At 71.0% G+C, this 56,009-nt stretch carries 57 protein-coding genes and 1 pseudogene (1 of these 58 running past the window's edge); 42 read left to right on the forward strand and 16 right to left on the reverse strand.

The features are described 5' to 3' along the window. Both QMZ92_RS23470 and QMZ92_RS23475 read left to right on the forward strand, forming a co-directional pair. Positions 1–280, forward strand: a 280-nt coding sequence (locus QMZ92_RS23470) for a hypothetical protein (RefSeq protein WP_283299399.1), incomplete at its 5' end; no start/stop codon positions are given. A 30-nt stretch (positions 281–310) separates the two neighbouring features. Next, positions 311–1,849 (forward strand): trypsin-like serine protease, encoded by a 1,539-nt coding sequence (locus QMZ92_RS23475; RefSeq protein ID WP_283299400.1) that lies wholly within the window; start codon positions 311–313, stop codon positions 1,847–1,849. Positions 1,850–2,007: 158 nt separating this feature from the next. Here QMZ92_RS23475 and QMZ92_RS36085 read toward each other — a convergent pair whose 3' ends face one another. Continuing rightward, positions 2,008–2,145, reverse strand: coding sequence for a DUF397 domain-containing protein (locus QMZ92_RS36085; protein ID WP_349307753.1), 138 nt, complete (start codon positions 2,143–2,145; stop codon positions 2,008–2,010). Between the two features lie 136 nt (positions 2,146–2,281). Here QMZ92_RS36085 and QMZ92_RS23480 point away from each other — a divergent pair, with 136 nt between their 5' ends. The 5 genes from QMZ92_RS23480 to QMZ92_RS23500 all read left to right on the forward strand — a co-directional run bounded on the left by QMZ92_RS23480 (position 2,282) and on the right by QMZ92_RS23500 (position 9,478). Then, complete coding sequence (locus QMZ92_RS23480) at positions 2,282–3,436, forward strand: serine hydrolase domain-containing protein (RefSeq protein ID WP_283299401.1); 1,155 nt, start codon at positions 2,282–2,284, stop codon at positions 3,434–3,436. A gap of 283 nt (positions 3,437–3,719) precedes the next feature. Beyond that, positions 3,720–4,388, forward strand: a complete 669-nt coding sequence (locus QMZ92_RS23485) for an O-methyltransferase (protein WP_283299403.1) — start codon at positions 3,720–3,722, stop codon at positions 4,386–4,388. 102 nt (positions 4,389–4,490) lie between these two features. Further along, positions 4,491–4,817 (forward strand): antibiotic biosynthesis monooxygenase family protein, encoded by a 327-nt coding sequence (locus QMZ92_RS23490; protein WP_283299404.1) that lies wholly within the window; start codon positions 4,491–4,493, stop codon positions 4,815–4,817. A gap of 334 nt (positions 4,818–5,151) precedes the next feature. Then, positions 5,152–9,078, forward strand: a complete 3,927-nt coding sequence (locus QMZ92_RS23495) for a polymorphic toxin-type HINT domain-containing protein (RefSeq protein ID WP_283299405.1) — start codon at positions 5,152–5,154, stop codon at positions 9,076–9,078. 139 nt (positions 9,079–9,217) lie between these two features. Further along, positions 9,218–9,478 carry a hypothetical protein gene (locus tag QMZ92_RS23500; protein WP_283299406.1) on the forward strand — a complete coding sequence of 87 codons (261 nt, stop codon included), beginning with the start codon at positions 9,218–9,220 and terminating at the stop codon, positions 9,476–9,478. A 218-nt stretch (positions 9,479–9,696) separates the two neighbouring features. Here the strand turns inward: QMZ92_RS23500 and QMZ92_RS23505 are convergent, their stop codons facing one another. Both QMZ92_RS23505 and gdhA read right to left on the reverse strand, forming a co-directional pair. Further along, entirely contained in the window at positions 9,697–10,737 is a 1,041-nt protein-coding gene (locus tag QMZ92_RS23505; protein WP_349307752.1) for a serpin family protein, read from the reverse strand. Positions 10,738–11,082: 345 nt separating this feature from the next. After that, a complete protein-coding gene (gdhA, locus tag QMZ92_RS23510; protein WP_283299410.1) occupies positions 11,083–12,444 on the reverse strand; it encodes an NADP-specific glutamate dehydrogenase in 1,362 nt (453 codons plus the stop codon). 626 nt (positions 12,445–13,070) lie between these two features. Here gdhA and QMZ92_RS23515 point away from each other — a divergent pair. Then, positions 13,071–13,592, forward strand: a complete 522-nt coding sequence (locus QMZ92_RS23515) for a GNAT family N-acetyltransferase (RefSeq protein WP_283299412.1) — start codon at positions 13,071–13,073, stop codon at positions 13,590–13,592. Between the two features lie 172 nt (positions 13,593–13,764). On the opposite strand, the gene QMZ92_RS23520 is transcribed toward QMZ92_RS23515, so the two are convergent. Next, positions 13,765–15,843 (reverse strand): MDR family MFS transporter, encoded by a 2,079-nt coding sequence (locus tag QMZ92_RS23520; RefSeq protein ID WP_283299414.1) that lies wholly within the window; start codon positions 15,841–15,843, stop codon positions 13,765–13,767. Between the two features lie 148 nt (positions 15,844–15,991). Here QMZ92_RS23520 and QMZ92_RS23525 point away from each other — a divergent pair, with 148 nt between their 5' ends. Further along, on the forward strand, positions 15,992–16,981 hold the full coding sequence (locus QMZ92_RS23525) for a peptidoglycan-binding protein (protein ID WP_283299416.1): 990 nt from the start codon (positions 15,992–15,994) through the stop codon (positions 16,979–16,981). A gap of 336 nt (positions 16,982–17,317) precedes the next feature. Here the strand turns inward: QMZ92_RS23525 and QMZ92_RS23530 are convergent, their stop codons facing one another. The 3 genes from QMZ92_RS23530 to QMZ92_RS23540 form a co-directional block, all read right to left on the reverse strand. Further along, complete coding sequence (locus QMZ92_RS23530; protein ID WP_502962122.1) at positions 17,318–17,941, reverse strand: HAD-IA family hydrolase; 624 nt, start codon at positions 17,939–17,941, stop codon at positions 17,318–17,320. A gap of 606 nt (positions 17,942–18,547) precedes the next feature. Continuing rightward, positions 18,548–19,132: a TMEM165/GDT1 family protein gene (locus QMZ92_RS23535; protein WP_283299418.1), complete on the reverse strand. Its 585-nt coding sequence runs from the start codon at positions 19,130–19,132 to the stop codon at positions 18,548–18,550. 266 nt (positions 19,133–19,398) lie between these two features. Further along, entirely contained in the window at positions 19,399–20,211 is an 813-nt protein-coding gene (locus QMZ92_RS23540; protein WP_283299420.1) for an ABC transporter permease, read from the reverse strand. 183 nt (positions 20,212–20,394) lie between these two features. Here QMZ92_RS23540 and QMZ92_RS23545 point away from each other — a divergent pair, with 183 nt between their 5' ends. The 5 genes from QMZ92_RS23545 to QMZ92_RS23560 all read left to right on the forward strand — a co-directional run bounded on the left by QMZ92_RS23545 (position 20,395) and on the right by QMZ92_RS23560 (position 25,674). Next, positions 20,395–21,048 carry an HNH endonuclease family protein gene (locus tag QMZ92_RS23545; RefSeq protein WP_283299422.1) on the forward strand — a complete coding sequence of 218 codons (654 nt, stop codon included), beginning with the start codon at positions 20,395–20,397 and terminating at the stop codon, positions 21,046–21,048. 209 nt (positions 21,049–21,257) lie between these two features. Next, on the forward strand, positions 21,258–21,401 hold the full coding sequence (locus QMZ92_RS36475) for a DUF7800 domain-containing protein (RefSeq protein ID WP_502962121.1): 144 nt from the start codon (positions 21,258–21,260) through the stop codon (positions 21,399–21,401). Continuing rightward, a complete protein-coding gene (locus QMZ92_RS23550; protein ID WP_283299424.1) occupies positions 21,382–23,103 on the forward strand; it encodes an alkaline phosphatase D family protein in 1,722 nt (573 codons plus the stop codon). Before QMZ92_RS36475 ends, QMZ92_RS23550 begins: the two co-directional genes overlap by 20 nt. 159 nt (positions 23,104–23,262) lie before the next feature. Continuing rightward, positions 23,263–25,152 carry an FAD/NAD(P)-binding protein gene (locus QMZ92_RS23555; protein WP_283299523.1) on the forward strand — a complete coding sequence of 630 codons (1,890 nt, stop codon included), beginning with the start codon at positions 23,263–23,265 and terminating at the stop codon, positions 25,150–25,152. A 57-nt stretch (positions 25,153–25,209) separates the two neighbouring features. Continuing rightward, positions 25,210–25,674, forward strand: coding sequence for a DoxX family protein (locus QMZ92_RS23560; RefSeq protein ID WP_283299426.1), 465 nt, complete (start codon positions 25,210–25,212; stop codon positions 25,672–25,674). Between the two features lie 256 nt (positions 25,675–25,930). Here QMZ92_RS23560 and QMZ92_RS23565 read toward each other — a convergent pair whose 3' ends face one another. Continuing rightward, positions 25,931–26,635 (reverse strand): superoxide dismutase family protein, encoded by a 705-nt coding sequence (locus tag QMZ92_RS23565; RefSeq protein ID WP_283299429.1) that lies wholly within the window; start codon positions 26,633–26,635, stop codon positions 25,931–25,933. A gap of 273 nt (positions 26,636–26,908) precedes the next feature. Here QMZ92_RS23565 and QMZ92_RS23570 point away from each other — a divergent pair, with 273 nt between their 5' ends. After that, positions 26,909–27,538 carry a DedA family protein gene (locus tag QMZ92_RS23570; RefSeq protein ID WP_283299524.1) on the forward strand — a complete coding sequence of 210 codons (630 nt, stop codon included), beginning with the start codon at positions 26,909–26,911 and terminating at the stop codon, positions 27,536–27,538. Here the strand turns inward: QMZ92_RS23570 and QMZ92_RS23575 are convergent. The 3 genes from QMZ92_RS23575 to QMZ92_RS23585 all read right to left on the reverse strand — a co-directional run bounded on the left by QMZ92_RS23575 (position 27,507) and on the right by QMZ92_RS23585 (position 28,771). Then, positions 27,507–27,767: a DUF2277 domain-containing protein gene (locus QMZ92_RS23575; protein WP_283299431.1), complete on the reverse strand. Its 261-nt coding sequence runs from the start codon at positions 27,765–27,767 to the stop codon at positions 27,507–27,509. The two genes, QMZ92_RS23570 and QMZ92_RS23575, sit on opposite strands and share 32 nt — an antisense overlap. 169 nt (positions 27,768–27,936) lie before the next feature. Beyond that, positions 27,937–28,374 (reverse strand): GNAT family N-acetyltransferase, encoded by a 438-nt coding sequence (locus tag QMZ92_RS23580; protein WP_283299525.1) that lies wholly within the window; start codon positions 28,372–28,374, stop codon positions 27,937–27,939. A 133-nt stretch (positions 28,375–28,507) separates the two neighbouring features. Further along, the gene (locus QMZ92_RS23585) at positions 28,508–28,771 is read right to left on the reverse strand and encodes a hypothetical protein (RefSeq protein ID WP_283299530.1); all 264 of its coding nucleotides are present in this window, start codon (positions 28,769–28,771) and stop codon (positions 28,508–28,510) included. Between the two features lie 350 nt (positions 28,772–29,121). Here QMZ92_RS23585 and QMZ92_RS23590 point away from each other — a divergent pair, with 350 nt between their 5' ends. Then, positions 29,122–29,577 carry a phosphatase domain-containing protein gene (locus tag QMZ92_RS23590; RefSeq protein ID WP_283299432.1) on the forward strand — a complete coding sequence of 152 codons (456 nt, stop codon included), beginning with the start codon at positions 29,122–29,124 and terminating at the stop codon, positions 29,575–29,577. 224 nt (positions 29,578–29,801) lie between these two features. Next, on the forward strand, positions 29,802–29,999 hold the full coding sequence (locus QMZ92_RS23595) for a hypothetical protein (RefSeq protein ID WP_283299434.1): 198 nt from the start codon (positions 29,802–29,804) through the stop codon (positions 29,997–29,999). A gap of 74 nt (positions 30,000–30,073) precedes the next feature. On the opposite strand, the gene QMZ92_RS23600 is transcribed toward QMZ92_RS23595, so the two are convergent. Then, positions 30,074–31,666 (reverse strand): xanthine dehydrogenase family protein molybdopterin-binding subunit, encoded by a 1,593-nt coding sequence (locus QMZ92_RS23600; protein ID WP_283299526.1) that lies wholly within the window; start codon positions 31,664–31,666, stop codon positions 30,074–30,076. A 780-nt stretch (positions 31,667–32,446) separates the two neighbouring features. Here QMZ92_RS23600 and QMZ92_RS23605 point away from each other — a divergent pair. After that, entirely contained in the window at positions 32,447–34,258 is a 1,812-nt protein-coding gene (locus tag QMZ92_RS23605; protein ID WP_283299527.1) for an IS481 family transposase, read from the forward strand. Positions 34,259–34,415: 157 nt separating this feature from the next. Here the strand turns inward: QMZ92_RS23605 and QMZ92_RS23610 are convergent, their stop codons facing one another. Beyond that, positions 34,416–35,369, reverse strand: coding sequence for a hypothetical protein (locus QMZ92_RS23610; protein ID WP_283299435.1), 954 nt, complete (start codon positions 35,367–35,369; stop codon positions 34,416–34,418). Between the two features lie 73 nt (positions 35,370–35,442). On the opposite strand from QMZ92_RS23610, the gene QMZ92_RS23615 reads away from it, so the two are divergent. The 14 genes from QMZ92_RS23615 (at position 35,443) to QMZ92_RS23680 (ending at position 46,240) form a co-directional block, all read left to right on the forward strand. After that, a complete protein-coding gene (locus QMZ92_RS23615) occupies positions 35,443–36,795 on the forward strand; it encodes an FtsK/SpoIIIE domain-containing protein (protein ID WP_283299437.1) in 1,353 nt (450 codons plus the stop codon). A gap of 146 nt (positions 36,796–36,941) precedes the next feature. Further along, the gene (locus tag QMZ92_RS23620) at positions 36,942–37,619 is read left to right on the forward strand and encodes a DUF2637 domain-containing protein (protein WP_283299439.1); all 678 of its coding nucleotides are present in this window, start codon (positions 36,942–36,944) and stop codon (positions 37,617–37,619) included. Positions 37,620–37,639: 20 nt separating this feature from the next. Next, complete coding sequence (locus QMZ92_RS23625; RefSeq protein WP_283299440.1) at positions 37,640–37,834, forward strand: hypothetical protein; 195 nt, start codon at positions 37,640–37,642, stop codon at positions 37,832–37,834. A 1-nt stretch (position 37,835) separates the two neighbouring features. Continuing rightward, positions 37,836–38,030 carry a mobile element transfer protein gene (locus tag QMZ92_RS23630; RefSeq protein WP_283299441.1) on the forward strand — a complete coding sequence of 65 codons (195 nt, stop codon included), beginning with the start codon at positions 37,836–37,838 and terminating at the stop codon, positions 38,028–38,030. Between the two features lie 17 nt (positions 38,031–38,047). Beyond that, positions 38,048–38,206, forward strand: coding sequence for a hypothetical protein (locus QMZ92_RS23635; protein WP_017947661.1), 159 nt, complete (start codon positions 38,048–38,050; stop codon positions 38,204–38,206). Positions 38,207–38,230: 24 nt separating this feature from the next. Beyond that, positions 38,231–38,545, forward strand: coding sequence for a SpdD-like protein (locus tag QMZ92_RS23640; protein ID WP_283299443.1), 315 nt, complete (start codon positions 38,231–38,233; stop codon positions 38,543–38,545). Between the two features lie 91 nt (positions 38,546–38,636). After that, entirely contained in the window at positions 38,637–38,840 is a 204-nt protein-coding gene (locus QMZ92_RS23645) for a hypothetical protein (RefSeq protein WP_283299445.1), read from the forward strand. Positions 38,841–38,842: 2 nt separating this feature from the next. Beyond that, complete coding sequence (locus QMZ92_RS23650; protein ID WP_283299447.1) at positions 38,843–39,028, forward strand: hypothetical protein; 186 nt, start codon at positions 38,843–38,845, stop codon at positions 39,026–39,028. A gap of 145 nt (positions 39,029–39,173) precedes the next feature. Then, complete coding sequence (locus tag QMZ92_RS23655) at positions 39,174–40,457, forward strand: replication initiator (RefSeq protein WP_283299528.1); 1,284 nt, start codon at positions 39,174–39,176, stop codon at positions 40,455–40,457. Next, positions 40,454–40,642: a helix-turn-helix domain-containing protein gene (locus QMZ92_RS23660; RefSeq protein ID WP_283299449.1), complete on the forward strand. Its 189-nt coding sequence runs from the start codon at positions 40,454–40,456 to the stop codon at positions 40,640–40,642. Before QMZ92_RS23655 ends, QMZ92_RS23660 begins: the two co-directional genes overlap by 4 nt. After that, positions 40,642–41,796: a site-specific integrase gene (locus QMZ92_RS23665; protein ID WP_283299451.1), complete on the forward strand. Its 1,155-nt coding sequence runs from the start codon at positions 40,642–40,644 to the stop codon at positions 41,794–41,796. Before QMZ92_RS23660 ends, QMZ92_RS23665 begins: the two co-directional genes overlap by 1 nt. A 590-nt stretch (positions 41,797–42,386) precedes the next feature. Further along, positions 42,387–43,586: a competence protein CoiA family protein gene (locus tag QMZ92_RS23670; RefSeq protein WP_283299452.1), complete on the forward strand. Its 1,200-nt coding sequence runs from the start codon at positions 42,387–42,389 to the stop codon at positions 43,584–43,586. A gap of 245 nt (positions 43,587–43,831) precedes the next feature. Next, on the forward strand, positions 43,832–45,313 hold the full coding sequence (locus QMZ92_RS23675) for a PD-(D/E)XK nuclease family protein (RefSeq protein ID WP_283299454.1): 1,482 nt from the start codon (positions 43,832–43,834) through the stop codon (positions 45,311–45,313). 246 nt (positions 45,314–45,559) lie between these two features. Further along, positions 45,560–46,240, forward strand: coding sequence for a nitrogenase component 1 family protein (locus QMZ92_RS23680; RefSeq protein WP_283299456.1), 681 nt, complete (start codon positions 45,560–45,562; stop codon positions 46,238–46,240). Between the two features lie 5 nt (positions 46,241–46,245). Here the strand turns inward: QMZ92_RS23680 and QMZ92_RS23685 are convergent, their stop codons facing one another. Continuing rightward, entirely contained in the window at positions 46,246–47,415 is a 1,170-nt protein-coding gene (locus QMZ92_RS23685) for an ImmA/IrrE family metallo-endopeptidase (protein ID WP_283299458.1), read from the reverse strand. A 483-nt stretch (positions 47,416–47,898) separates the two neighbouring features. On the opposite strand from QMZ92_RS23685, the gene QMZ92_RS23690 reads away from it, so the two are divergent. Together QMZ92_RS23690 and QMZ92_RS23695 are read left to right on the forward strand one after the other, a co-directional pair. Next, positions 47,899–48,360 (forward strand): GntR family transcriptional regulator, encoded by a 462-nt coding sequence (locus tag QMZ92_RS23690; protein WP_138057747.1) that lies wholly within the window; start codon positions 47,899–47,901, stop codon positions 48,358–48,360. A 1-nt stretch (position 48,361) separates the two neighbouring features. Beyond that, a complete protein-coding gene (locus QMZ92_RS23695; RefSeq protein WP_138055518.1) occupies positions 48,362–48,934 on the forward strand; it encodes an HD domain-containing protein in 573 nt (190 codons plus the stop codon). On the opposite strand, the gene QMZ92_RS23700 is transcribed toward QMZ92_RS23695, so the two are convergent. Together QMZ92_RS23700 and QMZ92_RS23705 are read right to left on the reverse strand one after the other, a co-directional pair. Next, entirely contained in the window at positions 48,922–49,395 is a 474-nt protein-coding gene (locus QMZ92_RS23700) for an NUDIX domain-containing protein (RefSeq protein ID WP_138055517.1), read from the reverse strand. The genes QMZ92_RS23695 and QMZ92_RS23700 overlap by 13 nt on opposite strands. Positions 49,396–49,397: 2 nt before the next feature. Continuing rightward, the gene (locus tag QMZ92_RS23705; RefSeq protein WP_283299529.1) at positions 49,398–50,114 is read right to left on the reverse strand and encodes a helix-turn-helix domain-containing protein; all 717 of its coding nucleotides are present in this window, start codon (positions 50,112–50,114) and stop codon (positions 49,398–49,400) included. 1,035 nt (positions 50,115–51,149) lie between these two features. Between QMZ92_RS23705 and QMZ92_RS23710 the strand changes: the two genes are divergently transcribed. From QMZ92_RS23710 to QMZ92_RS23745, 8 genes and pseudogenes are all read left to right on the forward strand, one after another. Further along, the gene (locus QMZ92_RS23710; protein ID WP_283299461.1) at positions 51,150–51,419 is read left to right on the forward strand and encodes a DUF6284 family protein; all 270 of its coding nucleotides are present in this window, start codon (positions 51,150–51,152) and stop codon (positions 51,417–51,419) included. Next, positions 51,416–51,694, forward strand: a complete 279-nt coding sequence (locus tag QMZ92_RS23715) for a DUF6303 family protein (protein ID WP_283299463.1) — start codon at positions 51,416–51,418, stop codon at positions 51,692–51,694. Before QMZ92_RS23710 ends, QMZ92_RS23715 begins: the two co-directional genes overlap by 4 nt. Further along, positions 51,691–52,551, forward strand: a complete 861-nt coding sequence (locus tag QMZ92_RS23720) for a DUF2637 domain-containing protein (protein ID WP_283299465.1) — start codon at positions 51,691–51,693, stop codon at positions 52,549–52,551. Before QMZ92_RS23715 ends, QMZ92_RS23720 begins: the two co-directional genes overlap by 4 nt. Then, positions 52,551–52,940: pseudogene (locus QMZ92_RS23725) on the forward strand (RRQRL motif-containing zinc-binding protein). Before QMZ92_RS23720 ends, QMZ92_RS23725 begins: the two are co-directional and overlap by 1 nt. After that, positions 52,924–53,298: a DUF6251 family protein gene (locus tag QMZ92_RS23730; protein WP_283299467.1), complete on the forward strand. Its 375-nt coding sequence runs from the start codon at positions 52,924–52,926 to the stop codon at positions 53,296–53,298. Before QMZ92_RS23725 ends, QMZ92_RS23730 begins: the two are co-directional and overlap by 17 nt. A 75-nt stretch (positions 53,299–53,373) precedes the next feature. Continuing rightward, complete coding sequence (locus QMZ92_RS23735; RefSeq protein WP_283299468.1) at positions 53,374–53,583, forward strand: DUF6257 family protein; 210 nt, start codon at positions 53,374–53,376, stop codon at positions 53,581–53,583. 90 nt (positions 53,584–53,673) lie between these two features. Next, positions 53,674–55,755: a cell division protein FtsK gene (locus QMZ92_RS23740; protein ID WP_283299470.1), complete on the forward strand. Its 2,082-nt coding sequence runs from the start codon at positions 53,674–53,676 to the stop codon at positions 55,753–55,755. A gap of 150 nt (positions 55,756–55,905) precedes the next feature. Then, positions 55,906–56,009: the 5' end (the start) of a hypothetical protein gene (locus QMZ92_RS23745; RefSeq protein ID WP_283299472.1), read on the forward strand. The gene runs 124 nt beyond the window's last position; only the first 104 of its 228 coding nucleotides appear in the window; its start codon is at positions 55,906–55,908; its stop codon lies off the right edge, out of view.

A 56,009-nucleotide genomic window follows, 5' to 3' on the forward strand; every position in this document is an offset into this window, starting at 1 on the left:
CCAGAGCGCCAACCAGATCCAGGTCCTCACCGTCGAGGACCCCGCCGCCGGACGCGACGAGATGTACTGCTTCGAGGCCAACTCCACCAGCGGCCACCTCACCCTCGAACTCCCCCGCGTGTTCGCCATCGGCACCGGCGACCACCCCGTCAGCGCGGACCTCACCGCCAACGGCGAGACCACCACCGTCACCATCCCCGAAGACGGCTTCGAATCCGTCGGCGAAGGCACCGTCGGCGGACCCCGGTCCGTCCTCGTCGAACTCCGCGTCACCGGCTGACGTCCGATCCACGTGCTGAAGGATTCCATCGTGTCTGCAAGTCGCATCCGCGCCGCCGTCGTGGCGGGCACCGTCACGGCCCTGACGGCCGGCAGTGTCCTCTCCGCCACGCCCGTCCACGCCGTCGCCGGCACCCCTGCCGCGGGCAACGCCTACGCGTTCACCGCGAAGATCGAGATCGGTGACAGCGAGGACACCAAGCGTGCGTGCTCCGGTGTGCTGGTGAACCCCCGCTGGGTCGTCACCGCCGCCTCCTGCTTCACCGGCGGCCTGACCGAGCTCGCCGCTGGCAAGCCCGCCGAGAAGACCGTCGCCACGATCGGCCGCACCGACCTGACCCGGACCACGGTCGGGGCCACCCGGAACGCGGTCGCGCTCGTCCCGCACCCCGACCGGGACCTTGTCATGGTGAAGCTGGCGACCGGTGTCGCCGGTGTGAAGCCGGTCGCGCTGGCCGCCACGCCGGTGACGGCAGGCGAAAGCGTTCAGGCGGCCGGGTTCGGCCGTACGAAGACGACCTGGGTCCCTGACACGCTGCACACCGCGCCGTTCACCGCGGTCGGCGACAGCTCGGCGAACGTCGCTCTGACCGCCACGGGTGAGGCGACCATCTGCCAGGGAGACGCCGGCGGCCCCGTCCTGCGGCAAGCGGGCGGCACCCCGGAACTGGTCGCCGTCACCAGCCGGTCGTGGCAGGGCGGCTGCCTCGGCACACCGTCGACGGAGACCCGTACGGGAGCCGTCGCGACCCGTGTGGACGACGTGCGTGCGTGGATCACGAGCACGGCGTTCGCCGCTCCGGGCGACATGACGGGCGACAACAAGCCCGACCTCGTGGCGGTCGACAACCTCGGCAAGCTGCGCCTCTACCCCGGTACGGGCACCGGCGCCCTCGGCTCGCCCACCTTCATCGGGTCCGGTGGATGGTCGGGTGCCTCCGTGACGCACCGCGGTGACTGGACCGGGGACGCCATGGAGGACATCGTCGCCATCGTCGGTGGGGAGCTGCGCGTCTACCCCAACCGCGGCGACGGCTCGCTCGCCGCTCCGATCAAGATCGGCAGCGGCCTGCCCACCACCTCCAAGCTCGTCGGCGTCGGCGACGTCACCCGTGACGGACAGCCCGACCTCGTCATCTCGTACAACGACAAGCTGTACCGGTACGACGGCGTCAGCGGCCCGGCCCCGTCCGTCGCCGCCCCCGTCCTCATCGGCACCAGCGGTTGGAACGTCATGACCCTGACCGCGCCCGGCGACGCCGACAAGGACGGCCGGGTCGATCTGCTCGCCCGGGACACCCGTGACGGAGTCCTGTACCACTACCTCGGGCGGTCCAACGGAACGTTCGGCTCGCGGACCGAGTACGGGCACGGGTACACCGTGACCAACCGGCCCCTGATCGCCGGCGCCTCCGACGCCAACCTCGACGGCGTCGCCGACATGTGGACCACCGCGGGTGACGGCACCCTGTGGTTCTACAAGGGTGGGACGTCGATCCACGGCCCGATCGACGGCCCGAGCACCAAGGTCGGCAGCCGCTCCTGGGACACCATCCGCTCCATCAGCTGACCTGCGACGTCCCTGCTGCGGCCTCTTCGACGCCGGCCGGCCGGTCGCACGTCGCGGTCACAGCGGGGACTTCTCCCGCGTCGCCGACACGTACGACCACGAGAAGCGACTGACCGATCGAGGACCCCGGCGGCGCCCGGCCACCGGGGTCCCGCGTTTCAGGCGGAGCCGGGCCCGTCGCGCGCGGCCGCCTCGGCGAAGGCCGTGAAGGCGGCCGGGGTGAGGGTGAGGTGGGGGCCGTCGGGGACCTCGGAGCCGCGGACGGCGACGAGGCGGGGGGCTTCGGCGATCTCGATGCAGGTCCGCCCGTGTCACCGCTGCGGCCGGACTTGCGCCAGGCGGCGGCGCCGCGTGTCTGCTCGGCGGAGCGGCGATGAGTTCCGGCCGCGGCGGTGGTCCCACCTCCGAACGCTTTTCTGCGGAAGGGGACCGATGAGCGGCCTGCGCGAGACCCTCATGAGACACGTCGACGACGGATCGGTGCCGGGCGCCGTGGGCCTGGTGGCGCGCGGCGACCGGGTGGAGGTGGCGGCCGTCGGGTCAGCCGACGTCGACGGCAGCGCCCCGATGGCCAGGGATTCGATCTTCCGGATCGCTTCGGTGACCAAGCCGCTCGTCGCCGCGGCGGTGATGCTGCTGGTCGACGAGGGCCGGCTCGCGCTGGACGACGCGGTCGCTCCGTGGCTGCCGGAGCTGGCGGCGCCCGTGGTCGTCCGTACGCCGTCCGGTCCCGTCGACGACGTCGTCCCGGCGGCCAGGCCCGTCACCGTGTTCGACCTGCTCAGCTCCTGCGCCGGATACGGGTTCCCGTCCGACTTCTCGCTGCCGGCGCTCGCCCCGCTGTTCAGCGAGCTGAAGCAGGGACCGCCGCAGCCGCAGAGCGTTCCGGCGCCGGACGCCTGGATGGCGGCACTGGCCCGGATCCCGCTGCTGCACCAGCCCGGCGAGACTTGGCTGTACAACACCTGCTCCGACATCCAGGGCGTACTGGTCTCCCGGGTCACGGGGCGCCCGCTGCCCGAGTTCCTGGCCGAGCGCTTGTTCGAACCGCTCGGGATGGCCGACACCGGATTCGCCGTTCCGGCGAGCGAACTGGACCGCTTCACCAGCCACTACCGGCCCGACGAGCCCGGCGGGCTCGTACTCGTCGACGGCACCGACGCGCACGGGCAGTGGAGCAGCGTGCCCGCGTTCCCGTCCGGCGCCGGCGGCCTGGTCTCGACGGTCGACGACTGGTGTGCCTTCGGCCGGATGCTGCTCGCCGAAGGCACTTTCGCGGGACGCCGACTGCTGTCCCCCGAGTCCGTACGGCGGATGACCGGCGACCGGCTGACCGAGGCCCAGCGCGAGGCGAGCGATCTGTTCCTGGAGGGCCAGAGCTGGGGCTTCGGCGGGGCGGTCGACATCGAGACCATCCAGCCGTGGAACGTGCCCGGCCGCTACGGCTGGGTCGGCGGCACCGGCACCGCCGCGCACATCGTCCCGGCCACCGGCACGGTGAGCGTCGTGTTCAGCCAGGTGGCGATGACCGGGCCGACGCCGCCCCCGCTGATGAGGGACTTCTGGCGGTACGCGGCCGCCTGCTGACGGTCACGACCGAATGGCGCGCCGGCCGCGGTCGGGGGATGCTGGCTGAGCGCGACGATCCACCCGGGGAGGCGCCGCATCGGCGTCTTCCCGGGCCCGCCCGGACGTGCGGCGCCGGGCGTGGTGCGGGCGCGCGGGTCGCGGTCGCTGTGGGTCAGGGGGCCTGCGGCAGGGGACGTCCGCGGAGCCGTGGCATCCCGCCGGGGACCACGCCGTGGTCGGTGGAGGCCGGTCCGGAACGCGTATCCCGCCCGGGAGTTCGGACCTGGGATACGTTTCCCGTATGTCTGAACAGCAATGGAACGCCGTGGACGCCTACTTGACCGACCTGCTGGTTCCCGAGGACGACGCCCTGAGGTCCGCCGTGGCCGCGAGCGACGCGGCCGGCCTGCCACAGATCGCAGTCGCGCCCATCCAGGGCAAGCTGCTGCACCTGCTGGCCCTCACCCAGGGCGCGACCAGGATCCTCGAGATCGGCACGCTCGGGGGTTACAGCACCATCTGGCTCGGCCGGGCACTGCCCGCCGACGGACAGCTCGTCTCGCTCGAGTACAGCGCAGCGCACGCGGACGTGGCCCGCGCCAACCTCGCCCGCGCGGCGCTCGACAAGAACGTCGAGGTACGGGTCGGTCCCGCGCTCGACAGCCTCGCCGCGCTGGAGGCCGAGGGCACCGCCCCGTTCGACTTCTTCTTCATCGACGCCGACAAGGCCAACAACCCCCACTACGTGGAGTGGGCGGTGAAGCTGTCCCGCCCGGGCAGCGTCATCGTCGTCGACAATGTCGTACGCGGCGGCTCGGTCCTCGACGCGACGAGCGAGGACCCGGCGATCGTGGGCACCCGCCGGATGTTCGAGGTCGTCTCCGAGCACCCGCGGCTCACGGCGACCGCCGTCCAGACGGTGGGTGCGCGCGGGTACGACGGCCTCCTGCTGGCCCGCGTCACGGGCTGAGCCCCGGCAGGGCCACGCCCGGCGGGGGCGGCGGGCGCACGGTGCGCCACCTCCGCCGGGTCGGGACGCCGGGCGGCCCGTGCCCGCTCTATCCTGCACCCCATGAGTGTCGTGAAGATCAATGTGCTGACCGTCCCGGCCGAACAGCGCGAGGCCCTGGAGAAGCGGTTCGCCGCTCGTGCGGGGGCCGTGGAGTCCTCGGACGGCTTCGAGTGGTTCGAACTGCTCCGCCCGCTGGAGGGCACCGACGACTACCTCGTCTACACCCGCTGGCGCAGCGAGGAGGACTTCCAGAACTGGATGTCCGGCCCCATGCAGGCGGCCCACCGCGGCGAGGGCGGCGGGGGCGAACGCCCGAAGCCTGCCGCGACGGGCTCGACCCTGTGGTCCTTCGAGGTGGTCCAGCAGGCCGAGCCGAAGCAGGGCTGAACGAACACCGGCAGCCCGGCCCACCGCGGCCGTCCAGGGCCGGTCCTCGCGGCCGGCCCTGACGACGCGACCGGCGGGTTCCGTGGGCGCCGGAGCAGATGGTGAACACGGTGACGCACCATCACGTTCCGTCGGTCACACACACGTTCGCACCTCGTGATCAGGCGGATAGGCTCACCAAGCCGGCAGTCGGCACCTGGGAGTTGACCGGCTCCCAGTTCAGGGGGTGAGCTTTCTCTTGCAGCAAATCCACATACGTTTCAGACGGGGGACGGGGAGAGCCGGGCGGGCGAGACGCGGGCTGCTCACAGGCCTGTTGTCGGTCGCGTTCACCGTGGGACTCATCGGTCCGGCGCCCGTGCGGGCCTCCGCCGCGGACACCGGAACGACCAGCACCGTACAGGCCGTCACGACAGACCGGATGCGCGTGCTGCGCTTCTGGAAGATCGGCGGTCCGGGGGTCAAGGCCGCCGCTGAAGTGGCATTGGCGGGCAACGACCAGGATGTACAGCGGTTCCTGACGGAACTGAGCACGACCTCGCTCCAGGACGACCGCGTAGCGGCGGCCCAAGTGGCGAGCGTGGGTGGCGGGAACACGATCGAAGCCGCCCGGAAGGCGCTGAGCGGCTCCCCCGAGGCTCTTCGCACCTTCCTCGACTTCGGCTGGCGGGTGCCGCTGGAGCAGGACGAACGTGTTCGCGTCGCCCAGATCATGGACAGTGGCGGCCCCGGTGTGGTCGAGGCCGGACGCGCGGCGCTCAACGGCACCCCCGAGGACGTCAGGAAGTTCCTGACCGAGGGGCAGTACACGCAGCGCGAGCAGGACGAGCGGGTCCAGGTGGCCCGGATCCTCAGCACGGGAGGCCCCGCGGTGCGCGCGGCCGGTCAGCTCGCGCTGAAGGGGACGCCTGCCGACATCCGGGAGTTCCTGGAGATCGGCCAGCACGTGGCCCGGTCACGTGACCAGGAGTACCTGACGGTCGCGCAGCTCGCCGCGCTGGCCAAGGAGGCAGGGCGCCAGGCGGCGGCCGAGACGGCTGCCGCCAAGGAGACCTCGAAGCGTGCCGTCGAGGCCTCGAAGCTCGCCAAGGAGGCCGCCCTGAGGGCCGCCGACGAGGCGGAGAAGACCAAGAACGACGCCAACAAGGCCGCCGGAGCGGCGGCCCGGGCGGCAACCGCCGCCGGGCAGGCCGCGGCTGCCGCCCAGAAGGCCATCGACTCGGCCCGCGCCGCCAACAACTCCGCACGGGTGGCCGCGAACGCCGCCGCCCAGGCAGCGGCCGCGGCGGCGGGTGCGGCTCGGGCCGCGTCCCGGGCCCGCGGCGCCGCAGCAGCGGCAGCCACCGACGCCGGAAACGCCGCCGCGGCGCGCAAGGCCGCCGACGACGCCGACGCGGCCGCCAAGGGAGCCGAGGACGGCGCTGCCGCGGCCGCGCAGGCCGAGATCGCCGCGAACGCCGCCGGTGATGCCGCGCTCGCCGCCGCTGGAGCGGGTCTCAACTCCGCCGCTGCCGCCGACGCGGCCGTCCAGGCCGGCAGCTACGCGAACCAGAGCGACGCACGCGCCGCCCAGGCCCGTGCCGCGGCGGCGCAGGCGCGCCGTCACGCCAACGAGGCTTCCCGCGCCGCCAATGCCGCCGTGGCGCTGGCCCGGAAGGCGGCCAAGGCGGCGGGCGAGTCGAGGGCAGCCGCGACATCGGCTGCCAAGCACGCCCGGGAGGCCGCGAAGGCCGCTCGCGAGGCGGCCGAGAACGCCGGGCAGGCCGCCACCGCCGCGGCCAAGTCCACGGCCCACGCCAAGGCTGCCCAGCAGGCCGCCGACGAGGCCTCCCGATACGTGGAGAAGGCCAGGGCCACCTTCGCGATCGCACGCGAGGTCGAGGCGGCGGAGATCCTCGCCCGCACCAACGCGGGGATCGAGCGGGCCCGCGACCTCAAGGAGCGCCGGCAGGCCAGCAAGGCGGAGCAGTCCGAGGTCGCGAAGAAGGCGCAGGAGCGCGCGGCCGAGGCGCAGCGCCTGGCGGCCGAGGCAGGCCTGCCGGACGCCGACACGCAGTCGGTGGTCGGCAAGGGCCGCAGGCTCGCCGTGCTCACGATGCAGGACGGCGGCCCGTGGAGCCGGGCCGCGGCACAGGCCGCGGTCGCCGGCGCCGACGAGTACGTTCTCGACTACGTCCGTACCAGGTGGAAGGAGGCCGCGGAGCAGGACGCCCGTGACCGGGTCGCCCTGCTCTCCACCGACAGCCCGCTGCAGGCGGTCCGCGACGCCGCGGACGAGGCCCTCAAGGGCGATGCGGCCACGGTGTCCGCGTTCCTCGCTTCGGGTCAGTACCAGGCGGGACGCCAGGACTACCGCATTCGCACGGCACAGATCATCTCCGGCGGCGGTCCGGTCCTGCGGGAGGCCGGGCGGGCCGCTCTCGCCGAGAACACCCTGGAGGCGTTCCGCGAGTTCCTCGGCGAGGGCCAGTACACGGCCCGGAGCCAGGACGAGCGGGTCCGCGCCGCACAGCTGATCTCCGTGGGAGGCGACGAGGTCGAGTCGGGGGCGCGGATCGCCCTCGAGGGCCCGCCCGACCTGCTGCACGAGTTCATCCAGTCCGGGCAGTACACCGCCCAGCGCAAGGACATGCTGACGGCCACCCATGTCGCGCAGGTCCGGAAGCTGATCGCGGAGTCGGCCAGGACGGCGGCCCTCGCCCAGCAGGAGGCTGCGGAGGCCAACCGGGTCGCCGCGCTGGCACGCAAGGCCGCGGAGGATGCCAAGCGGTACGCCGATGCCGCGAAGGCCTCGGCGCAGTCGGCGAAGAACCACGCCGCGGACGCCGACAAGTCGGCCGACGCGGCGGAGGCGTCGGCCGCACAGGCCGCCGCGTCGGCGAAGACCGCGCGGGACGCCGCCGCCTCGGCACAGCGTTCGGCGACCGAGGCGGCCGCTTCGGCCGCTGACGCGACCCTCTCCTCCGAGATGGCGCACGCCTCCGCCGCCACCGCATGGGCCGAGGCAGACAAGGCCCGCGCGTCGGCCACGGCCGCGGGCAAGGACGCCGCGGCGGCCCTGGAGGCCAGCAAGAGCGCGTTCTCGACCGCCGCGGCCAAGCTCAAGGCCGAGGCGGAACAGCAGCGCACCGAACTGAGGCGGCAGCAGAACGAGACCGGTTTCCAGCGCATGCAGCGCTGCGGACTGCTGGACTGTCCTCCGGAGAACGATCCGTTCCACTGCGACAAGAAGCCCCCGAGCGACCCCTTCTGTCTCTCGCTCGCCATGTCGAAGAAGCTGGCGCCCTACGCGGAGGCGATGTTCGAGCTGGGCAAGGCCATCATCGGCCTCGACCAGCTCGAGGAGTGCATCGACTACGACCTGTGGGCCTGCGCGGAGTTGATGCGCGACGTCACCATCTCCAGCAAGCTGCGCCTGCTCAAGGGCACGTACGAGACCCTCCGCGCGGTCGAGCGGATCATCGTCTGCGAGACCTGCTTCCTCGCCGGCACAAAGGTGCTCATGGCGGACGGCGGGAAGCGGAACATCGAGCGGATCCGTCTCGGGGAGAAGGTCCTCGCGACCGACCCGGTCTCCGGGAAGTCGGGCCCGCGCAAGGTCACGCGGCTGATCGTCACCGAGCACGACAAGCACTTCAACACGCTGACGATCAGGACCGGGCAGGGGGCCGCGAAGCTCACCGCCACCTTCGAGCACCCGTTCTGGAGCCCTTCGAAGAAGCAGTGGGTCAGGGCCGCCGACCTGCGCCCCGGCACGACCCTGCTGAGCAGTGACGGCACCACCGTGGCCGTGACGGCGAACCGCGCCTACTCCCGACAGGCCAGGACGTACAACCTCACGGTCGACGACCTGCACACGTACTACGTACTCGCAGGCAGTACGCCGGTTCTCGTGCACAACGCCGGATGCAAGCACGTCGCACTCGGCCGGACGGAGACCCCGGACAATCCGTTCTCCCTCGAGGAGTTCGCGATGGAGCACGGTGCCGACATGTACAAGCACTGGCCCGACGGCAAGCAGTGGTACAACCACGTGAAGGACTTCCTGGCCAAGGACTCGACGGCACGCATCTCCTTCAACCTGGACGGCATCGACGACCCGGTGGAAGCCGCGGCGCGGGGGAAGTCGGTCGACCCCGCCAACGACTTCGAAGGCCTCACGGACTGGGAGCTGCACCAGATCAGCCGGTCTCCCGACGCATGGGCCAGGATCACCTGGTACAAGGGAGGAAAGAAGGTTGACAATCCGTTCAAGAAGTGACGATGCCGACCCCTCCGTGGTTTTCGCCTCCGCACGGAGGTTCAGGGTCTGGCGATACGGAGTCGGCCACTCACAGCTGCTGCTCCGTTCGGCTCCGGACCCCTCGAACCCGGAACGTCTGGACCTCCTCTTCGAAGGGGTGGAAGCCATACAACTGGTCACCCGCTACGAAGCCCTGGAGCTCCACACGCTCGACGAAGCGAAGAGTGGGCACATCTTCGAGATGTCCGGGGTGCCCGCCCGCTTGAGGTCGGAGCGGCTCGTCCTCGGTCTCCGGTCCAGGAGCGGTGCGGGCTACGTGCAGTGCCTGAAGGTGTCCGCTCTCCTGGGCGGCACGAACGTCATCGGGCCCGACGATCCGTCCGAGTCCGTCGACGTCATCTGGAGTCTGCACAGCTGATTTTCCTGCTCCACGAGGGGTCCGCCGGTTCGCCGGCGGGCCCCCGACGCACCTGACGGGCGGGGCCGACTTCCTCCCTGCGCGAGCCGAGGGGTGCCGGGGAGCCCCCCTTGGCGTGATGTTCCGCCGGGGACCCTGTCGCGGGCGCACGGCGCATCAGGCGCGGCTGCCCGGCTCCGTCGGCCGGAGCGGGCCGGGACGGGAAGCCGCCGCGGTCCTCACTCCCCCGGTGCCGGGTCGCCCGCCGGGGCGGTCGACTGCCAGGCGGCGAAGAGGGGGAGCCGGCCGGAGACGTCGAGGACGACGACGCCGAAGGGCCGGTCGTAGGCGAGCCGGAGGGTCCGGTCGGGACGCGGCACGCCGCCCGCGCGGGAGAGGACCGCCGTCACGGCCGCCGCCTCCACACCGAGTTCCGCGATCTTGAGGACGGCCTCCTGGACGACCATCGAGATCGCCAGTCGCTCGGGCGACAGTCCGGAGAAGTCGGCGAGCGACGAGGTCGCCTGCCGGACGCCCAGCGCGGGCAGTTGGGGCGTGACGTCCGTCGTCGTCCGCAGGGCGAGACGGGGCACTGCGAGGGCGACGGCCTCCGCCTCGACGGGTGCGCACGCCTCGCGCGGCGCCCACGCCGCGGGCAGCACGTCGGCGGGGCCCGCGCCCGGCGCGCCGAGGACGAGCCGGACCACCGCGCCCGCCGCGCCCTCGCAGCGCAGCTGGGCAACCTGGGCCGGGCCCGTGGTCCACGCGTCGCCGGGGGCCAGCCGCCGGTGCATCGTCGGCACCCGGTGGACCGTCCCCGAGGCGTCCGTGAACGGCGCGTGCCGGGTCGCGTGGCCTTGGAAGGGCGTCTGCCAACGGGCCTTCAGCGCGAGGGCGTTGACCAGGGCCAGGAGCGTGTCGGGCGGTATGGGGACCGGCAGCCTGTCGATCTGCCCGCCGGTCGCCTGCTTCACCCAGTCGTCGATGTCGTCCCGGCCGTCGCCGAGATGGGCGAATCCGATGCCGGGGAGCGCCTCGCGGTAGGCCCGGTACACCGGGACCTTGCTCCATACCCGGGTGGCGACGGCCAGCGCGTCCGTGCCGGCGAGCTCCCGGGCCGCGGAGGTGACGGCCGTGGCCGCATCGCCACCGGCCGCGCCGAGCAGCGCACGCAGCTCCTCGGCGGTGCCGCCGCGCGCGCCCGCCGCCACGGCACCGAGCGCGAGCCACAGCCCGGCGGGCGAGCAGACGAAGTCGCCCCGCCCGCCGAACTGCCGCAACCACCGTTCCCCGACGGCCTGGACGGCTCTCGCGTGTCCGGGGTACGGGCCCGGCCGGAGCGGTGGGCCGGGTGTCGCACCCGCTCGTTCCGTACTCGCCGTGTCGTCCACCGCAACCGCCCCCCGTCACCCGCTTCTTCCGCTTCCGGGTGCAGTGTGCCAGGAGCCCGACCGGCCGTGCCGGACGAGGCCCTGCGCGGGCGCGGGCGGCCGGCGTCGTCGGACGGGGAACGGGCGCATCCGGCACGGCCGCCGGGACCCGGCGAACGCGGAACGGGCGCGCCCGGCACGGCCGGCCGGACCCCCCATGGTGAACGGGCGCCCGGCACGGCCGGCCGGGTTGCCTCAGATGAGGCCCTGGGCGAGCATGGCGTCCGCGACCTGTTCGAAGCCGGCGATGTTCGCCCCCGCCACGTAGTCGCCGGGCCTGCCGTAGCGGGCCGCCGTCTCGTACGCCGTGTCGTGGATGGCGCGCATGACCTGGGCCAGTTCCTCCTCCACACGGGGCGCCGACCAGTTGTCCCGGGCCGCGTTCTGCCGCATCTCGAGCGCGCTGGTGGCCACGCCGCCCGCGTTCGCCGCCTTCCCCGGGCCGAAGGCGACTCCGGCGTCGCGGAGGACGCGCACCGCCGCGGGGGTGGTGGGCATGTTCGCCCCCTCGGACACGGCCTTGACGCCGTTGCGCACGAGGGCCGCCGCGTCGTCGGCGGTCAGTTCGTTCTGCGTGGCGGACGGGAGTGCCACATCGGTGGGCACCTCCCAGACACTGCCGCCGGGCACGTACCGCGCGGACGCGCCGCGGCGGATCGCGTAGTCGCTCACCCGGCCGCGCTCGGCCTCCTTGATGTGCTTGAGGAGGGGCAGGTCGATGCCCTTGTCGTCGACGACGTACCCGGCAGAGTCGGAGACGGTGCGGACGTGCGCCCCCAGCTCCTGTGCCTTCTCCACGGTGTAGAGGGCCACGTTTCCGGAACCGGAGACGCTGACCTGCTGGCCGGCGAGCTGCTCCCCGCGCACCTTCAGCATCTCGGCGGTGAAGAGCACGTTGCCGTAGCCGGTGGCCTCGGGGCGGACGTGGGAACCGCCCCAAGCGGTGCCCTTGCCGGTCAGCACGCCCGCCTCCCAGCGGTTGGTGATGCGCCGGTACTGGCCGAAGAGGAAGCCGATCTCCCGGCCACCGACACCGATGTCGCCGGCGGGCACGTCGGTGTGCTCACCGAGGTGCCGGTGCAGTTCGGTCATGAACGACTGGCAGAAGCGCATCACTTCGGCGTCGGAGCGGCCTCGCGGGTCGAAGTCGCTGCCGCCCTTGCCGGCGCCGATGCCCAGGCCGGTCAGCGCGTTCTTGAAGATCTGCTCGAAGGCGAGGAACTTCACGATCCCCAGGTTGACGGACGGGTGGAAGCGCAGGCCGCCCTTGTAGGGGCCGAGGGCGCTGTTGAACTCCACCCGGAAGCCGCGGTTGACGTGGATCTCGCCGCGGTCGTCCTGCCAGGGCACCCGGAAGATGAGCTGCCGTTCCGGCTCCGCCATGCGCTCGATCATCCTGGCCTCGCGGAGTTCGGGCCGGCTGTCGAGCACGGGCCCCAGTGTCTCCAGCACTTCGTGGACGGCCTGGTGGAACTCGGGCTCGCCGGGGTTGCGGTGCCGGATGTCCGCTTCGAGGTCGTCGAGGGAGACGGTGGCGCTGGAGGAGATGGAGGGCATCGATCGGGATCCTTCTCGTCGGCGGGACTGGTGCTGTGCGGTGCCGTGAGGGTGCGCCGCGCGGGCCGGGTCGCTGGTCCTGTGTGCTTCCCGGCCGTGCGGCGCAGACGGTCAACGGCGCGGAGGGGACCGGGGACACGTACCGGCTGATTCCGGGCGCGGACGGCGGACACGCACCGGCCCGCCACGTGGGGCGACCGGGGACACGCACCGGCCCGCCACGTGCGGCGACCGGGGACACCTACCGGCCCGTTCCGGGCGCGGACCGGTGTCGTGCCAGCCGGTCGGAGGACGTGTGTCGGCCATGGGTACAGATACGGAAGCGGGGCCCGATATCGTCGATCATGGTGCCGCTCGATTTCGCGCCCTCCGCCAGGCACGTGCGTCGGGCCGTGCTCCCGGACCCGGCCGGGCGCACAAGCCTCTCGACGCCGCGGGCCGGGAAACAAGCCGGCGACAGCCGACCGAGCGCCGCCCGGTGCCCGCCGGCGACCGGCGCCGGAAGGCGGCACCGGAAGGCGGCACCGGAGGGCTGGTGCCGCACGGCCCGGGGCCGGGCGCCACCGATCGCCGGGAGCTCCAAAACCGTTCGCGATGCGGACGGGCGGTCGGGTACAGACGTCGGTATGACGCGATGGACCATGCTTCCCGAGCACTTCGACAGCCCTGACGCCACGGCCCTGCGGCGCGACTACTACGCCGATGTGGCCGGCAGTCACTGGGGGCGGCCCGCCACGGACGCGGAGATCGACGAGGGCCTCGCGGACGACGGCGTGGCCCGGCTCTGCGCCCCCACCGGCGGGTTTGTCGTCGGACGTCACCACGGCGAGGCGGCGGCCTGCGGCGGGGTGCTGCTGCTGGACGCCGAACGGGCCGAGCTGACCCGGGTGTTCGTGCGCCCGGCGTTCCGCGGCACGGGAGGCGGCGCGGCCCTGCTCACGGCCCTGGAGGAGGCGGCCCGGCGGCTCGGGGCGCGGCGGATGGTGCTCAACACCCGGCTGGACCTGGTCGGGGCCCGCACCCTCTACGCACGACACGGCTACCGGGAGATCCCCGCGTACTGCGAGGGGCCGTACATGGAGATCTGGTACGGCAAGGAGCTGACGGCCGGGAAACCCGTACCCCGGGAAGGGGATGCGGCAGCCTGATCCGGTCCGCCGTCACGGAACGGACGGCGCGGCGCAGCGGCGCGGAACCGCCGTCACGGAGCAGGGGACGCGGACCGTTCCCGCCGTCGCCCTGGGCCGAGCCGGCCGTCCTGTGGCCGGAGGCCGTGCCGCGGTCTTCCCGGGGGCCGTCATGGGGCCGTCCCGGGGCCGCTCAGTGCGTCGGGAAGTTCCACGCCTGGTGGTCCCGGTGCGGTTCGCCGTCGGAGGGGCGCTCGCCGTCGGAGCCGCACAGCTCCGCGGTGAGTTCCTTCACCAACTGGACGAGGTCGGTGGGCCGGTCCGGTCCCCACCAGTCACCCAGCAGCTCCGACAGCGACTCCTCCCGCGCCGCGGACAGCTTTGCCGTGGCGTCCACGCCCTTGTCGGTGAGCATCAGCGACAGTCCCTCCCGGCGGGCCAGCCCGCGCTCCTCGACCTCCCGTGACGCGTCGGTGACGGCCCTGACCGGCACGTTGGTGGCCTCGGCGAGCCGGGCGGGTTCCACCAGCCCGTGGCGTTTGACGCGCAGCAGCAGCCAGCTCGCCGCCGGACTGAGATCCAGCCCGGACCTGGCGGTGATCTTGGCGTAGACCGCCTTGCGGCCCTCGCGCGAACCGAGGAGGGACAGCGCGCGGGCGCACTCGTCGTACGACGAGCGCTGGACGGGGTTGGGGGCGATGGTCTCGCTGACCTCGGGAGCGGTGACGGAGCCGCGCAGCTTGTCCTCCCGCAGGAAGAGGGCGAGGACGAAGCCGACGGCGACGACCGGCGCCGCGTACAGGAAGACGTCCGTGATGGACGTCGAGAAGGCCTGGAGGACCGCCGGGCGCAGTCCGGGCGGCAGCAGGGTGATGGCGGACGAATCGGCGGCGATCCGTTCGGGGCTGGTCCCCGGCGGCAGCGGGCGGCCGGCGAGCGTCTCGGCGAGGAGTTCGCGCAGCCGGCCGGTGAAGACGGTGCCGAAGAGCGCGACGCCGAACGAGGCGCCGATGGAACGGAAGAAGGTGGCGCCGGACGTGGCGACGCCGAGGTCCTCGTACCCGACCGCGTTCTGAACCGCCAGCACCAGCACCTGCATGACCAGGCCGAGGCCGGAGCCGAAGACGAAGAAGTAGCCGCCGACCTCCCAGGCGGGGGTGTTCGGCTCCAGTTGGTGGAGCAGGAGGAGGCCGACGGCGGTCACGGCGGTGCCGACCACGGGGAAGACCTTCCACCGGCCCGTCCGGCTGACGATCTGGCCGGACACGGTGGAGGTGATCAGCAGTCCGACCACCATCGGCAGCATGTGGACGCCGGACATGGTGGGGGTGATGCCCTGGACGATCTGCAGGAACGTCGGCAGGTACGTCAGCGCGCCGAACATGGCGAACCCGACGATGAAACTGATGGCGCAGACGAGAGTGAACGTGCGGTTCCGGAACAGCTTCGGCGGCAGCACGGGCTCGGCGGCGCGGCGCTCGGCGCGGACGAAGGCGACGAGCAGCAGGACCCCGAGTACGGCCAGGGCGATGATCTGCGGCGAGTCCCAGGCCCAGGTGGTGCCGCCCAGCGAGGCGACGAGGACCAGGCAGGTCGCGACGGCCGCGATGAGGACCGTGCCCAGGTAGTCGATGGTGTGCCGGGCCCGGCTGGCCGGGATGCGCAGGACTGCGGCGATCACGAACAGCGCGACCACGCCGATGGGCAGGTTGACGTAGAACACCCAGCGCCAGCTGAGGTGCTGGGTGAACAGGCCGCCGAGCAGCGGCCCGAGCACGCTGGTAGCCCCGAAGACGGCGCCGAACAGCCCCTGGTACCGGCCGCGTTCGCGCGGGGAGACGATGTCGCCGACGATCGCCATCGACAGCACGATGAGACCGCCGCCGCCGAGGCCCTGGACGGCACGGTAGGCGATGAGCTGCGGCATGTCCTGCGCGATACCGCACAGCGCCGAGCCGATCAGGAAGATGACGATGGCCGTCTGGAAGAGCTTCTTGCGGCCGTACTGGTCGCCGAGTTTGCCCCAGAGCGGGGTCGCCGCCGTCGAGGCGAGGATGTACGCGGTGACCACCCAGGACAGGTGTTCCAGGCCGCCGAGGTCGCTGACGATCGTCGGCAGCGCGGTGGCCACGATGGTCTGGTCGAGCGCCGCGAGGAGCAGGCCCAGCAGCAGTGCGCCGATCGCCACGAGGACGCTCCGGCGGTTCGCACCCTCGCCGGGCCGGGGTATCGGTCCGGGGCCGGCGGCCGGCGTGCTCACTTCCTGCGCCATGGAGTCGCCCTCCGGTCCGCAGCACACGCGTCTGCTCCTCCCATCCTGGGCGGTTCGCCCGGTTACGGCCTGCCGAGCGGAGGCTCACCGTCAGGGCACTGGACAGGGGCTGCATAATCGCTGGCAGCGCAAGGGGAGGGAACCCACGATGACGGGACACGTCTGTCCTGAATGCGGCAGGCAGGACGACGCCGACGGCAGGCCCGGCGGGGTCCGGGACTGCGGCTGCGGGCGGGGCACGGCACCGGAGGGATTCGATCCGCTGCGGGTCCGGCCCTACGTGGCGCTTCCGGACCCGGCGGACGCCCCGGCCGCGACCGCGGCCGGACCGCCGCCCGAGCTGACGCAGGTGCTCGGGCCCGCGGCCCACGGAGCCGCCGGGCAGGAGGGGGCGCCGGACGCGCCGTACGGGGCGGCCGGGCACGGGGGCCCGTACGACCACCGTCACGAGCACGGCCCTGCCTACGACATGACCGGGGCGGCCCCGGAAGGCGCGGCCGGACGACGGCGGCGGCGGGGACGCGGGCGGGACGGGCGGCGCGTGGCCGTGGCCGTCGCCGCCGTGGTGGCGGTGCTGGGGACCGCGGCCTATGCGAGCGGACTGCTCACGAAGGACGGTGACGGGGACGACCGGGCCCTGCCCGACAGCGAGACGACGGCCCCGTTCGTCTCGGCCGCGCCCGACGCACCCGACGTCTCGAAGTCGGCGACCCGGAGCACTTCGCCCTCGGAGTCCGCGTCGCCCCCGGAGCCGGCCCCGGCCTCCACCTCTCAGCCTGTCGGCGCCGGAACGTCTTCCCCGGCCCCGCTCGCCGCGGGCCCGACGTCCCCGTCGGCGACCCCGACGAGCGGGACCGCGCCCTCCTCGCCGGCCCCGGGAGTCACCCTGCGGCGCGGCGACGACGGCCCCGAGGTGGTCGAGTTGCAGGAACGGCTGGAGCAGGTCGGCCTGTACGGCAGACGGTCCCACGGGCGTTACGACGGCCGCGTCGAGGACGCCGTGGCGGCGTACCAGGACGCCAACGGCATCCGGGACGACCCCGAGGGCGTCTACGGCCCGGCGACCCGCCGCGCCCTGGAGGCGGAGACGCGCTACCCGTACGGCGACGGCGGCTGGGACGGCGACGGCCGCGGCTGAACGCCCCGCTCTTCGCGGGGACGCGGCGGCGGGAACGGCGCGCTCTCTGCGAGGACGCGGCGGCATGAACGGCGCGGTCGCGGGGACGCGAACGGCGCGATCGAGGGGAACGCGCCGTGGAACGCGTTCGCAGAGAACGGGGCGGGCGCGGCAGCCTGACCGCCCCGCTCCTCGCGGACGCGGCGGCGTGAACAGCGCGAACTCGGGAACGCGTCGGCATGCGCGGCTCGGTCACGCGCGGCGCATGCCTGCGGTCGGCGCTGCGCCGACCGGCGTTCGGCGTGGCGGGCGCGCCGGGCCCCCGCGGACGGGTGGCGCCGAGAGCCTGCCGCCGACTCAGTCCGAGCGCGCGGGGGCGAACGTCAGCGCGCCCGAGGCGTCGGCCCGGACGCGGACGTCGGTGAGGTCGAGCGCGTGGGCGTCCGGGGCGAAGGCCGCGGCACGGGGGCCGATGCCGAGGACCCGCATCCCCGCGGCACGCGCGGCCGTGATGCCGGCCTCGGAGTCCTCGAGGACCACGCAGTCCGCCGGCGCGAAGCCGAGCTCTGCCGCGCCCTTGAGGAAACCCTCCGGGTCCGGCTTGCTCGCCCCGACGCACTCGGCGGTGACCCGTGTCTCCGGCATGCGCAGCCCCGCCGCGTTCATCCGGGCCGTGGCGAGCTCCTCGTCGGCCGACGTGACCAGGGCGTGCGGCAGGGCGGCGACGGAGTCCATGAAGGCGGACGCTCCGCCGATCGGCACGACGCCATCCAGGTCGGCCGTCTCCCGCGCGAGCAACTGCCGGTTCTCGGCGAGGTTCTCCTCCATCGGCCGCTCCGGGAGGAGCGCGGCCATGGTCGCGTACCCCTGGCGCCCGTGGACGACCTTGAGCGTCTCGTCCGGGTCGAGGCCGTGACCGATCGCCCAGGAGCGCCAGACGCGCTCCACTGCGGCGTCCGAGTCGACGAGCGTGCCGTCCATGTCGAGCAGCAGTGCCCTGAAGGCGCCGATGGCCTCGGGGCGAGATGCCGGGGCGGGGGTCTCTGCGGGCGTCTCTGAGCGGGACAACGGGGCCGTCCTTGGAATCCGGTGCGGATGGCGGGCTCCGTCGACGGGAGGCCACGGGCCCGGGTGCAGAGCGGCCTCCACCCACCGGTCAGGGAGTGCGGGCGGAGGCCACTTTGTTCCTTCACGATACAAACCGAAGGGCTTTCGCGCCAATCCAGGTCCCGGAACCCCTTCCACGGGGACGGCCGCGGATGCCGGGTAGCCGGATGCACCTGCGATGGAAGGCGCAGGACGAGGGCTGCGGGAGGCAAGCGGGCACCCGCCCGGCAAAGGCCGAACCACGGCCGCGCCCCGGACCGCGACCACGCCGGCACCCGCACCCCCGCCCCGAACCACGACCGCAACGGCTCCGGCCGCCGGCCGGACGGGCGGTCCGCGGCGAACGCACGCCGCCGACCCGCCGCAGGCCCGCGCAAGCCCCGCCGAACACGCCCCGCACCGAAGCCCGCCGGAAGCACACCGCGAACCCGCCGCGGACCACTCCCGGCAGCCCCGCCGAACGCGCGCCCCCGGCCCGGCTCAGCCCGCGATCGCCTCGTACAGGCTCAGGCCGGCGAGCACCAGCATCAGCCCGGCCGCGATCTTCGTGACCAGCTTCAGCGGCACGTACCTGAGGAGCGTCCGGCCACCCACGATGCCCAGTCCGGCCACCGCCCACAGGGCCAGCACCGCGCCGAGGCCGACGGAGAGCGGACTGTCGTAGCGGGCCGCGAGGTTCGCGGTCATGATCTGGGTCAGATCACCGAACTCCGCGACCAGGATCAGCATGAACCCCGCACCGGAGACCTTCCAGAAGGACTGGTCGGACGGGGCCCTGACGCTCTCGTCCTCGTCATCGGAGGTCTTCAGCAGCAGCATCGCCGCGCCCGCCAGGAAGAGCACGCCCACGACCGCCTGCACCAGCCGCTGCGGCAGCAGGGTCAGTGCACTGCCCGCCGCGATCGCCAGCGCGACGTGCACGGCGAAGGCGGCGGCGACCCCGGCGAAGACGTACGAGGCGCGGTAGCGGGTGCCGAGCATCAGCCCGGCCAGGGCCGTCTTGTCGGGAAGCTCGGCAAGGAAGACGACGCCGAAGGTGATCGCCATGATCGTGATACTGAGCACGGGAAGAGGTTCCTCGATCGGTCGGGCCCTGCCGCACCGAGAGACCTGGGCAAGAGTTCCAGGGGTCGCTTCGGCGCGGCAGCGGCCATGGATGGTCATGGTCACTGCTTGCCGAAGGTCTCGCCGGCGGACCGCCGCGCGGCCGCCTCCGGGCGCCGGCCGGGCGAGCCCGGCAGTATGTCGACGTTCCGGCGAAGAGCTACTCCCCTTCTGCTCCGTACAGGGTACGGGACGCCGGCGGACGGCCGTCAGGGACCTCGGTCCCGTCAGGCACCCCGGGCCCGCCCCGCAGACCCACCGTCAGGGCCCCCGGTCCCGCCCCGCGCCGACGCGGCGACGGGCTCCCGGTGCAGCCGTCCGCGCGACACCAGTTCCAGCACCACCGCGACCGCGACCGCCTGCACGGCCATCAGCGCGACCAGCACGAACAGTTGGACCGCGCCCGCCTGGAGCGGTGACGCCCCGCCCAGCAGCATTCCGACGAACGCGCCCGGGAGCGTGACCAGCCCCACCGTCCTGGCCTGGTCGAGCCCCGGCAGCAGCGCGTCGGCGGCCGCATCCCGGGCCACCTCCAGACGGGCCTCGCGGTCGGGCAGCCCGATCGCCATCGCGGCCTCGACCTCACCGCGCCGGCCGGCGAGCTCGTCGAGCGCGCGCCGCCCGGCGAGGACCGTCGCGGTCAGCGCGCCGCCGATGAGGATGCCGGTCACCGGGACGAGCGCGATGCCCTTCACAGGGACGAGGCCGGTGAGCAGCAGTGCGGCGACCACCGGCACGACGCCCGCGCCGATCGGCAGCGCGGTGAGCCACCAGGTGCCGTTCGGGGTGACCCGGCGCCCCGCGGTGCGCACGGCCACGGCGTACATCACCACGAGGAAGGCGAGCAGCAGCGGGACGGAGCGGACCGCCCAGCCGATGACGAGCGAGACCGCGCCCAGCTGGACGGCCGCCCGCAGACCCGCCACCGCCATCTCGCGGGCGCGGCCCGGACCGAGGTGCGCGACGGCCACGACACCGGCGGCGGCGGCCAGGAGCACGGCGAGGACGATCCCGAACGTCACGTTGACCGGCAGCAGCACGCATCAACCCTAATCCGGGCGAAGTGAACTGCCGGGGCGTCAGACCCCTTGAAGTGACGTGTCCATGTCGCCACTCTGTTACCTGGCGCCCATCCCCAGGCAACCCGGCGCCGCAAGTATGGCGCGGGTCCTGCCGCACAGGGTCCGCTCCGGTCAACGCCCCCCACCCTTACGGGAGTCCGCATGTCAGGTGTCTACGCGCGTCGAGTGACCCGTACCGCCGTGTTCGCCGCGTCCGTCGCCCTCGCGTCCACCACCGCGCTGCTCACCGCACCGGCCGCCCAGGCCGCCCCGCCCACGCCGGTCAGCGCCTCCACCGCCCGCACGTACCTCGGCCTGCTCACGGTCAAGGCGGAAGGCTCCTCCACCGGGTACAGCCGCGACAAGTTCCCGCACTGGATCACCCAGTCGGGCGCCTGCAACACGCGCGAGGTCGTCCTCAAGCGCGACGGCTACAGCGTCGTCCAGGACTCCAGGTGCGCGGCCGTCAGCGGCAGCTGGTACTCCCCCTACGACGGCGCCACCTGGACCGCCGCGTCGGACGTCGACATCGACCACGTCGTACCGCTCGCGGAGGCCTGGCGCTCCGGGGCCGGTTCGTGGTCCACCTCCTCCCGCCAGGCGTTCGCCAACGACCTGACCCGCCCGCAACTGATAGCCGTCACCGACAACGTGAACCAGGCCAAGGGCGACAAGGACCCCGCCGAGTGGCTGCCGCCGCGCAGTTCCTACCGCTGCATGTACGCCCGCATGTGGGTGCACACGAAGTACTACTGGAACCTCTCCGTCGACTCCGCCGAGAAGTCCGCCCTGCAGTCCGTCCTCAACGGCTGCTGACCCACCGCCCGCGGCCGGCCGGCGGGGAACCGATTCCCGCCGGCCGGCCGCGGGGCCGCCCCGACCCGAGGGGCCGTGGGCACCCACGGCGCCGGGCACCGCGACCGGACTGCCCCGGACACGCTCCGAACCAACCGGGTCCTGCGGTATGGAACCGCGCTACCCTCCCCCGTCGTTCCGTACCGTACGGGGGCGACGGAGGAGGGCACATGGCAGCGGGGCTGCGCCTGGGACCACTACTGCGGTACGTGGACTGGGAGACCGGTGAGCACGCGACCGTCTGGATCGAGGCGGACGGGCCGTGCACGGCCGAGGTNACCACTACTGCGGTACGTGGACTGGGAGACCGGTGAGCACGCGACCGTCTGGATCGAGGCGGACGGGCCGTGCACGGCCGAGGTGCGCTGCCCCGGGGAGGACACCGGGCCGGCCGGCGGGGACTTCCACGGAGGCGGCCCCGGCGATGAGGGCCCCCGTGGCGACGGCCCGCCGGACGGCGGCCGGCCGGGATCGCCGAAGGGCGCGGGCGGCTCCGCCCGCACGTTCCAGATCGAGGGCCACCACTACGCGCTGATCCCGGTCTCCGGCCTCGCCCCCGCCTCCTCCAACGCGTACGAGGTGCTGCTCGACGGCCGCCGGGTCTGGCCGCCGGCCGACTCGCCGTTCCCGCCGAGCGTGATCCGCACGCCCGCGATCCCGGCGGAGGGCGTGCGGGTCGCCTTCGGTTCCTGCCGCTGGGCCGCGGCGCCTGCCCGCAGGCACGATCCGATCGGGCCGGACGCGCTGGACACCCTCGCCGCCCGGATGGCGGCCGAGCCGGAGGGCGAGCGCCCCGACGTGCTCGTACTGCTGGGCGACCAGGTGTACGCGGACGCCACCTCCCGCGAGACCCAGCGGTGGCTCGCCTCACGCCGCGATCTGAGCGAGCCCCCCGGCACGGAGGTCGCGGACTACGAGGAGTACACCCGGCTGTACGAGGAGTCCTGGCTGGACCCCGAGGTCCGCTGGCTGCTCTCCACCGTCCCCAGCTGCATGATCTTCGACGACCACGACGTCATCGACGACTGGAACACCAGTGCCTCCTGGCTGGCGGAGATGCGGGCGACGCCGTGGTGGCGGGAGCGCATCCTCAGCGGTCTGATGTCGTACTGGGTCCACCAGCACCTGGGCAACCTCTCCCCGGCCGAACTCGCCGACGACCCCCTCTACGCGGCCGTGCGGGCCACCCCGGACGGCACCGACGCCCTGCGGTCGTTCACGGCCCGGGCCGACGCCGACCCCGCCTCGGTCCGCTGGAGCTACCGGCGCGACTTCGGCAGGACGCGGCTGCTGATGATCGACACCCGCGCCGCCCGCGTCCTCGACGAGCGGCACCGGGCGATGCTCGACGACGAGGAGACGGGCTGGCTGCGCGAGCAGGTGCTTCAGGCGCCGGGCTCGTACGACCATCTGCTCCTCGGGACCTCGCTGCCCTGGCTGCTGCCCCCGGCCATTCACGACGTCGAGAGCTGGAACGCGGCGCTCTGCCGCGGGGAGCGGGGCGAGCGCTGGGCGCGCGTCGGGGAGAACCTGCGCAGACGGGCGGACCTGGAGCACTGGGCCGCGTTCCCGTCCTCGTTCGAGGAGCTGACCGCACTGATCAGGGAGGTGGGCAGCGGGCCGCTGGCACCGTCGACGGTGTGCGTGCTCTCCGGGGACGTCCACCACGCCTACGTCGCGGAGCCCCACTGGCCGGAACCGGAACCGGCCGCCCGGGTGTTCCAGCTGACCTGCTCACCCGTCCACAACGAGATCCACGCCTCGATGCGCGTCGGCTTCCGCTTCGGGTGGAGCCGGGCGGGGCGGCGGCTGGGGCACGCCGCGGCCCGGCACGGCCGGGCGGGACGGCCGGTCGTCCACTGGGAGAAGACCGGCGGCCCCTGGTTCGGCAACCAGCTGATGACCCTGACCCTGAACGGGCGTTCGGCCGAGCTCCGGCTGGACCAGGTCCGCACGGATCGTACGGGTACGCGGCTCCTGACCGTGGACGAGCGGAACCTGACGAATGGTGCGTGACACTTCACAGGGCGGGAGACGATCCTCACCCCCGCCGCCCGGACTCCTCACACGGCAACGGCATGATGAGGCGGACGATCCGCTTCCCCCGCCGCCCCACGCCCCCACATCGCCCCGGGAGTCAGTGTTTTGTCCGTGTTCCCGCCAGCTCCCCCCGCCATGGCCCTCGTCGGCGCAGGCCCTCGCGGCACCTCGGTCCTCGAAAGGCTCTGCGCCTCCGCCCCCGAGCTGGCACCGGACATCCCGCTGACCGTGCATGTGATCGACCCGGCCCCGGCAGGCCCGGGGCAGGTGTGGCGCACGGACCAGCCCGCCGGCCTGCTGATGAACACGGTCGCCTCGCAGGTGACGCTGTTCACCGACGAGAGCGTGGCCTGCGAGGGGCCGGTCCGGCCGGGCCCGAGCCTGTACGCCTGGGCGGCGGCCGGCGGCGACCCGGCGCTCGGGCCCGACGACTACCCGACGCGCGCCTGCTACGGACGCTATCTGGCCTGGGCGTTCCGCACCGCCGTCGCCAACGCCCCGGACACGGTACGGGTGGAGACGCACCGGGCGCGTGCGGTGCGCCTCGACGACGCCGAGGACGGCTCACAGCGACTCGTCCTGGACGACGGGACGACACTGTCCGGCCTGAGTGCGGTGGTGCTGGCGCAGGGCCACCTTCCGGTGGCGCCGGGGGCCGTGCCGACCCGGCTCGGCACGTACGCGCGGCGGCACGGGCTGCGCCACTTCGCCCCCGCCAACCCGGCCGATCTGGACCTCACCGGGATCGCCCCCGGCGAGGCGGTGCTGCTGCGCGGCCTCGGACTCAACTTCTTCGACCACATGGCGCTGCTGACGACCGGCCGCGGCGGCTCGTACGCTCGGGAGAGGACCGCGGACGGCGGGGAGCGGCTGGTCTACCGGCCCTCCGGCCGGGAGCCGAGGCTGTACGCGGGCTCACGGCGCGGCGTCCCCCACCAGGCGCGCGGGGACAACGCGAAGGGCGCGTCCGGCCGGCACCACCCGCTGGTGCTCACCCCTGATGTGATCACGCTCTTCCGCAGGCGCGCGGACGCGGGCGATCCGCCGGACTTCCTCGGCGAGATATGGCCGAGGATCGCCAAGGAGGTGGAGACGGTCTACTACGAGACGCTGCTCGGACCGTCCGCCGCCCCGGACACCGGCTTCCGGGCCGCGTTCCTCGCCACCGCGCACGGCAGCGCGGAGGAGGCGGCGGTCCTGGACGCCCACGGCTGTCCGGAGTCCGCTCGCTGGTCCTGGGAGCGGATCTCCCGGCCGTACGCGGGAGAGACCTTCGACGGTCCGGGCGCCTTCCGCGACTGGCTGCTCGGCCATCTGCGGCGGGACGCGGACCACGCCGCGCTCGGCAACGTGGAGGGCCCGGTCAAGGCGGCCCTCGACGTGCTGCGGGACGTCCGCAACGAGGTGCGGCAGATCGTGGACCACCGCGGACTGTCCGGGAGGTCGCGGCGGGACCACCTGGACCGCTGGTACACCCCGTTGAACGCCTTCCTCTCGATCGGCCCGCCGCGCCGGCGGATCGAGGAGATGACGGCGCTGATCGCGGCCGGGGTGCTGGTGGTGGTCGGCCCGAGGACGACCGTGCGGGCGGAGGGCGGGGTCTTCGTGGCCGAGTCACCCGACGTGCCGGGTTCCGCGGTGACCGCGACGGCACTGATCGAGGCGCGGCTGCCGGAACCCGATCTGCGCCGCAGCCGGGACGAGTTGCTGTCCCGGATGCTGCGGACCGGCCAGTGCAGGCCGCACACGATCGACGGCTACGAAACGGGCGGCCTGGACGTGACCGGGCGCCCCTACCACCTGATCGACCGTCAGGGACGATCACACCCCGGACGGTTCGCGGTCGGCGTTCCCACCGAGGGAGTGCACTGGGTGACGGCCGCGGGGGCGCGGCCCGGCGTGGACTCGGTCACGCTCTCCGACACGGACGCGGTGGCACGGGCCGCGCTGCGCGTGAGCGCACGGCGTGAACTCCTCATGAAGGGCGGCCGCCGACAGAATATTGAACTTGCAAGTATTGATTAGGTCTGCCTAACTTACGTCCCATCGGTTCATGTCCCCAGACCGAAGGAGACCCCCCAGATGGCCACTCGTCAGCTGACCTCACGGCTGGATCAGGCCCGGCCGTACGCGCTCGGCGTGTTCCGCATCGTCGTCGGCCTGCTGTTCACCTGCCACGGAGCGCGCTCACTCTTCGGCGTGCTGGGCGCGGAGAACGCGGGCGGCACGGTGGCGGCGGGCACCTGGCCCGGCTGGTACGCAGCCGTGATCGAACTCGTCGGCGGCGTCCTGGTGCTGGTCGGCCTGGGCACCCGCGCCGCGGCGTTCATCGCGTCGGGCGCGATGGCGTACGCGTACTTCACGGTGCACCAGCCCGACGGCCTGTTCCCGATCCAGAACCGCGGCGAGGGCGCAGCGCTCTACAGCTGGGCGTTCCTGCTGCTGGTCTTCACCGGGCCCGGGGCCCTGGCGCTGGACGGCCTGTTCTCGTCGCGTGGCGCGAACGAGGAGGCCGCGCGGGAGGGTTCGGCGCCGGTCACGGCCTGAGGCGTGCGCGTCGACGGCGGGGCCGGACCGGTCCCGAGTGCGCGGCCCCGGCCCCGCCGCACGGCCGCGCGAAGCCGGGATCGAGCCAAGGGGGGCCGGGGTCGGGACCGGGGGGCCGGGGTCGGGACCGGGCTCAGACACGGGAGTCGGGCTCGGGGCCGGGAAGCCGGGGTCGGGGCCGGGGTCGGGGCCGGGATCGGGCTCGGCAGTTCGGGATTCGGAGGCAGTCGCCGGGACCGCACAGGCACCGAAGGGCTCACGGCGTGCCGTAACCGCCGAACGGGACCGTGAAGCACGCCACTCGGGCGCCCGCTCCGCCCTGCTCGGCGTGCAGGACCACCGACTGTGCCCCGGCCCGCCGCAGCCCCCAGTCGTGCCGTGTCTCGGCATTGCCCTCCCCGGCGGCGTCGGTGGCGAAGTCAAGCCACAGCTCGTTCGCGGGGTAGGCGTCCGGTGCCGCCTTGTGCTGGTAGTGCGGCCCGGCCCCGGCCGGGTCCGCGTCGCAGGGCGCGGTGTGCACATGGGCGCCGAAGGCGTGATCCGCCTTCAGCCCGCCCACACGCGCCCGCACCACGGTCCCCGAGCGCTCGGTCGACTGCTCCACCACGATCCAGGCCCCCGCCGGCACGAGCGTCCGGTCATAAGTGAGGGCCGTCGACGGAACGAACGAACCGGGCGGAGCGAACCGCCCGTACGCCCGCAGCGCCACCCCCTCGCCCGCGAGGGGCTGGCCGACCGCACCGGACAGGCGGGCCACGTCGTACGGTCCGGCTCCGCCCGACCAGGGACCGTCGGCCTGGACGGCGCCTCCGGACAGGACCGTTCCCCCGGCCCCGGCGGCCGAGCCGGACCGATCGCCCCCACCGGGCCCGTCACCGGCGCCGCAGGCCGCACCCACGGCCCCCACCGCCAGCGTCACCAGGGCCGCCGCCCCCGCCAGTACGCCTGCCGCTGCCGCCATGTGCCACTCCTCGTGTCCGGGTGATCGCCTTCCGCGTACGCGCCGCAAGTGCGTACGCACCAGGCCCTCGTACCGCGGGCGGGACCGGCGGTGTGCCGAGCCGCGCCCGGAGCGGGGCGACGGCGTGGCGGACTGCACTCGTACGGCCGTGTCCGACTTCACCCGCCCCCTGGCGATCTCTCCGATCTGCACAGGCGTACGCTCTGTGGCTGTCATGCCGCTCCTGCCGCTCCCCTGCGACGTCGCGGCGTTGTCATCCTGTGGGGAGTCGTGGTGTTCGAGGCGGTGGAGCTGCTGACCGGCAGCCCATGGATCTACGCGGTCGTGGCACTCTCCGTACTCCTCGACGTGTTCCTGCCCGTACTGCCGAGCGGTGTGCTGGTGATCACCGCCGCGACGGCCGCGGCGGCCGGATCGACGACGGTCGCGTCGGCGGCCGGCAGGGTGTCCGGCGAGGTGCCCTCGATCCTGGCGCTGCTGCTGTGCGCGGCGACCGCGTCCGTGCTCGGCGACCTGGTCGCCTACCGGCTGGCCCGGCGCGGCGGGGAGCGTCTGGACCGGGCGATCGCCCGCTCGCGGCGGCTGGTCACGGCGCAGGAACGTCTCGGCACGGCGCTGAGCCGGGGTGGCGGACTGCTCGTCGTCATCGCCCGGTTCGCCCCGGCGGGCCGCTCCGTCGTCTCCCTGGGCGCGGGCGCGGCACACCGCAGGGTGCGGGAGTTCCTGCCCTGGTCAGCCCTGGCCGGCGTGACATGGGCGGGCTACAGCGTCGGCCTCGGCTGGTTCGGCGGGCAGTGGCTGGGCGCGACCTGGGTGGGCCTGACGGTGTCCGTCCTGGCCCTCCTCGCCGCGGGCTTCGTCGCGGCCTACGTCATGCGGCGTCCGGCGCCGGAGCCTGCGTAGCCTTTCCGGCCGCACCCCGGCCGCCGCGCACCTCCAGCCCGTCGAGGAGCTTGCGCGTCGCCTCCGTCACCTCGTCCACGGCGCGTTCGAACACCTCCCGGTTGTGCGCGGCGGGCGCCCGGAACCCGGACACCTTCCGCACGAACTGCAGAGCCGCGGCCCTGATGTCCTCCTCGGTGGCTTCCTCGGGGAGGACCGGCGGTCGAAGGGTCTTGATGCTGCGGCACATGACTCCAGTGTGGGCCACACCACCGACAGACGGCCTCTCCTCTGCGGGCCGTCCCGTCACCCGGCCCTCCTCGGGCCGTCCCTTCTGCGACGTCTCCGGCGCCGTGGTTCCGCCGTGTGTCGGGCTGTCGCCCGTGGTCGCGGAGCACACGCCGCGAGGGCGGCGTTCCCTACTCGTCGACCGAGAACCGATGGACGGTCGACTGTCTGGTTCGGAAACCGAGACGCTCATAGAGCCGGTTCGCCGCCGCACGGTCCGGCCGGGAGGTGAGGTCCACCGTCCGGGCACCCGCCTCCCGAGCGATCCGCAGGGCCTCCTGGATGAGCAGGCCGGCGACTCCCCGGCCTCGAGCCGCACCATCGACGACCACGTCCTCGATGCGGCCCCGCGACCCGGAAGGCAGGGGCAGCAGCACCAGGGTCAGCGTCCCGACGATCACCTCGGACGCCCGGGCGACGAGCACCGTGTTGGCGTCACAGGTCACCATCCGGTGGACCGCTTCGCAGTCGAGCGGCTTCGCCGTCGAGGACAGTTGCGGCAGCAGCCGGCCGAAGGCGTCGACGAGTTCCCGGCTCGCTTCCCCGATGACCTCTACGCGGACGCTGATGCGGGGAGCCTATCCGTCGACGGCGACTGGACCCGCTCCTCTCCGGCCACTTCGCCGGGACGGCACGGCGGACGCCGACGGCCGGCACGGACAGCGCGAGGTCGGACGGCCGGGACGGACGAGGCGCGGGAGGTCAGGCGGCGCGGATCAGCCGGAGGGGCGCGCCCGTGCGTGGGGCCGGAGGAGCGGTACCGGCCCCGTCGGCGTCCTCGTCGGCCGCGGCGTCCTCGGACCGCTCGGCGTCCACGGCCTCGGCCCACTCCACGAGCAGGTGCTGGTACTTCGCCTCGTCCGCGGCGGACAGCCGGCTCCCCGACTTCGCCCACAACGCACGAATCTCCGCATTCACCACGGCAGCGGACCGCACGGAACCAAGCTCGCGAAGGGTTGGGGACATGGGCACAAGGTTACGCGGCGGGACCGACAACCGTGGCCCGTCGAACGTCGGCGGTCACGCGCACCAGGAGCCCGTGCAGCACCGTTGTGGCTGGTGGGGGCGCTCGGCACCCGTGTGCGACGTGTCCTCTCTCACACCTCTCAACGGCCCGTGAAGCCGACCGCAGTTCACGAGATCACCGTTCCGGCGTCGCCGGGGATTGACGACCCGTTCCCGGAGGGGACCGCGTCCCCGCGTTCGCCGCTGTGCCCCGCCACCCGGACGACGACGGGGCCCCCGCTGCCCGGACCGCGGCGGGCCCCGTCGTCGGTCCGTCGCGCGACCGGCCGACGAGGTGGTCTGCTGGGCCGATGACCGATCCCTGGCCCGTGACCGCCCCCGGTGTCCTCCGGCTGCCCTCCGGGCGGCTCGTACGCGGGCGCGGGCTGCGGCATCCGCTGCCGGACGGGGCCGCGCCCACGTACGCCGTGTATCTGCTGGGCAAGCGGCCCCCTGAGGTCCCCTGGGAGGCCGAGTGGCTGCACTGGCCGGACTTCCGGCTGCCGCGCGACCGGGACCGCGCCCACGCCGCGCTGAGCGGGGTCTGGGTGCGAGCTGCGACGGAGCGGGTCGAGGTCGCCTGCGGGGGCGGACGGGGCCGTACGGGCACGGCGCTGGCGTGCCTCGCCGTCCTCGACGGCGTACCGGCCGCCGAGGCGGTGGCCTTCGTGCGGCGGCACTACGACCGCCACGCCGTCGAAACGCCCTGGCAGCGCCGGTACGTTCGCCGCTTCCCGGCTTCCACGCGCTCGTCGCAGGACGGATGACGCGCGGGCGGGAGAGCGGCATCCGTACCGGAGTCGGCGGAGCACGCGCTTCCGGGCCGCGCCCTCCGCGCTCACCTCGCCTCGTCGACCGCCCTCACCCCCGGCTGTCCCGGGCCCGTCCCGGCCGCTCCGGCCCGGTCCCCCATCCGGGTGGCGGCAGCCGGTCCGCGCCACCGACCTGACGCCGAGGCACCACGCTGGACCGGACCTGAAGGAGAGTCCGCATGGTGCCGAAACCTCCGTCGTGCCCGCAGTGCCCCTCGCGTCCGCCGCTGTGGAAGGACACCAGCCGGACCGCGCCCGGTTTCGAGGACCGGTGGCGCTGGTACTGCACGTACTGCACGAGGCGCTGGGCACCGACGCCGGAGCACCGGCTCAGGTTCACGCTCTTCCCGCGCGTACCGCAGCACCCGATGCGGTGAGCACGCGCCGGCGGCCCTCCCAAGGGGATCCGCGCGCACCTGCAGCCCCTCCCAGGGGCCCTGAGACGGGTCGCTCAGAGCAGGTCCTCGATGACGATCGGCAGCTTGCGCACCCGGCGGCCGGTGGCGTGGTGAACGGCGTTGGCGATCGCGGCCGCCGCGCCGACCTGGCCGATCTCCCCGACTCCCTTCACTCCCCGGGGGTTGACGATGACGTCCTCGACCTCGATGAGTTCGACGTCGACGTCCGGGGCGTCCGCGTTGACCGCGACCAGGTACTCCCCGAGGCTCGAGTTGGCCCAGCGCCCGGTGCCCGGATGCATGTGGTTGGCTTCCAGCAGCGCCTGGCCCAGGCCCCACAGCATGTGGCCCGTCAACTGGCTCCGGGCCGTCTTGGCGTTGAGCACACGGCCTGGCGCGAAGGCGCCGGTCATACGCCTCACCCGGACCAGACCCAGTTCCGCGTCCACGGCGACCTCGGCGAACCGGGCACCGAAGGTCATCATCCTGTAAGGGACCTCCCCCGCCGGCGGACTCCACTGGCCGGATGCCTCCGCGTCCGGCTGGAAGTTGCGCTGCAGCAGATCGGCGTAGGCGTCGGAGGCGGTGCCGGCGGTCATGACGCCGTCCCGGACCACCACGTCGACCGGGTCCGCCCCGTGCAGCGGTGAACGGGGGTCGCCGACGGCCCGTTTGATCAGCTGCTCGCGCAGAGCGGTGGCCGCCGCGCGCACCGCAGCGCTGATCATGCCGGCGCCCGCGGAGCCGACCACGGCGGCGATGTCGGGGAGGTCCGTGTCGCCGTTCTCGAATCGGCAGCGGTCCACACCCATACCGAGGCCGTCGGCGGCGACCTGGGTCATGACCGTCGTGACTCCGGTACCGAAGTCCGGGGTGGCGGCCTGGACGACCGCGGTGCCGTCGGCGTACAGACGGGCACGGGCCCGCTGGGGGTTGGCGGGCGGGCCACGGGACAGCAGGCGGTCGCCATGCCGGTGCCGATCAGCCGGTCGCCCTCCCGGCGCGTGCCCGGCCGGAGGTCCCGGCCCGACCAGCCGAAGCGCCGGCACCACGCTCGTAGCACTCCCGCAGACCGCTGCTGGACCACGGGCGGCCCGACATGGCGTCCACGTCGGTGTGTTGCGCAGCCGCAGCTCGAAGGGGTCCATGCCGAGTTCGTGGGCGAGTTCGTCCATCGAGCACTCGAGTGCGAACATCCCGCTCACCTTGCCCGGTGCCCGCATGAACGTGGGGGTCATGGTGTTGGCCCGGAACAGCCGGTAGACCCCTTCGCAGTCGGGGCACGCGTAGATCTCCGAGGAGACGCTCCGCCCATCGACGCCATGTTGCGCAGTTGCGCCGACGCACCCAGCTCTAGGGCCCGGGCGATCAGCGGGAGCGGCTGACCCTCTCGAGCGGCCTCGCCGCCCTCCGCCCCACGCCGACTGCTGTGCGGCTGGATCGCACTGATGGTCATTCGCAGGCAGTTCGCCCAGCGCCCGTAGCCACTGGAGGCCGGTACAGCGTTTGGGCGGAAGCTGCCAAGAGGCGAGAGTCGGGGCTCGTGCGCTGGGGAGCGAGTCGGACTGGCTCCTCGCCTGCCCGCAGGAGTCCGGTCCAGGGCCAAGATCTTCGAAGCTCGCACCCTGGTGAACTGCCGTGACCATGCCATCGCCGCGCACGTCGACGAGCAGATCAGGAAGGTGCGGCCGGTAGAGCCCGGCGAGCCATCTGGCACGTAAGTGGCGCCCCCTGTGCCGCCTCCGCGGCTGGGGAACGGACAAGGCCCAGGCTTCCGGGTATCCGCCGGATGACCTGGGTCTTTGTTGTACCTCTGGGCTGGTGGGCGCGGACGGTTTCGAACCGCCGACATCTGCTTTGTAAGCCTGGCGCCGATCACCGACACATCATCGCTGGTCACGGCCCACGGGGCGTACCTGGAGAGTTGGAGGGCCTACGGCCCGCCATCGACTCCCATTGACCATGATTGACCGCTCGATCTGGCATGGAACTGGCACGCATGGCACTACTGAGGCTGCCTGGCGTTATGACCTCGCCTGCGGTGGCAGACTCCTGCTAAAGCACGACGTTGGGGCCATGATCTTCGAGGCTCGCCCCATGGTGGCTGCCTAAAGCCGCGGAGCCGACCACCCCAGCCCCGTGCCGGCCCTTCCTCTGTTGGCTCGCGCCGCGCGCGTCCGGCGGCCGGGCGGAGCGGGGCGGAGACAGGAGCGTCGCCCGGCGCCAAGCCGGGCGCGCGGCGAGCGGAGCGAGCCCTTGAACCCGTAGAGAAGGTTTCTACTCACCAGGTGCTCGGGGTGTGTCCGATCCCGGTAGATGCTTGACGCTTCGGTCCCAGCTGATGGTTGACAGTGGCCGTGTTCGGCTTTTCCTCTGTGCGCGTCGTTGCGGCGTGTGTGGGGAGGCCGGGATTGGCGCTGGTGGAGTTGTCGGTTGTCGAGCAGAGATACCGGGCTGTGCTTGCGGTGCTGGCGGGTGCGACGGTGACGGAGGTTGCCGGGTCGCTGGGGGTGTCGCGGCAGACGGTGAGCGGGTGGAAGTCGCGGTATGAGGCCGCCGGACTGGCGGGTCTGGCGGATCGTTCGCGCAGGCCGGCGTCGTGTCCGCATCAGGCCTCTGCCGAGGTGGAGGCGGCGGTGTGTGAGCTGCGGCGCAAGCACCCGAGGTGGGGTCCGCGGCGGATCGCTCATGTGCTGGAGCGGTCCGGGACGGTGAGCCCGGTGCCGTCGCGGATGACGGTGTATCGGATCCTGGTCCGTCACGGGCTGGTGGAGCCGGGGGTGCGGCGCCGGAAGCGGTCGGATTACAAGCGCTGGCAGCGGGACCTGCCGATGCAGCTGTGGCAGATGGACATCGTCGGCGGCGTGATGCTCGTCAACCCGGTCACCGGCGAGCTGACCGAGGCGAAGATCGTGACCGGTGTGGACGATCATTCCCGGTATTGCGTGATCGCGTCGGTGGTCGAGCGGGCGACCGGGCGGGCGGTCTGCTCGGCGTTCGTCCGGGCCTTGCAGAGGTTCGGGGTGCCGGAGGAGGTGCTGACGGACAACGGCAAGCAGTTCACCGACCGGTTCGGGCAGGGTGGTGAGGTGTTGTTCGACCGGATCTGCCGGGAGAACGGGATCGCGCACCGGTTGACCCAGCCGGCGTCGCCGACCACGACGGGCAAGGTGGAGCGGTTCCATCAGACGCTGCGGCGTGAACTCCTCGACGACTGCGGGGCTTTCGAGAGCATCGGGGCGGCTCAGGCGGCACTGGATCGTTGGGTGGAGGAGTACAACTCCTCGCGGCCGCATCAGGCGCTGGAGATGCAGTCTCCGGGCGACCGGTTCTCCCCGGTTGCTGAGCAGGAGCGGAACGTTCTGGGCTTGAAGATCCCGGGAGTGCTGGGGCTGGTGCCGCAGCAGCGGACATCCCCAGCAGACGTGGAGTCGGCTGGGACCGAGGCCTCCGAGGTTCCTGCCGCCCTGCCTGAGGTGGTCCCGGCAGCGGTGCCGGTCGAGGAGGGCGGGCCTGTGGAGTTCGAGCGGGTGGTGCCTGCGAGTGGGAATCTGCAGGTCGCGGGCAAGCAGTTCTGGCTGGGTCCGGCCCGCTCGGGGCTGACGGTGACGTTCTGGGCGGACACGCAGGTGATCCATCTGCTGATCGCGGGGGCGCGGATCAAGTCCGTGCGGTCGCATCTGTCGGTGGCGGATCTGGGATGGCTGGCGGCCCGGGGCGGACGTCCGGCGGGGCCGGCTCCGCTGCCCGTCGGTGACGGGGCGGCGTTCGAGGTGGACCGGGTGGTGAACAACAGCGGTCTGGTCGGTCTGGGCGGGCACCAGGTTCTGGCGGCGGAGATCATCGGCGGCCGCCAGGTGGGCATCCGCATCGACGGCGAGACGCTGTCGTTCTTCGACCTGTCCTCGCGGGAACTGCTGCGGGTGCGGCCCAACCCGCTGACCGGTGAGGAAGTCCGCAGGCTGCGGGGCCTGCGGCCGGCCGGCCCGCCGCCACGGCCCGGAACAGAGCCGGTGCGGGTGCAGCGGCGGGTCAGCGCGGTCGGCACGATCATGGTCTGCCGGCAGGTCGTCTCCCTCGGCCGCCCCTACGCAGGGCAGACCGTGACCGTCCACGTGTCGGACACGACGATCAGCGTCGAGCTGGACGGCCAGGTCCGCGTCATCCGGCGCACGACCGACATACCCGTCCGCCACGTGAAGGCGAACAAGCCCCCAAAGGTTTCCGATGTTGTCTAGGCCCACCGTCAAGCAACAGCTGGGACCAGAACGTCAAACATCACCTGGGACTAGACAAGGTGCTCGGGGTGGCTCCAGAGTCGCTCGGGTCGATTCCCCGGAAGAGGCCGCCCGGTCGCCAGATGCATCGCGGGCGCGCGACTCGACCGTGCGGGCCTCAACAGTCGTAGCGGTGGGTGTAGGGGGTGTCGGGACAGCCTCGACAGACGAAGAAATACATGCCGCCGAGGTCGCCCAGGGCCATGTCGTGCCCGAACGCGTCGAGGGCAGCGGGATCGGCCTCGGCCATCCAGCACGGAGTCACGGTCTCATCCTGGCTGGAGGCCCAGTCATCCAGAGGGAGCCACCGTCCCATGCCCGGCTCTGTCGCGGTGACGCTGAGCAGGTGTTCCATGCGGGTGCCGCAGCCTGCGCAGTCGGGCCAGTCGGGCTGCTGAGTCCACCCCGGGTAGCCCCCGACCTTGCTCTGTTGCGTGGTGGCGACTTCGAAGTAGTCGTAGCCCTTTTCCTCCTTCTGGGCCTCGAACCGCTGGCCAAGCAACTCGCCGAGTCCCTCCGGCAGGTCCCAGTTCGGGTACTCCACGGCCGGAGTGGGGGAAACGGTGCATGGGCGAGGCAGGTAGTCCTCGTCCGCGGTATGCGGGCGAGGCGGCTCCCCGGCCATGGCGCCCGCAGCCGTCAGGGCCGCATTGCGCCAACGGAGCCGGGGGTTGGCCGCGTACTGATCGTCCTCATGAACGAGCGGGCACCACAGGATCTGCAACAGGTCGGCGCCGGCGGGGAAGACGAGGCCGGGCACATCCCGTGCGTACAACTGGACTACCGGGACCATCGCGACCGGCTCCGGCCCGACGGGCGGGTCGAGCGGCTTGTAGTGCCCTGGTTCGGCGCACATCGGCCAGGGCTCGTCGGTCGGCCACAGCAGCGGCCCGCCTATAGAGCTCTCACCCGGTCCCGGCTGCCCGGCCCGGGGGTAGAGGAGGGTGACATCGCGCGCCGTACCGATCAACTCCGGAAAGACGGCCTCGACATCGCAGGGAAACGGAGCCAGCGGCCGGGGCCCGGTCAACTGGTCCCTGGTGGTGTCTTGCTGCGCGTTCCCTGGCGGCATGGCGTCTCCTGTTCCTGGTGGTCCAATGGCGCCGACCCTAGCCCGCGCGCGACCCGGCCCAGCAAGGGGCGTGATGCTCGCTGAAGCCCTCCACTCCGTAGAACGTCGTGCGGCTTTGGTGCTGCGGCGGCTGCGCCCGGCCTGGTACTGGCTGAGCATCGGTGTCACGCTCGCCATGGTCCGGGTGGTGGTCCGCTATGCCTCGGTGATGGATGCGTGTGGGCTGACTGTGCCGCCGTCCCGGCTGCGGCTGACTCTGGCCCGGCTCGCCCGGCGGCCGGTCCCCGATCCCCGGGCCCCGCGGATCCTGCGGATGCGTCCGACGCGTACCGGGCTGGTGCTGCGGCTCAAGCTCCAGCCGGGGCAGGACGCCTTCGACTTCGCCGCCTCGACGGACCGGCTGCGGCACTCCTTCTCCATGCACGGCGTCGCCTCGCGTGAGATCAAGTCCGGGGTGGTCGAGCTGCGGATGACCGGCTACGACGTGCTGCGGCGCGTGCAGATGCCGCTCAGCGTCGAGACGTCCGGGTTGCGGGTGCCGGTCGCTTTGCGGGAGGACGGGGAGGTCCACTTCCGGGACTACCGGGAGGTGCCGCACGCGCTGAACCTGGGCGCGACCCTGTCGGGGAAGTCGGTCTACCAGCGGAACCTGGTCAAGGAACTCGCCTCCCGGCATGTCGCGCTGGTGGGGATCGACTGCAAGGAGGGTGTGGAACTCGCCCCGCTGGCCCGCCGCTTCTCCGCCCTCGCCGACAACCCGGACGACGCTGCCGAACTGCTGGAAGCCCTGGTGGGGCGGATGGCGGACATCTACCAAGTGATCCGGCACGAGCAGCGGATCAGCTCGGACACCCCGGATGCGGAGATCACGGCCGACATCTGGGGCCTGCCCGAGAAAGTGCGGCCGGTGCCGGTCGTCCTCTTCGTCGACGAGGTCGCGGAGCTGGCCCTGTTCTCCACCACGGCGGAGAAGAAGCGCCGCGAGCGGATCGTCACCGCCCTCGTGCGCCTGGTGCAACTCGGCCGCGCCGCCGGCATCTACGTCGAGATCTGCGGCCAGCGCTTCGGCGCCGAACTCGGCGACGGCATCACCATGCTCCGCGCCCAGCTCACCGGCCGCGTCTCGCACCGCGTCAACGACGAAGCCTCCGCCAAGATGGCGTTCGGCGACATCTCCCCCGACGCGGTCCTGGCGACCACCCAGATCCCGGTCGAGCGGCCCGGCCTGGCCGTCGCCGGTGACTCCTCGGGCGGCTGGGTCCGCATCCGCACCCCGTTCACGACGCTCCGCCAGGCCGTGAACACCTGCGCCACCCACACCCACCGCACCCCGGTCCTGGACGGCCTGGAGCGCTTCCGCCCGGCCCTTCCCGACCCGGCACCAGCCGAGATCCCCGCCCCGGCCTCGGCTCCCGTCACCGCCTGACCGTTCCCCTCTGCTCCATGGTCGGCGCGACCGTCACGCGCCAGGTCCCTACCCCCGCCATGCCAAACGGCAGCCCGCCGGGGCCCGACGACCACCCCGCCGTACGTCCGGCCCCGGCCCGACCCCCTTCAAGGAGGTGAAGACCCATGTTCCGCAAGGTCCGCCTGGACGCCGTTCTCGTCCAAGCCGTCATCGCCGGGGCACTGTCCTTCGCCCACCTGCACGACCTCGCCGCCGCCGCGGGCCAGGACGGATGGAAGGCATGGGCCTACCCCGTCTCCGTCGACCTGCTCCTCGTCGCGGCCTGGCGCCGCCTGCGCCTCCTGCGCGACCAGGGCGAACCGGCCCGCGCGGCCTGGTCCTGGTTCGCCGTCGCCCTGGCGGCCTCGCTCGGCGCCAACGTCGCCACCGCGGGCCTCCTCGACCTCAACGACGTACCGGACTGGCTCCGCATCCTCGTCGCCGGATGGCCCGCCCTGGCCTTCCTCGGCGGCACCCTCCTCGTCCACACCCCCACCCCGGCCGCTGCCGGCACCGACGACGTCGAGCCCGAGCCGCTGCCCGTGGTCGAGCCGGTGACTGTGCCGGCCCAACCGGAGCCCGCTCCCGTGCCCGTGCCGGATGCGGTCGAACCTTCCGAGCCGGTCCCGGCCCTGCCCGCCGCACCGCCCGCGGACGTGCCGCCCGCCCTCGTCGACCACGCCCGCAAGCTCGCCGACTCCCACCGCGCCTCGACCGGCACCCCGATCGACGCCGCGACCCTGCGCGACCGCCTCGGCCTGCCCGGCCCGATGGCCGACCAACTCGCCGCCCACCTCACCTGACCTCGAAGGGAGCAACACCGGTGACCCGTGACCCGGCCGACCTGACCGCCACCGACTACCTCGACGGCGCCCGCGAGATGACCGCCGCCAACCGGCCCTACCTCGCCCACCTGCTCGCCGAGGAAGCCGCCCAGCGCACCACCGACCCCGCCACCGCCGCCGGCATCCGCGCCACCTACCCCGACCCCACCACCACCCGAACGGAGAGCGACTGACATGCCCGCCCGCGACTTCTTCCACTCCGTCATGCGGATCGGCCCCGTGCAGATCGGCACCCACCGCGACCGCCACGGACGCACCAAATACGCCGCCGTGTGCTCCCGCGACAACTGCGGCTGGTCCGCCGACTACTCCACCCAGTCCGCCGCCCAGCTCGCCGCCCGCACCCACCGCTGCCGCATCACCAACTGAACCGGAGGACCCCACTCGTGGACGTACCGCTCTGGCTCGCCCTGATCGTCGTCGGCGCCCTCGGCATCAAACTCATCCGCCCGCCCTGGTGGCTCGTCGCCGTGCTCCTCCTCGGCGGCTTCCTCCTCGCCGACAGCCTCCTCGCCCCCGTCATCGACACCGCCATCAGCAAGTAGCCCACCGCAGAAAGGAGAGCACCCATGTTCCGACCGAAGATCCCCACCATGCCGACACCCACCGGCATCGTCACCCCGCCCGCCGTCGAGCCGACCGCGATCATCCAGCACACCCCCACCCCGGCCCCGGTCCCCGTCGCCCCGGCGGCACCGGCCCGGCCCACGGTCCAGCTCACCCCCGGCACCGCGCTCGCCCTCGTCGGGGCCGGCACCGCCGTCGTCCTGGTCGTCGGCGCCGTCCTGGTCTCCATGCTCCTCGCGGTCGCCGTCACCGCGGCCTCGGTCGCCGTCTGCGCCGTCGTCCTGCGCTCCCTGCTCAACAACCAGCACAAGCGCTAACCGGCCCTCCGGGCGGCCCTGAAACCGCCAAGTCTCCGCCGCCCGGACGGCTCCAGCCCCTACCCGACATCAACCGGAAGGACCACCCATCATGCCCCAGCACCGCCACGCCCCGGCCCGCATCTGCCCCTCCTGCGACGGCTTCGCCTCCGCCGCCGTCACCCTCGGCGGCCGCGACCACAACGGCCGGCGCCGCACCATCACCGCCCACTGCCGCACCTGCCAGGGCACCGGCACCATCCCGCCCCTGCGCCAACTCCTCGAGGACGCCGCCGACGCCGCGTTCACCCGCTAACCGTGGCCGACCTCGCGCCCGCCCCCGGCCTGCCGGGCGTGCACATCGCCAAGCCTGCCCGGGACTTCCCCGCGACCGGGTCCTACGCCTGCCGCTGCGGAACCGCCCGCCAGACCACCGGTGACGACAACGTCCGCGACCTGGTCGCCGAGTGGATCGACCACCGCAACACCTGCCCCCACCGCTAACCCGCCGGGGCACCAGCCGCCGTTCTGCCGGCCGGTGCCCCGGCCTCTTACCTCGTCCTCTGGAAGGAGGCCCACCACCGTGACCACGACCGCACCACCCCCACCGCCGCTGCGTGACCTCGCCTTCCTCGCCTCGCTCGGCACCATGCCCGGCCTCATGCGCCAGCTCCGCGGCCTCGGCGGCTGCACCACCCCGATCCGCCTCGACGGCCACCGCACCGACGTCCACACCACCACCGGCGAGATCCTGCACCACCTCACCGCCAGCGACCTGCCCGCCGGACACCTCCTCGTACGCTGCAACAACCGCCGCACCACCCGCTGCCCCACCTGCGCCGAGACCTACCGCCGCGACACCTACCAGCTCATCACCGCAGGCCTGCGAGGCGGCAAGGGCACCCCCGAACGCGTGGCCACCCACCCCCGGGTGTTCGCCACCTTCACCGCCCCCAGCTTCGGCCCCGTCCACAACCGCCCCACCAAGGGCCGCTGCCGCTGCGGCACTCAGCACCCGGCCGACGCACCCGAACTCGGCACACCGCTCGACCCCGACACCTACGACTACGAAGCCGCCGTCCTCTGGAACGCGCACGCCTCCAAGATCTGGGCCCGCTTCTCCATCTATCTGCGCCGTGAAGTCGCCAAGCGCGCCGGCCTCTCGCAACGGGCCTTCAAGGAGCACGCCCGGGTGTCGTTCGCCAAGGTCGCCGAGTACCAGCGCCGCGGCGCCATCCACTTCCACGCCGTGATCCGCCTCGACGGCCCCGACGGCGGCGACACACCGCCCCCGCCCTGGGCGAGCGCCGAACTCCTCACCGACGCCATCCGCGCCGCCACCACCGCCGCCGTGGTGCCCGGCCCCGTCATCGACGGCCGTGCACACACCTTCGCGTTCGGCACCCAGCTCGACATCCGGCCCATCCGCACCGCCGACCTCGACGCAGGCACGGAACTGACCGAACGCGCCGTCGCCGCCTACATCGCCAAGTACGCCACCAAGGGCGCCGAAACAGCGACCGGCACCCTCGACCGCCCCCTCAAGTTCCTCGCCGAACTCGGCCGCAAGTCCATCCCCGAACACGCCCGCCGCCTCATCCGCACCGCCTGGACCCTCGGCGCCCGCAAAGACCTCGAAGATCTCCGCCTCCGCGCCTGGGCCCACATGCTCGGCTTCCGCGGCCACTTCTCCACCAAAACCCGCCGCTACTCCACCACCCTCGGCGCCCTCCGCACCGCCCGCGCCGAATGGCGACGCCTCCAAGCCGCCATCGCCCGCGGCGACCAGGACGCCACTGCCGACCCCGCCGACGACGACACCACCCTCGTCCTCGCCCACTGGGCCTTCGCCGGCACCGGACTCACCCGCAGCGAGGAATGGCTCGCCGCCTCACTCGCACACGACCCGCAGGAAGGAGACACCACCGCATGACCACCGCAACCGCCGAACTGCTCACCGTGCCTGAGGTCATGGCACGGCTCAAGCTCGGCCGCTCCAAGGTCTACGACCTGATCCGCTCACGTCGCCTGACCTCGATCAAGATTGACGGCGCCCGCCGAATCCCCGCCGATGCTGTCCGCGACTTCATCCTCGGCCAGATCGAGGAGGCGGCCTGATGGCCTCCCAGCGCAAGCGCAACCCCAACGGCGCCGGCACCATCACCAAACGGAAGGACGGCCGCTATCAGGCTGCCGTCTACGTTCTCCAGCCGGACGGCACCCGCGCCCGGAAGTTCGCCTACGGCAAGACCTGGGCGGAGTGCGACGTTAAGCGCCGGGAGCTCCTCGACAAGGTGGACCAGGGCGTGCCCGTGCCCACCAAGTCGGCGAAGCTCTCGGAGTGGTTGCCGTATTGGCTGGAGAACATCATCAAGCCGCGCCGGAAGCGCACGACGTTCGCCAAGTACGAGGTACACGTGCGGCTCTACCTGGTTCCCATGCTCGGCTCAAAGCGGCTCGAATCACTGAGCGTTGCCGACGTCCGGCGCCTCCTTGTCCAGCTGGAGAAGAAAACCACCACGGCGACGGCCAAGGAGTCGCATCGGGTGCTGCGTACGGCCCTGACCGCTGCTTGTCGGGAGGAGCTGGTCATGCGCAACGTGGCGACCTTGGTCGAGCCTCCGTCGGTCGACGCCCGCGAGATGTCGCCGTGGTCTCTTGACGAGACGCTCGACTTCCTCGGCGCCGCTCGAAAGGACCCGCTCTATGCGGCCTTCGTGCTGGCCATCGCTCTCGGCTTCCGCCGCGGTGAGATCGTCGGTCTCCGCTGGGAGAACCTCGACCTCGACAAGCGGGAGATCCGGGTTCGCACTCAGCGCCAGCGCGTCCGCGGTGAGGTGTACGAGGACGACCCCAAGGGGCGCCGGCGGAAGCAGACCCTGCCGCTCCCCGCGATCTGCATCGCTCCCCTACGCTGGCAGCGCATGCGGCAGGCTGCTCAGCGCGATCGGGCCGGGGCCGACTGGAACGAGACCGGCTACGTCTTCACCACGCGCACCGGTCAACCGATCGAGCCGCGCAACCTGTACCGCTCGTTCACTCGGGTCGCCGACTCCGCCGGCCTCCGCGTCATCCGGCTGCACGACGCCCGGCACGGCTGCGCGACTCTCCTCACCGCGGCCGGGGTCGCTCCCCGCGTCGTGATGGAGATCCTCGGGCACAGTCAGATCGCCGTGACGATGAACGTCTACACGCACGTCGTCCAGGACACACAGCGCGAGGCTGTCAGCCACATGGACCGGCTACTCAAGCGGCGGCCCGGCCGTGAGTGAACGCCCGCGTTGATGTCAGAAGTAGATGTCAAAGGCCCCCAACCATGATCGGTTGGGGGCCTTCGTGCTGGTGGGCGCGGACGGTTTCGAACCGCCGACATCTGCTTTGTAAGTTCGACCGGCCGACTCACGCATCTGCGGCCGGTCTCACCCCCGCGGCACGACCAATGCGCGAACGAGTACTGACGGGTGTCCTCGTGCGTCTGCGTTGCCGTCAGGTACTGCCGTCACCTCCAGCAACAACCTGAGTACGGGCATCACTGCGCCTTCCGAGCGCAGCTTGCTCTGAGCAGCGACAACGTGTGCCCGCTCGACGCTACCGGGCGGGCCCGGTTGCGGCGTGCAGTACCGCGCTGCTGGCCAGCCAAAGTCCCCCTTTCAAGAGACCTGCGTGGAGTCAGGGAGGAAGCCTGCTGGATCTGCTGGGTGTACGCGGACGGCGCACATCGACGACATTGGCTGACGTGAGGGCGGCAGCAAGCGGTGAAGACGACCACACGGCGGCCGGGCCGAGCTCTGCCCTGTGTCAGTGGTGGGCCCTACCTTGAGAACAGCACCTTCCTCGCATTGCTATCGGGTGGGGGACATCTGTGGCGAACGGCGTCTGGCACGTAGAACTGGGAATCGAGATTGACCTCACGCTTGAGGACCTCGGGCACCCCGAGATGCCCGATCTGTGGGAGGTGCTCTGCAGAGACAGGCGGCCGGTAGGGCAGCGTGGGCTGCAATGCCTGGAATGCCGCGAAGAGCGCCCCCACTGCCCCGAGTGGATGTTCCTACGTATCCGGCGCGGGCAGCGAGAGGCCGTGCACTTCAACTCGTCCGTCGGAAAGCATCCCGCCAAGTCAGAGAGCGATGAGCACAAGGCCCTGAAGGAGCGCATCGCCACGACGGGCGATCGGGAAGGGTTCCGCGTCGTCACCGAAGACCGCGCCAACGACGGTGCCCGACGCACCGATGTCACCGTTATCGGGGATGTCGCCGTCGGATGGGAGATCCAGGTATCGAACATCTCCGAACCCGCGGTGAGACAACGCGCAGCGCTCGCTCGTCGGGACGGTCTCGTCCCCTCTTGGACGACGTCGGCAAAGAAGCTGTCCGAGGTGCTGCGCGGCGCACCATGGTCCTTGATCGTTCCCCGTCCGTGGCAGGAGATCAGAGCCGGACACGAGATCCGCGTAGCTGGTGGCGTGCGCATTCTCGAGATGCTGCACTGCTCCCGCGTTCCAGGCCCCTGCCCGGTGAAGAGGACCGGCAAGTGCAGCAACTTCCACGGCATTTGGGAGGTCTATAACCCGACTCTGGACGACTTAGTCCGCGGTTCAGCTGCCGGGGACTGGGTACCAGTCATCGTTCCGCAGAGCCGCTGGATGAACCGATTTTGGACCAGGCCGGCTGACCGGGACCTCTACGCGGCGAGTGTCGGCGGGCTGCCTACCGAGGACGACCTGATGCAGGGGAACAAGCGGCGGGCCGTCCCGTCCTCCATCAGCGAGCAGGAGATGGAGCGCATCTGCCGGTATGGGCAGGAGAGCGACCATCGATCGCCGCAGCGCGAGGTATTTGACCGGGGGCAGCGGCTCGACGCTTCCGCGGTTACTATCCCTACGCAACGGACATACCAACCCCAGAAGCCGGTGGGTGCAGCCCCTGCCCTGCTGGACTGGAGCGCCAAGTCGCACTGGCTTCCGCAGCCTCAGCCATGCCAGTACTGCGGCAAACCAGCGAGCCTGGTAGATGACCACGGGAGACCCAGCCACAAGGTCTGCAAGGAGAAAGCAGCAGGCTGAGTCGACCCGGGGAGGTGAGGGGGCTTCTGCCCAACTCCCGCACCCTGGCCCGGAGGCTGACAGGGCTCCCTTCCTGCCATACTTGCGTACTCTGTGACATTCATCGTGACGTTGCGCAGCTAGGGGGCGGGATGGCAGCGCCGGGTGTGGGGCCGAGGTACAGCGGGCAGTCGGACCTACTTCGCGTGAGTGCGTCGGATGTGCAAAGGCTGCCTCATGGATGTGGCTTGCATGGAGCGCTGAAGGTGCGTCCCAAGCTCAAACCAACAGACTGGGTGCGCAGACGGGACGACGCACAGACATTTGTCCTCGGCATTGTCCGCGACGTAAGCCTGAGGCTGCACGATGTTCTGAGATCCTCCGACTGGGAATCGCTTAATAGGGCGGTGCAGATCGAGCTATCCCAGTATCAGTTGCACGCCGGAGACAGAAACTACATAGTCCGAGCTATTGAGAATTATCTCAACTGCCATGAAACATCAGAATCTGAACTGGGGACTCTCAGACTCCGAGTGTGTGACCCAATGGTGGTCCCAGACACCAGCTTCCCGTCAAATCAGCTGACGGTCTGGGCACCCGTATACGACAGCGAATCTGGTGTCCGAGAAGTTCGTAAGCTCCGTTTCGGCCAAGCTCGCCCAGCGGCAAAGGATACCGAGACCTGGGCGATCACGGCGGCGCACGTCGCGGGGCTGTTTCGACCTCGAGGGAATTTGGAGCGGATTCGCGTTGTAGAAGTCGGTCTGATTGATGGGTCCATGGAGACCCTATTCGACGGCAGCCCTTCAATGGCAGAGTCGCTGTATGCAGCCAAAGTATTTCCTATAGCGAGAAAGATCGTCACGTCGAATAAGCCAACTCCTGGAAATAGCTGCGGAGGATGCAAAATTGCAGGGTGCTGCACCTCTTTGGAGAAGCTAGACGGGTTTCTCGGACAGTCCCGTAAAGGTCTGGCTACCCGGTCAGTCAGCGCGCGCGACTTGGAGGTCTACGAAAAATGCCCTGCCCAATGGTACTTGATTTCGAATAACTTGCCGCCGGAATCGAATGCACCACCTTCCTCAAGGCGGGGCAGAGTCATCCATGAGTGGCTAGCTAAAGCTCATACGAGCAGCTACGGGTGCGATCCAAGTGATCTCGATGCCATTGACAGTAATTTTCCTCCTGATCTCGATGAAGGCGATTACCTGGACTCTCGTGAATATGTTACGCAGCATGCCGTTATATGCCCACTTAGAGAAGGGGCCCGGGTAATCGGGAGCGAGGTATCGGTATACGGATATGACGCCCAAGCGGATGTTGTAGTTGTCAGCAAGCCTGACTTGCTGTATGTGGATTCTGATGACACCTTCGTGATCAGAGAAACCAAGACGACTACCTTGAGTCTTCCAGGGAATACACAAGAAGCTTTTGACAGGTTCTTCGCGGTACCTTGGCTTCTTAATCTGATCGGTAGTGGGTACCGGGGTCCCTACAAGAGCGACAAAGCGCGGCTTGAGCTGGAAGTTCTGACTTCAGAGGATAGTCGTGTCTTCTCCTGGGACCTTGGCGATGCTCGACTACTGCGCATGGCAAAGGCTGAAGTGCGCCTGCGCGCCAAGAAGTGGCACCGGGATACGACCTGGAATAGCGCTCCCGGCGAGCACTGCCGGCGGTGTCCCGTCCGCGGTTGGTGTCCCGATGCGAACGCGGACGAGGCCGATGATGACCAGTTTCGCCTCCCGTGACTCCTTCAGCCGTTCAGAGCTTCGGTAAGCCGGAGGCATGTGCATCCACTCGGTGCGGCGGCTACCCTAGGAACGATGCTCTGACACCTCGTCGGCGCACATCAGAAGTCGCCGGAGGGGGAGTTGGACGATCTGGAGCGCCCCTCTCCGAAGGGGATGGCCCTTCGGCGGCCAAGCCTCCAGCCGAGGACGCAAGCACGTATCCGCACCTCAACTTCCCCTGCTCTGCCGCGGCACCATGTGGATGTGTACCGGGCATGGGCAGACACCGGGCTGCTCTGCGCGCTCGCGCGCAGGCCAGTCCTGCTCGACAAGATCTTGGATCTCTACGGGGCATCTCTCGTGGTAACTCAGGCAGTTGCCGCGGAGATCAGGCGGCTCTCGGGGACATCCGAAGCGCAGCGTACGCCCCAGACGCGATTGCTGTGCAGCGGTGCCGATACCGTCGTCCGATACCTCAATGATGGACGGATCGCGGAATGCCCCCTTCCGACTGGGTCGGACACGTTCGACACGTTCGACAAACTCGACCAGGTGCTAAGGAAGTTGCGAGGAATCGATGCTGCCGCAGCTGAACGTGCCGGCAGGACCACGGATGCTGTGGCCTCTGCGCACAAGCATGCCGGGGAGACACACAGCATTGTCTGTGCCGCGCGAATCGTAGAGCTCGGGGGCAAGACCGTGCTCCTTACGAATGACGGTGGCGCGATCACAGTCGCGGAGAGCTACGGCATCCCCTGCAAGGATCTCGGGCAGCTCCTGGCCGAGCTCGGGTGCGAAGCTGATCCGATGGACGCTGCAGATCTGTTCAACAGCTTCAACGAGGTGACACGGACGTTCGCTACCGTCCCTGCGTATCGTCAGCCGACTGCCGCAAGTGCTTTCCGCTGCTTGAAGCACGGCGATACATGCCGACTCTGCGGTTGACCAGGTTAACCGATCACTCGCTGGTTCATATCCCACCCGGCCTCGCTCAGCTGCAAGCGAGCGTCCTCGACAGAACCATCAGCGATGACGTCTGCAACAGCTTGCAGACTTACGAGTTGCTCAGCGTAAGCATCGAGGACCTGTTGGGATAGCCGCTCCGAGGGGAAGTTCTGCCCTCGGGTTGAATTCAACTCATCCCACACGGTGGAATTTCCCGAAAGGCGCATCAGGTCGCCGACTTGAGCTGTCTGACAAAACCTCATGAGCGATGTTTCGAAGACGTCTTCTGCGGCTTCACTAAGCGCAATCATCGCGGCGTCGCGGCTCACCCCGTAAGTCAGAACAATGTCCGCAATTAGTGCAGCCGCTTGGACCTTGGTCGAAATTGCTCCGCACTGCTCCAGTTTCCCCAAAAGCGCTTCTTCTGGCAGCAGGAAGTGCCGCGCAAAGGAGTTTGCAATCCTTTCGGGGCGCAGGTCTTGCATTTTTGCGCGGTCGACGATCACTTGGCCGGGATCATTCTGCAGGACGTGACAAAGTTCGTGAGCCAAAGTGAAACGTTGTCTCGACCAAACGTCATTTGAGTTGATTACTACGACCCAGGAAACTTGGTCTCCCCATTTTTCGGGGATTGAGATCCCATGGACCTGGTCTGGTAGTTTCCTGTATTCGACCGGGACGCCGAGGCTCTCAACTAGACCCGTTAGGTCCTCTACTGGCTCAGTCTCGCTGAAGTCTAGGTAGGCCCTCAGGCGCGCGGCAGTTCTCTCGCCGGCGTAACGGTCATGCCAAACCTTCGATGGGGCGAAGCTTGCCACGTCTATGATGGGCTGAGCGCAACCCCAGTCGCGTGTCAGACGATCCGTAGCCAGCAATTTAGTAGCGTGAGAAACGACATCGCTAACGTCGTGAATTCCCTCAACGGTTCCAAGCCGTAGGCTTACTCCCATTGATGGTTCGTCGCCTTGGAGTAGCAAGCCGGGAGCCACTCTGAAAAAGGCGCTCAACAAAGTTGCTTCGTATGCGGAAGGAAGGCGGGAACCAGAAGTCAACGCAGTATATGATTCCTTGGACCCCAGCAGGTCAAGCAGGGTTTCCGGTGTAACGCCTTCACGCGTGACTAGCGTATTAAGGGTGTGCTTGAAACGCTCTTCGCGCGTGCTGGTTGCTGCCATCATCACCCCTTCCGCCGTGTCCTTCAGTCTCGGCCGTCCACATCTACTACCCAGTGTGGCAGAGTCCTTGTACTCGCACAGGCAGCTGCACTGGTCCGCGGACTTGATACAGCTAAGACTAGTGCCCACCACTGACAGTGGCTCTGTCGTGGACGTGCTGTGTGACTGTAGGGAACTGCATGTTGGCAGCGGTAGGGGTCATCCATCCTGACCTGTGCTGTCTGGCAAAGGGGCGTGAGCGTGCCGCTGTACGTTAACCAAGGATGGCGTGCGCCGACCGCCCCAGCGACAGCGTGCTTTCCCTCCCCGCCTGCATGCACGCAGCGCGCCGCCTCCGCGCGCGTGCCCGCGCCGTGCGCGTGCCTTGAGGCGGCAGGGAAAGTTGCGCCGCCATAGCTCTCGAACCAGGCACGCCTGACCCCAGGCACGGGAGGATGCCATGGCACGCTTGTGCGTGACGACGAGCACGAGAAGGGAGAGCGCGTGTCGCAGGAGGCCAGCCCTCGCGGAACCTTCCTCAAGATCGCCGATGTAGTGAAGGCGGAGATCGACGCCAAGCCAGAGATGGCCGAGCTGCCGTCAGCTGTGGAGCTCATGCGCGAGCATGGCGTCTCACGCGGCGTCGCGCTGCGCGTCTTTGGCGTGCTTGAGAGGGAGGGGCGTGCCGAGCGAGTGCCAGGAGGGCGGTGGCGCGTCGTTCGTCCGGGGCAGGACCGGGACCGCCGTCCGCTGGCCGAGCTGGTCGCTGAGGTGATTCGTTCGGACAACCTGAACGTGGGAGACAGGTTCCCCAGCACAAGCACCCTGGCTACACGGTTCAGTGTCTCACGCCCAACGGTGGCCAAAGCGCTCGACAAGCTCGAAGCAGCCGGCCTGCTGTCGGCGAGCCAGCAGGGAAAGCAGCGAACTGTACTGGCCCTGCCGGGCCGAGAGGAGCGTTCGTAGCGTGAGCAGCGCGGGACTGACCGACTGGGCCTATCCGCTCGCGGAGTCGTTGCTCGCCGAGCCGCTACCGCGGCGGTGGGCGCACTCGCTCGGGGTCGCCGAGCGTGCTCGGGTCATCGCGCCGATCTTGGGCGACGATGCCGAGCTGCTGGAGGCCGCGGCGGTGCTCCATGACATCGGCTACTCCCCCGACCTTGCCAAGACCGGATTCCATCCGCTCGACGGAGCCCGGCACCTGCGGGACGTCGCCAACGCTGATGCTCGCGTGACCCGTCTCGTGGCTCATCACTCCTGTGCCTGGATGGAGGCTGAGGCCCGGGGCCTGCGCGAGGAACTGGAATCCGAGTTCCCACGGGAGGATGCGGAGCTCTCCGACGCGCTCTGCTTCTGCGATATGAATACGACGCCGGACGGGACCCCGACGAATCCCGTCGACCGCGTGAACGAGATCGCGGGGCGGTACGGGTCGGACAGCCTGATCGGCACGTTCATCCGGCGCGCTGAGCCGGAGATCCTGGCCTGCACTGCCCGTGTGCTCGAACGGGTCGCCACGCTGAAGCGTCAGCCGATGTAGGGAGCCGTACGGGTCCGGTCCATGGCGTGCTCGATACGGAGCCGCATCGTGGGGTGGATGTCGAGTTCTGCCAGGTCTGCCGGGGCCACCCAGCGGACCTGTGTCGTCTCGTTGCTCGTACGCACGTCCCCGCCGATGGGTCGGGCGCGGAAGCAGATGCTGAACTGCTGGCGCGCCTCGCCGTCGTCGTACAGCATCACGTGACCCGGGTCGGTGTAGATCCCCGACATGTCGACGACTTCGGCCTTGATTCCGGTCTCTTCCCAGACCTCTCGCACGACCGTGTCGCTGATGGATTCTCCGACGTCGTGGCCGCCACCGGGGAGCGCCCAGCGGCCGTTGTCGGACCGTTGGATGACCAGCACCTCGCCTGCGTCGTTCTGCAAGAACGCCACGACGGACGGAACCACCGAGTTGGCCGGCGGGGCTTCGGGGTCGTGAAGGTAGTCGATGCGTCCCATGCTCAGGCTCCCGTGAGGTCGTGTTCCGTCACCTGGCGCGCGCCTCCCCAGGTCTGCTCGATGCTATTCGCGTACGTGTCGAAGAGGCCGCCGCCTGGTAGGCGCCGTAGGTGCAGGACGGGTGCCATATACGCGCCGATGCCGTAGACGTGGGTGTTCACGAGCATCTCGTCATCGGCACGGAACAGCGAGTTGTAGAGCGTCGCGTCGTGGAGACGGAAGCCGATGTCCGGGTGGCTCTGGAACAGCGGGCGGTAGTTCATCAGCGCGTTGCGGATCTTGCCGTCCATGATCTGGTGGCCCTCGTCTATGCCACGCTGCTTCACCGCCGCGCAGTCGGGGTCCCCGAGCAGGATGCGCACCTGAGCGTTCCCCTGCGTCTTGGTCTTGAGCAGGTCGTGAAAGAGCGGATCCTCCGAGAGCCACAGTCCGGAGTAGACGAGCACGTCGACATGCGACGTAGCCCGGCCGTAGATCTCCCGCCACAGGCCGGCGGGCACCATGTGCCGATGCGGGTAGACCGTCACGATCTCCGCTTTGCTCAAGTCGGTGGCGCTATCCACCATGCGGGAGTCCTCCCACAGGGTCGTCACCTCGACTTTGAGCACGGACGCGGTCGCGTACTGATGTCTCCTGTACGGGACTTTCCCCTGCGTGATCCAGCGCTCAACCGTCTTCGGGTTGACCTCGATCGCTTCGGCCAGGTCCTGCACGGTCATGCCTTGGGCCAAGAGGGCGGACCGTAAGCGCTCGTTGGACACCTCAACCCCCGGTGGGACATCTAGGGACGTCCTGACGGTAGCGAGATGACCCCCAGGTGTCCATGCGCGAGGTGAACAACGCCCCCCACCTGCACCGATTCTGATGGTGCGCCAAGAAGTCCCGGCGCGAGGAGCGGGGAGTCCGCCGTCAGACTTGACGGAGCTCAATGCAGTACCTGTAATAGAGGTACTGCATCGAGCCTACGGCTCGACGTTCCCAGCAACACCTGAGGGGCCTTCTTTGGGCTGCTCATCAGCAGAGGGCGGGGACGCTGCAATCCCGCTAAAGGCCAGGTGAAACAGGGTTTCGACCCGTACTGGCGAGGTGGCCCGGTGACCGCGAGCAACGGCCGGAGAGTGGGGAGGAAGCCCCCCTTGCAGTGCGCCACCCCAAATGACTGGCGAGAAGAGGAGTTCTGATGCGGCAGTTAAGTACCTGGGCGCTGCTTGTGCTGGACCGGCACGGGCGGTGATGCCCTTCGCGTCTGCCTGATCCGCCGTGCAACGCACCGGGATAGCCGGTGACTCGCGGACTCAGGTCACCTGCGCGGCGCATGCCGCGGCCGGTTGCCTCCCTCGCCCGTCCGGCGCTCCCGCCGTACGGGCGAGGCGTGGGGAGCTGGAATCCGCTGGCTCTACCAACCGCGCCGCCCGGAGCTGCAACTCCGAGCGGCGCCTACAGGCACCTATATGGAGGTCCCTGTGATCACCAGTCTGACAGAGGCAGAGCGGGCCGAGCTGGCCCGGAGGGCCGCTGAGGCGAACAAGCGCAGCGCGGACAACGCCCGTATGCAGGGATGCCGGTGAGCGGCCAGCACCAGCGGGACGAGCGGCCGCCGCTTCCGGTGCGGCCCCCGCGACCGCATCCGCACGCAGCGGCCGGCGGCCGCTGAGCTGATCCGTACTCCCTGATTCCCGACAACGGCGTGCGCCCCCGGAGCGGCTACTCCGGGGGCGCTTCGGGCCGTACCCCGTGGAGAGGAACCACGACCCATGAAGCACATGGAAGCACGTCAGGCGGCCGTTACAGCCATCGCTGGCGACCGTGAGCCGACCGGCGCGGAGCTGGACGCGATCGAGCGGGAGATGCCGTTGATCGCGGCGGAGGTCGAGTTGCTGGATGCCCTGATCGTGACGCTGGACAGTGCGGCCACGGTGCTGGACGAGCGGCGTATCCGCCGGGCCCGTAACCGGGTGCTGGCCGCGCGGCGGGACCTCGCCAACCGCACGGCCGGCGTGCCCGGCGGACCGGTGGTGGCATGATGCCGACCGCCCAGATGTCCAGTAGCGGCGGGCCGTGGCGCCTGTACGTCGCGCTGATGGGCGCCACCGAGTGGCCCGACTTTCGTTGGGAGCGGCCAGCCCCGGTGCCCACGATCGCCGAGCGCCGGGCGGTCCTCGCCTCGCTTGGCTACGAGCCGGTCCCCGGCTCCGAGTGGTCGTGGATCGAGGACACCGCCGCCTATGGCGACGACGCCTCACCTGTGCTGCTGATCGCTGCCATCGACGTGCGGGAGTCCACGGGCGGTGCGTCATGAACCGCCTCGGCAAGGGGCTGCTCGTGCTCGCCCTGGTCGCCGTCGTCGCGATGGCGTTCCGGGTGTCGTGGAACGCGCTACGGGACGTCGCCACGGCGACGGGCGCGGACGCTACCGCGGCGACGCTGTACCCGTTCGTCGTCGATGGCCTCATGGCTCTCGCGCTGGTCGCCACCCTGGTGCTGACTGGGGACGCGCGACGGTTCGCGTTGCGGGTGCTGGCCACCTACACGCTCGCCTCGCTGGTCCTGAACTACGTGCACGGGCTGGTGCCGGAGTTGCACGGTCGATCGGTCGACTGGGGTCGACTTGCCGATTGGGACCCGGCGAACTGGGCCCTGGTCCTGCTCGCCACATCGCTGCCGGTCGGCTCGATCTACTTCGGCTCGGACCTGGTCGCCAAGGTCCTGCACCACCGACCGGACCCGACCCCGACACCTGCCGAATCGGCAGAAATCAGCGCTAATCGGTCGACGGCTGACCTGGGCGAACACGCTGAGCTGCCCGCCGCACGGGTCGAGGAACTGCCTGCCCGACCGGTCGAGCCGGTTCCGGCGGTGGTCGAGGAGAGCGAGCCGGTGCCGGTCGGTGCGGTCGCGGCCGAGCAGCCGCGGGTACGTCGGGCGACCGGTCGAGTGCCGGTGGTCGCCCGGTCGAGTCGACCGGTCCGCACGGCCGAGGAACTGCTGATCGAGGCCCGCGAAGCGACCGCCGGTTGGGCGATCGAGAAGCTGACGGCCGAGGGCATCCGCAAGGCCGTACGCACATCACCAGCCAAGGCCCGGGGGCTGCGCGAGACGCTGCGCGCCGAGCGCACCACGCGCGCCGAGCCGCTGCCGGTGTCTGAGGGCGTCTGATGCGGCTGACGCGTGCCGACTGCCTCGACCCCGAGGGCGAGCGGTTCGGCCTCCCCACCTTCCCGTGGCGGTGCGCGCCGGACGGCTACGCCACCCGCCGACAACTCCGGGCCGCGGGACTTCGCCCCGGCGGGCAGCCGGTAGCGGCCCAGTGACTGCGGCCGCGCCGGCGCCGGGGGCCGCTGGTCGCCTACCTCTACCGCGTTGACCACGCCGTGCCCGTGCGCCCGATGACCCCGGGCCAGTGGGCGGCTCTGGCCAAGGCCAACGCCACACGGCGTCAGTGTCCCGGCTGCGGGCGCGACGCCGGATACGTCCTCCCCGCTGCGCTGGGCACCTGCGTGCCCTGCGCCTATCCCGAAGGGACCAGCGATGGAATCGCTGCCTGACCTCGCCCGTGTGGTGCAGCTCCCCGACGGCACCCACGTCTACGTCGACCCCGCCCACCTGCCCGCCGCCTACTCCGGGCCTCAGGTCGTTCACCAGCACGTGCACCAGGCGCCGCCAGACCGGACGGTGCAGCGCATCGCGCTCGGCTCCGGGGTCGGCGCCGGAGCGGTCGCGGCCGGCGTCTACTTCGGCCCGCTGCTGGTCGGCGCACTCACCGCCATGGCCGCCAACCTCGCCCTCCTCGCCCTGCTCGCCGCCGTGTGCGCGTGGGGCGTCGTCACCGTCGTGAAGTCGGTCGCCGGCACCGAGGGCAAGGCGGCCGCGAAGAGCATGCGCAAAGTCCGCCGCCGGCGCTGACGGCTGCCTGCGGTTCCCGCCCGGTGCGGGAGCCGTGGGGAGCCGGACAGTCCGGCCCCGGGCAGGAGACAGACCGTGGCGCGTGAACCCAAGCTCACCACTGGCGAGAAGGCGAAGGTCGCCTGGTACGTGGCCCGGATGGCCAAGCGCGGCATCGCCGACGACCGCCTCACCGGCGGCCGCGTCCACCAGCGCGACCTGGAACGCAAAGTCGAGCGGGTCATCGAGCAGGCCCGCACCCGCGAAGAACAGCGCGACGCCAAGAACAACCGCCGCCGCAAGTAGCTGTGCCCCGGGGCGGCCGTATCGCCGGCAAGCATCCCGGCCGCCCCGGGCCCCTGACCACCCCTTTCTGAGCAGCAGGAGACACCCAGCATGACCGACACATCTGCGGGCCCGCACCTGCAGCCTGTACCTGAGATAGACCATGCCGACGATGCGCCGGCTGTGCCGGTGCCGGTCGACAACCCCGCCGTGCCGGACCCGAAGGTGCGGATCGAGAAGCGCAAGCCGGTCCTCGCCACGTGGCTGACGAACCGGCGCGACTTCGCCGCCACCGCCCGCCACAGCATCGCGAACGCCGGGTACGCGACGCTGTATCACGGGGTGCGGCTGCCGGTGTATGCCGGACGCCTCGCCCTCATGTCACCCCGCGGCGCCTGCCGCTTCGTCGCCACGACGAACCGGTGGGTGTGGGACCGCGAAGCCGCACCCCTGCGGTCGTACGCGGTGCAGACCGAGGACATCGACGAGTACATGCGCCTCGCCCGGCTCCGCGCCGGCCGCATCCGCCTACGGGGCCTGGTCACGCTCGTGGCAGCGGTGTTCGGGGTCGGGTTCGCCCTCTACCTCTACGTCATGGCCCCGGCGTTCCTGTACGCGTTCGCCGCCGGCGGCGTCCTCCTCCTCGGCCTCGGGGGGCAGCAGCCGGACGCGCCGGTCGTGGGGCCGGCGGTGTTGAAGACCGAGGTGCAGAAGCTCACCGGCAGCATCGTCCTGCGCGGGCTCGATTCGATCGGGAACGCGAAGATCACCGCCGCGATCAAGAAGGGCGGTGACATGAACGGCCTCAGGTTCGTCTCCGAGATCGTGCGAGACGGGCCCGGCTACCGCGCCGACCTCGATCTCCCCTACGGAGTCACACCCGAGGACATCATGGAGGCCCGCAAGCCCCTCGCCTCAGGTCTCCGCCGCAAGACCGGATGCGTCTGGCCCTCGCCCGATCCGGAGCAGCACGAAGGGCGCCTGGTGCTGTGGGTGGGCGACAAGCCCATGAACGAGACGTCGAAGCCGGCATGGCCGCTGGCCAAGTCGGGGACGGTGGACCTGTTCCGGCCGGTGGTGTTCGGCAACGACCAGCGCATGCGCGACGTCGCCGTCACGCTCATGTTCGCCTCGGTGGTCGTAGGGTCCATCCCCCGCATGGGCAAGACGTTCCTCATGCGGCTGTTCCTGCTCATCGCCGCACTTGACCCGCGCTCCGAGGTGCACGCGTTCGACTTCAAGGGCACCGGCGACTTCGGCGCCCTCGAACCCGTCTGCCACCGCTACCGCGCCGGCGAGGAGGACAACGACATCGAGTACGTCCTCGAGGCGCTGCGGGAGTTGAAGGAGGAGCTGCGGCGGCGGGCGAAGGTCATCAAGTCCCTGCCCCGCTCCCGGTGCCCGGAGTCGAAGGTCACCCCGGAGCTGGCGGGTGACAAGGGCCTTGGTCTGCACCCGATCGTGGTCGGGTTCGACGAGTGCCAAGTCGCGTTCGAGCATGAGGAGCGCGGCAAGGAGATCGAGGCCATCTGCACCGACCTGGTCAAGCGCGGTCCCGCGCTCGGGATCGTAGCCATGTTCGGCACCCAGCGCCCCGACGCCAAGTCCCTGCCCACTGGCATCAGCGCCAACGCGGTCCTGCGGTTCTGCCTGAAGGTCATGGGGCAGCCCGCCAACGACATGGTGCTCGGGACCTCGATGCACAAGTCCGGGTACCGGGCGACCATGTTCTCCCGGTCCGATCGGGGCATTTGCTGGATGGCCGGTGAGGGCGACGATCCGCGCATCGTCGCGTCGGCGTTCGTGGACGCGGTTGCCGCGGAACGCATCGTCGCCCGGGCCCGCGTCGCACGGGAGGAGTACGGGAACGTCACTGGCCACGCCATCGGTCAAGGCCCCGAGAAGACTGGGACCGGGTCGGACATCCTCGCCGACGTCCTCAACGTCATCGCGAGCGAGGAGAAGGCCGTGTGGTGCGAGCGCATCGCCACCCGGCTCGCCGCCGCGCAGCCCGAGACGTACGGCGGTTGGCAAGGCGAGAACGTCACCGCCGCGCTCAAGCCCTGGGGCATCAAGCCGGGCCAGGTGTGGGGCCAGACCGACGAAAGCGAAGGGGCGAACAGGCGGGGCATCAAACGCGCCGACGTCACCGCCGCCATCACTCGCCGTAACGCCGACCGGGCCGCCGCCTGACCCGAGTAGCGCCGCTAGACCTAGCACCCCAGCTTGCTAGGTCTAGCGGCCCCACTAGCGCGCCCTACCGCCGCTGATCAGCGAACTAGTACCTAGCGGCCCACCTGCAGAAACCCCCGAAACCCGCCCTGAGAGGGGAGGTGACACCCTATGGCTCTCGCTAGCCTCGCCATCCTGCTCACGCTCGCCGGTTACGCAGCGTTGTGCGCGGTCAGCCCGTTCGAGCCCTGCCGCAAATGCCGTGGGACCGGCAT

Source organism: Streptomyces sp. HNM0645 (assembly GCF_030056615.1).
Taxonomy (GTDB): Bacteria; Actinomycetota; Actinomycetes; order Streptomycetales; family Streptomycetaceae; genus Streptomyces; species Streptomyces marianii.

Bases quoted from the DNA above. Each gene is read 5' to 3' on its own strand.
- QMZ92_RS23530 (WP_502962122.1), bottom strand. From the start codon at position 17,941: ATGGACGGCACGCTCGTCGACTCGGACGCCGCAGTGGAGCGCGTCTGG.
- QMZ92_RS23485 (WP_283299403.1), top strand. From the start codon at position 3,720: ATGTCTGAACAGCAATGGAACGCCGTGGACGCCTACTTGACCGACCTG.
- gdhA (WP_283299410.1), bottom strand. From the start codon at position 12,444: ATGCCCTCCATCTCCTCCAGCGCCACCGTCTCCCTCGACGACCTCGAA.
- QMZ92_RS23655 (WP_283299528.1), top strand. From the start codon at position 39,174: ATGCCCGGCCTCATGCGCCAGCTCCGCGGCCTCGGCGGCTGCACCACC.
- QMZ92_RS23565 (WP_283299429.1), bottom strand. From the start codon at position 26,635: ATGGCGGCAGCGGCAGGCGTACTGGCGGGGGCGGCGGCCCTGGTGACG.
- QMZ92_RS23620 (WP_283299439.1), top strand. From the start codon at position 36,942: ATGTTCCGCAAGGTCCGCCTGGACGCCGTTCTCGTCCAAGCCGTCATC.
- QMZ92_RS23600 (WP_283299526.1), bottom strand. From the start codon at position 31,666: ATGGTCACGGCAGTTCACCAGGGTGCGAGCTTCGAAGATCTTGGCCCT.
- QMZ92_RS23520 (WP_283299414.1), bottom strand. From the start codon at position 15,843: ATGGCGCAGGAAGTGAGCACGCCGGCCGCCGGCCCCGGACCGATACCC.
- QMZ92_RS23685 (WP_283299458.1), bottom strand. From the start codon at position 47,415: ATGGCAGCAACCAGCACGCGCGAAGAGCGTTTCAAGCACACCCTTAAT.
- QMZ92_RS23615 (WP_283299437.1), top strand. From the start codon at position 35,443: ATGCTCGCTGAAGCCCTCCACTCCGTAGAACGTCGTGCGGCTTTGGTG.
- QMZ92_RS23645 (WP_283299445.1), top strand. From the start codon at position 38,637: ATGCCCCAGCACCGCCACGCCCCGGCCCGCATCTGCCCCTCCTGCGAC.
- QMZ92_RS23740 (WP_283299470.1), top strand. From the start codon at position 53,674: ATGACCGACACATCTGCGGGCCCGCACCTGCAGCCTGTACCTGAGATA.
- QMZ92_RS23590 (WP_283299432.1), top strand. From the start codon at position 29,122: ATGACCGATCCCTGGCCCGTGACCGCCCCCGGTGTCCTCCGGCTGCCC.
- QMZ92_RS23710 (WP_283299461.1), top strand. From the start codon at position 51,150: ATGAAGCACATGGAAGCACGTCAGGCGGCCGTTACAGCCATCGCTGGC.
- QMZ92_RS23705 (WP_283299529.1), bottom strand. From the start codon at position 50,114: ATGACCGTGCAGGACCTGGCCGAAGCGATCGAGGTCAACCCGAAGACG.
- QMZ92_RS23480 (WP_283299401.1), top strand. From the start codon at position 2,282: ATGAGCGGCCTGCGCGAGACCCTCATGAGACACGTCGACGACGGATCG.
- QMZ92_RS23640 (WP_283299443.1), top strand. From the start codon at position 38,231: ATGTTCCGACCGAAGATCCCCACCATGCCGACACCCACCGGCATCGTC.
- QMZ92_RS23515 (WP_283299412.1), top strand. From the start codon at position 13,071: ATGACGCGATGGACCATGCTTCCCGAGCACTTCGACAGCCCTGACGCC.
- QMZ92_RS23715 (WP_283299463.1), top strand. From the start codon at position 51,416: ATGATGCCGACCGCCCAGATGTCCAGTAGCGGCGGGCCGTGGCGCCTG.
- QMZ92_RS23630 (WP_283299441.1), top strand. From the start codon at position 37,836: ATGCCCGCCCGCGACTTCTTCCACTCCGTCATGCGGATCGGCCCCGTG.
- QMZ92_RS23525 (WP_283299416.1), top strand. From the start codon at position 15,992: ATGACGGGACACGTCTGTCCTGAATGCGGCAGGCAGGACGACGCCGAC.
- QMZ92_RS23585 (WP_283299530.1), bottom strand. From the start codon at position 28,771: ATGTCCCCAACCCTTCGCGAGCTTGGTTCCGTGCGGTCCGCTGCCGTG.
- QMZ92_RS23730 (WP_283299467.1), top strand. From the start codon at position 52,924: ATGGAATCGCTGCCTGACCTCGCCCGTGTGGTGCAGCTCCCCGACGGC.
- QMZ92_RS23575 (WP_283299431.1), bottom strand. From the start codon at position 27,767: ATGTGCCGCAGCATCAAGACCCTTCGACCGCCGGTCCTCCCCGAGGAA.
- QMZ92_RS23595 (WP_283299434.1), top strand. From the start codon at position 29,802: ATGGTGCCGAAACCTCCGTCGTGCCCGCAGTGCCCCTCGCGTCCGCCG.
- QMZ92_RS23665 (WP_283299451.1), top strand. From the start codon at position 40,642: ATGGCCTCCCAGCGCAAGCGCAACCCCAACGGCGCCGGCACCATCACC.
- QMZ92_RS23700 (WP_138055517.1), bottom strand. From the start codon at position 49,395: ATGGGACGCATCGACTACCTTCACGACCCCGAAGCCCCGCCGGCCAAC.
- QMZ92_RS23720 (WP_283299465.1), top strand. From the start codon at position 51,691: ATGAACCGCCTCGGCAAGGGGCTGCTCGTGCTCGCCCTGGTCGCCGTC.
- QMZ92_RS23610 (WP_283299435.1), bottom strand. From the start codon at position 35,369: ATGCCGCCAGGGAACGCGCAGCAAGACACCACCAGGGACCAGTTGACC.
- QMZ92_RS23660 (WP_283299449.1), top strand. From the start codon at position 40,454: ATGACCACCGCAACCGCCGAACTGCTCACCGTGCCTGAGGTCATGGCA.
- QMZ92_RS23555 (WP_283299523.1), top strand. From the start codon at position 23,263: ATGGCCCTCGTCGGCGCAGGCCCTCGCGGCACCTCGGTCCTCGAAAGG.
- QMZ92_RS23490 (WP_283299404.1), top strand. From the start codon at position 4,491: ATGAGTGTCGTGAAGATCAATGTGCTGACCGTCCCGGCCGAACAGCGC.
- QMZ92_RS23560 (WP_283299426.1), top strand. From the start codon at position 25,210: ATGGCCACTCGTCAGCTGACCTCACGGCTGGATCAGGCCCGGCCGTAC.
- QMZ92_RS23545 (WP_283299422.1), top strand. From the start codon at position 20,395: ATGTCAGGTGTCTACGCGCGTCGAGTGACCCGTACCGCCGTGTTCGCC.